The organism is Blastococcus sp. SYSU DS0669, assembly GCF_054050895.1.
Genome location: NZ_JBJHAE010000007.1, coordinates 1 through 56,450 on the forward strand (window position 1 = coordinate 1; position 56,450 = coordinate 56,450).

General features: G+C 74.6%; 56 protein-coding genes (1 of these 56 running past the window's edge). 15 read left to right on the forward strand and 41 right to left on the reverse strand.

Annotated features, from left to right (window positions below; all coding sequences use genetic code 11):
* Nucleotides 1-127: 127 nt before the first annotated feature.
* The 3 genes from ACI792_RS09620 to ACI792_RS09630 are packed head-to-tail and all read left to right on the forward strand — an operon-like array spanning nt 128 to nt 4,659.
* On the forward strand, nt 128-2,974 hold the full coding sequence (locus ACI792_RS09620; protein ID WP_456602403.1) for an FAD-binding and (Fe-S)-binding domain-containing protein: 2,847 nt from the start codon (nt 128-130) through the stop codon (nt 2,972-2,974).
* A 25-nt stretch (nt 2,975-2,999) separates the two neighbouring features.
* Entirely contained in the window at nt 3,000-3,485 is a 486-nt protein-coding gene (locus tag ACI792_RS09625; protein WP_456602404.1) for a cation:proton antiporter regulatory subunit, read from the forward strand.
* A gap of 7 nt (nt 3,486-3,492) precedes the next feature.
* Nucleotides 3,493-4,659, forward strand: a complete 1,167-nt coding sequence (locus ACI792_RS09630) for a cation:proton antiporter (protein WP_456581158.1) — start codon at nt 3,493-3,495, stop codon at nt 4,657-4,659.
* A 4-nt stretch (nt 4,660-4,663) separates the two neighbouring features.
* Here the strand turns inward: ACI792_RS09630 and ACI792_RS09635 are convergent, their stop codons facing one another.
* The 11 genes from ACI792_RS09635 to ACI792_RS09685 all read right to left on the reverse strand — a co-directional run bounded on the left by ACI792_RS09635 (nt 4,664) and on the right by ACI792_RS09685 (nt 12,805).
* The gene (locus ACI792_RS09635; RefSeq protein WP_456602405.1) at nt 4,664-5,287 is read right to left on the reverse strand and encodes an SGNH/GDSL hydrolase family protein; all 624 of its coding nucleotides are present in this window, start codon (nt 5,285-5,287) and stop codon (nt 4,664-4,666) included.
* A 46-nt stretch (nt 5,288-5,333) separates the two neighbouring features.
* Nucleotides 5,334-6,101: a crotonase/enoyl-CoA hydratase family protein gene (locus ACI792_RS09640; protein ID WP_456581156.1), complete on the reverse strand. Its 768-nt coding sequence runs from the start codon at nt 6,099-6,101 to the stop codon at nt 5,334-5,336.
* Nucleotides 6,102-6,212: 111 nt separating this feature from the next.
* A complete protein-coding gene (fabG, locus tag ACI792_RS09645; RefSeq protein WP_456602543.1) occupies nt 6,213-7,538 on the reverse strand; it encodes a 3-oxoacyl-ACP reductase FabG in 1,326 nt (441 codons plus the stop codon).
* Nucleotides 7,535-8,818, reverse strand: coding sequence for an AI-2E family transporter (locus ACI792_RS09650; protein WP_456602406.1), 1,284 nt, complete (start codon nt 8,816-8,818; stop codon nt 7,535-7,537). The genes fabG (ACI792_RS09645) and ACI792_RS09650 overlap by 4 nt, the downstream gene beginning before the upstream one ends.
* A gap of 50 nt (nt 8,819-8,868) precedes the next feature.
* Entirely contained in the window at nt 8,869-9,267 is a 399-nt protein-coding gene (locus tag ACI792_RS09655) for an ankyrin repeat domain-containing protein (RefSeq protein WP_456581154.1), read from the reverse strand.
* Nucleotides 9,268-9,325: 58 nt separating this feature from the next.
* Complete coding sequence (locus tag ACI792_RS09660) at nt 9,326-9,763, reverse strand: GNAT family N-acetyltransferase (RefSeq protein ID WP_456602407.1); 438 nt, start codon at nt 9,761-9,763, stop codon at nt 9,326-9,328.
* Between the two features lie 41 nt (nt 9,764-9,804).
* On the reverse strand, nt 9,805-10,557 hold the full coding sequence (locus ACI792_RS09665) for a dienelactone hydrolase family protein (protein WP_456602408.1): 753 nt from the start codon (nt 10,555-10,557) through the stop codon (nt 9,805-9,807).
* A 14-nt stretch (nt 10,558-10,571) separates the two neighbouring features.
* Complete coding sequence (locus ACI792_RS09670) at nt 10,572-11,117, reverse strand: hypothetical protein (RefSeq protein WP_456602409.1); 546 nt, start codon at nt 11,115-11,117, stop codon at nt 10,572-10,574.
* 79 nt (nt 11,118-11,196) lie between these two features.
* On the reverse strand, nt 11,197-11,715 hold the full coding sequence (locus ACI792_RS09675) for a hypothetical protein (RefSeq protein WP_456602410.1): 519 nt from the start codon (nt 11,713-11,715) through the stop codon (nt 11,197-11,199).
* The gene (locus ACI792_RS09680) at nt 11,712-12,299 is read right to left on the reverse strand and encodes a hypothetical protein (protein WP_456602411.1); all 588 of its coding nucleotides are present in this window, start codon (nt 12,297-12,299) and stop codon (nt 11,712-11,714) included. The genes ACI792_RS09675 and ACI792_RS09680 overlap by 4 nt, the downstream gene beginning before the upstream one ends.
* A gap of 38 nt (nt 12,300-12,337) precedes the next feature.
* Nucleotides 12,338-12,805, reverse strand: coding sequence for a PPOX class F420-dependent oxidoreductase (locus ACI792_RS09685; protein ID WP_456581148.1), 468 nt, complete (start codon nt 12,803-12,805; stop codon nt 12,338-12,340).
* Nucleotides 12,806-12,894: 89 nt separating this feature from the next.
* Here ACI792_RS09685 and ACI792_RS09690 point away from each other — a divergent pair, with 89 nt between their 5' ends.
* Nucleotides 12,895-14,202, forward strand: coding sequence for an AI-2E family transporter (locus ACI792_RS09690; protein WP_456602412.1), 1,308 nt, complete (start codon nt 12,895-12,897; stop codon nt 14,200-14,202).
* A 109-nt stretch (nt 14,203-14,311) separates the two neighbouring features.
* The gene (locus ACI792_RS09695) at nt 14,312-15,259 is read left to right on the forward strand and encodes a proteasome assembly chaperone family protein (RefSeq protein ID WP_456602413.1); all 948 of its coding nucleotides are present in this window, start codon (nt 14,312-14,314) and stop codon (nt 15,257-15,259) included.
* A 254-nt stretch (nt 15,260-15,513) separates the two neighbouring features.
* On the opposite strand, the gene ACI792_RS09700 is transcribed toward ACI792_RS09695, so the two are convergent.
* The 7 genes from ACI792_RS09700 to ACI792_RS09730 form a co-directional block, all read right to left on the reverse strand.
* Entirely contained in the window at nt 15,514-17,175 is a 1,662-nt protein-coding gene (locus ACI792_RS09700) for a catalase (RefSeq protein WP_456602414.1), read from the reverse strand.
* A complete protein-coding gene (locus ACI792_RS09705; RefSeq protein WP_456602415.1) occupies nt 17,172-17,660 on the reverse strand; it encodes a Fur family transcriptional regulator in 489 nt (162 codons plus the stop codon). Before ACI792_RS09705 ends, ACI792_RS09700 begins: the two co-directional genes overlap by 4 nt.
* 191 nt (nt 17,661-17,851) lie before the next feature.
* Complete coding sequence (gene purU, locus ACI792_RS09710; protein WP_456581143.1) at nt 17,852-18,733, reverse strand: formyltetrahydrofolate deformylase; 882 nt, start codon at nt 18,731-18,733, stop codon at nt 17,852-17,854.
* 51 nt (nt 18,734-18,784) lie between these two features.
* A complete protein-coding gene (gene ligD / locus ACI792_RS09715) occupies nt 18,785-19,717 on the reverse strand; it encodes a non-homologous end-joining DNA ligase (RefSeq protein WP_456602416.1) in 933 nt (310 codons plus the stop codon).
* Nucleotides 19,718-19,751: 34 nt separating this feature from the next.
* Nucleotides 19,752-20,720, reverse strand: a complete 969-nt coding sequence (gene ligD, locus ACI792_RS09720) for a non-homologous end-joining DNA ligase (RefSeq protein WP_456602417.1) — start codon at nt 20,718-20,720, stop codon at nt 19,752-19,754.
* Nucleotide 20,721: 1 nt separating this feature from the next.
* Complete coding sequence (gene ku / locus ACI792_RS09725; protein ID WP_456602418.1) at nt 20,722-21,723, reverse strand: non-homologous end joining protein Ku; 1,002 nt, start codon at nt 21,721-21,723, stop codon at nt 20,722-20,724.
* A 138-nt stretch (nt 21,724-21,861) separates the two neighbouring features.
* Entirely contained in the window at nt 21,862-22,437 is a 576-nt protein-coding gene (locus ACI792_RS09730; protein ID WP_456602419.1) for a DUF1360 domain-containing protein, read from the reverse strand.
* 192 nt (nt 22,438-22,629) lie between these two features.
* On the opposite strand from ACI792_RS09730, the gene ACI792_RS09735 reads away from it, so the two are divergent.
* Nucleotides 22,630-23,043: a hypothetical protein gene (locus ACI792_RS09735; RefSeq protein WP_456581138.1), complete on the forward strand. Its 414-nt coding sequence runs from the start codon at nt 22,630-22,632 to the stop codon at nt 23,041-23,043.
* A 259-nt stretch (nt 23,044-23,302) separates the two neighbouring features.
* A complete protein-coding gene (locus ACI792_RS09740) occupies nt 23,303-23,695 on the forward strand; it encodes an STAS domain-containing protein (protein ID WP_091933845.1) in 393 nt (130 codons plus the stop codon).
* Nucleotides 23,696-23,755: 60 nt separating this feature from the next.
* On the opposite strand, the gene ACI792_RS09745 is transcribed toward ACI792_RS09740, so the two are convergent.
* Both ACI792_RS09745 and ACI792_RS09750 read right to left on the reverse strand, forming a co-directional pair.
* On the reverse strand, nt 23,756-24,766 hold the full coding sequence (locus ACI792_RS09745) for a DNA topoisomerase IB (protein WP_456602420.1): 1,011 nt from the start codon (nt 24,764-24,766) through the stop codon (nt 23,756-23,758).
* A gap of 58 nt (nt 24,767-24,824) precedes the next feature.
* Entirely contained in the window at nt 24,825-26,645 is a 1,821-nt protein-coding gene (locus ACI792_RS09750) for a SpoIIE family protein phosphatase (RefSeq protein WP_456602421.1), read from the reverse strand.
* 225 nt (nt 26,646-26,870) lie between these two features.
* On the opposite strand from ACI792_RS09750, the gene ACI792_RS09755 reads away from it, so the two are divergent.
* Complete coding sequence (locus tag ACI792_RS09755; protein WP_456602422.1) at nt 26,871-27,362, forward strand: ATP-binding protein; 492 nt, start codon at nt 26,871-26,873, stop codon at nt 27,360-27,362.
* Nucleotides 27,359-28,327 (forward strand): RNA polymerase sigma factor SigF, encoded by a 969-nt coding sequence (locus ACI792_RS09760; protein ID WP_456602423.1) that lies wholly within the window; start codon nt 27,359-27,361, stop codon nt 28,325-28,327. The genes ACI792_RS09755 and ACI792_RS09760 overlap by 4 nt, the downstream gene beginning before the upstream one ends.
* A 163-nt stretch (nt 28,328-28,490) precedes the next feature.
* Here ACI792_RS09760 and ACI792_RS09765 read toward each other — a convergent pair whose 3' ends face one another.
* Both ACI792_RS09765 and ACI792_RS09770 read right to left on the reverse strand, forming a co-directional pair.
* A complete protein-coding gene (locus ACI792_RS09765) occupies nt 28,491-29,729 on the reverse strand; it encodes an SPFH domain-containing protein (RefSeq protein WP_456582934.1) in 1,239 nt (412 codons plus the stop codon).
* A gap of 78 nt (nt 29,730-29,807) precedes the next feature.
* Entirely contained in the window at nt 29,808-30,242 is a 435-nt protein-coding gene (locus tag ACI792_RS09770; protein WP_456602424.1) for an NfeD family protein, read from the reverse strand.
* A 73-nt stretch (nt 30,243-30,315) separates the two neighbouring features.
* Here ACI792_RS09770 and ACI792_RS09775 point away from each other — a divergent pair, with 73 nt between their 5' ends.
* Nucleotides 30,316-31,047 (forward strand): hypothetical protein, encoded by a 732-nt coding sequence (locus tag ACI792_RS09775; protein WP_456602425.1) that lies wholly within the window; start codon nt 30,316-30,318, stop codon nt 31,045-31,047.
* Nucleotides 31,048-31,131: 84 nt separating this feature from the next.
* On the opposite strand, the gene ACI792_RS09780 is transcribed toward ACI792_RS09775, so the two are convergent.
* The 4 genes from ACI792_RS09780 to ACI792_RS09795 form a co-directional block, all read right to left on the reverse strand.
* The gene (locus ACI792_RS09780; RefSeq protein WP_456602426.1) at nt 31,132-32,298 is read right to left on the reverse strand and encodes a ferrochelatase; all 1,167 of its coding nucleotides are present in this window, start codon (nt 32,296-32,298) and stop codon (nt 31,132-31,134) included.
* A 38-nt stretch (nt 32,299-32,336) separates the two neighbouring features.
* Nucleotides 32,337-33,110, reverse strand: a complete 774-nt coding sequence (fabI, locus tag ACI792_RS09785; RefSeq protein WP_456602427.1) for an enoyl-ACP reductase FabI — start codon at nt 33,108-33,110, stop codon at nt 32,337-32,339.
* The gene (gene fabG / locus ACI792_RS09790) at nt 33,110-33,814 is read right to left on the reverse strand and encodes a 3-oxoacyl-ACP reductase FabG (protein ID WP_456602428.1); all 705 of its coding nucleotides are present in this window, start codon (nt 33,812-33,814) and stop codon (nt 33,110-33,112) included. Before fabG (ACI792_RS09790) ends, fabI begins: the two co-directional genes overlap by 1 nt.
* A 93-nt stretch (nt 33,815-33,907) precedes the next feature.
* Nucleotides 33,908-34,657, reverse strand: coding sequence for an IclR family transcriptional regulator (locus ACI792_RS09795; protein ID WP_456602429.1), 750 nt, complete (start codon nt 34,655-34,657; stop codon nt 33,908-33,910).
* A gap of 75 nt (nt 34,658-34,732) precedes the next feature.
* Here ACI792_RS09795 and ACI792_RS09800 point away from each other — a divergent pair, with 75 nt between their 5' ends.
* Complete coding sequence (locus tag ACI792_RS09800) at nt 34,733-36,643, forward strand: FAD-binding monooxygenase (RefSeq protein ID WP_456602430.1); 1,911 nt, start codon at nt 34,733-34,735, stop codon at nt 36,641-36,643.
* A 10-nt stretch (nt 36,644-36,653) separates the two neighbouring features.
* Here ACI792_RS09800 and ACI792_RS09805 read toward each other — a convergent pair whose 3' ends face one another.
* Entirely contained in the window at nt 36,654-37,058 is a 405-nt protein-coding gene (locus tag ACI792_RS09805; RefSeq protein WP_456602431.1) for a DoxX family protein, read from the reverse strand.
* 71 nt (nt 37,059-37,129) lie between these two features.
* Between ACI792_RS09805 and ACI792_RS09810 the strand changes: the two genes are divergently transcribed.
* Entirely contained in the window at nt 37,130-37,936 is an 807-nt protein-coding gene (locus ACI792_RS09810; protein ID WP_456602432.1) for a crotonase/enoyl-CoA hydratase family protein, read from the forward strand.
* A gap of 4 nt (nt 37,937-37,940) precedes the next feature.
* On the opposite strand, the gene ACI792_RS09815 is transcribed toward ACI792_RS09810, so the two are convergent.
* The 5 genes from ACI792_RS09815 to ACI792_RS09835 all read right to left on the reverse strand — a co-directional run bounded on the left by ACI792_RS09815 (nt 37,941) and on the right by ACI792_RS09835 (nt 44,374).
* Complete coding sequence (locus ACI792_RS09815; RefSeq protein ID WP_456602433.1) at nt 37,941-38,861, reverse strand: diacylglycerol/lipid kinase family protein; 921 nt, start codon at nt 38,859-38,861, stop codon at nt 37,941-37,943.
* A 72-nt stretch (nt 38,862-38,933) separates the two neighbouring features.
* Entirely contained in the window at nt 38,934-40,148 is a 1,215-nt protein-coding gene (locus ACI792_RS09820; protein ID WP_456602434.1) for a 3-deoxy-7-phosphoheptulonate synthase, read from the reverse strand.
* The gene (locus ACI792_RS09825) at nt 40,145-42,271 is read right to left on the reverse strand and encodes a DEAD/DEAH box helicase (protein ID WP_456602435.1); all 2,127 of its coding nucleotides are present in this window, start codon (nt 42,269-42,271) and stop codon (nt 40,145-40,147) included. The genes ACI792_RS09820 and ACI792_RS09825 overlap by 4 nt, the downstream gene beginning before the upstream one ends.
* Before the next feature lie 325 nt (nt 42,272-42,596).
* Complete coding sequence (locus ACI792_RS09830) at nt 42,597-42,857, reverse strand: hypothetical protein (RefSeq protein ID WP_456602436.1); 261 nt, start codon at nt 42,855-42,857, stop codon at nt 42,597-42,599.
* A 77-nt stretch (nt 42,858-42,934) separates the two neighbouring features.
* Nucleotides 42,935-44,374 carry a sodium/glutamate symporter gene (locus tag ACI792_RS09835; protein ID WP_456602437.1) on the reverse strand — a complete coding sequence of 480 codons (1,440 nt, stop codon included), beginning with the start codon at nt 44,372-44,374 and terminating at the stop codon, nt 42,935-42,937.
* Between the two features lie 159 nt (nt 44,375-44,533).
* On the opposite strand from ACI792_RS09835, the gene ACI792_RS09840 reads away from it, so the two are divergent.
* Nucleotides 44,534-45,520, forward strand: coding sequence for a YihY/virulence factor BrkB family protein (locus tag ACI792_RS09840; RefSeq protein ID WP_456602438.1), 987 nt, complete (start codon nt 44,534-44,536; stop codon nt 45,518-45,520).
* A 176-nt stretch (nt 45,521-45,696) separates the two neighbouring features.
* Complete coding sequence (locus ACI792_RS09845; protein WP_456602439.1) at nt 45,697-45,900, forward strand: zinc-ribbon domain-containing protein; 204 nt, start codon at nt 45,697-45,699, stop codon at nt 45,898-45,900.
* Nucleotides 45,901-46,343: 443 nt separating this feature from the next.
* Here ACI792_RS09845 and ACI792_RS09850 read toward each other — a convergent pair whose 3' ends face one another.
* From ACI792_RS09850 to ACI792_RS09890, 9 genes are all read right to left on the reverse strand, one after another.
* A complete protein-coding gene (locus ACI792_RS09850; protein WP_456602440.1) occupies nt 46,344-47,570 on the reverse strand; it encodes an allantoate amidohydrolase in 1,227 nt (408 codons plus the stop codon).
* Nucleotides 47,563-48,702, reverse strand: a complete 1,140-nt coding sequence (locus tag ACI792_RS09855; protein WP_456602441.1) for an FAD-dependent oxidoreductase — start codon at nt 48,700-48,702, stop codon at nt 47,563-47,565. Before ACI792_RS09855 ends, ACI792_RS09850 begins: the two co-directional genes overlap by 8 nt.
* The gene (locus ACI792_RS09860; RefSeq protein ID WP_456602442.1) at nt 48,699-49,229 is read right to left on the reverse strand and encodes a HutD/Ves family protein; all 531 of its coding nucleotides are present in this window, start codon (nt 49,227-49,229) and stop codon (nt 48,699-48,701) included. The genes ACI792_RS09855 and ACI792_RS09860 overlap by 4 nt, the downstream gene beginning before the upstream one ends.
* On the reverse strand, nt 49,205-50,521 hold the full coding sequence (locus tag ACI792_RS09865) for an FMN-binding glutamate synthase family protein (RefSeq protein WP_456602443.1): 1,317 nt from the start codon (nt 50,519-50,521) through the stop codon (nt 49,205-49,207). The genes ACI792_RS09860 and ACI792_RS09865 overlap by 25 nt, the downstream gene beginning before the upstream one ends.
* A gap of 12 nt (nt 50,522-50,533) precedes the next feature.
* The gene (locus ACI792_RS09870) at nt 50,534-51,274 is read right to left on the reverse strand and encodes a GltB/FmdC/FwdC-like GXGXG domain-containing protein (RefSeq protein WP_456602444.1); all 741 of its coding nucleotides are present in this window, start codon (nt 51,272-51,274) and stop codon (nt 50,534-50,536) included.
* Nucleotides 51,262-52,170, reverse strand: a complete 909-nt coding sequence (locus ACI792_RS09875) for a hypothetical protein (RefSeq protein ID WP_456602445.1) — start codon at nt 52,168-52,170, stop codon at nt 51,262-51,264. The genes ACI792_RS09870 and ACI792_RS09875 overlap by 13 nt, the downstream gene beginning before the upstream one ends.
* A 31-nt stretch (nt 52,171-52,201) precedes the next feature.
* The gene (glnT, locus tag ACI792_RS09880; RefSeq protein WP_456602446.1) at nt 52,202-53,563 is read right to left on the reverse strand and encodes a type III glutamate--ammonia ligase; all 1,362 of its coding nucleotides are present in this window, start codon (nt 53,561-53,563) and stop codon (nt 52,202-52,204) included.
* Between the two features lie 192 nt (nt 53,564-53,755).
* Nucleotides 53,756-55,090 (reverse strand): ammonium transporter, encoded by a 1,335-nt coding sequence (locus ACI792_RS09885; protein WP_456582958.1) that lies wholly within the window; start codon nt 55,088-55,090, stop codon nt 53,756-53,758.
* Between the two features lie 260 nt (nt 55,091-55,350).
* Nucleotides 55,351-55,965 carry a helix-turn-helix domain-containing protein gene (locus ACI792_RS09890; RefSeq protein ID WP_456602447.1) on the reverse strand — a complete coding sequence of 205 codons (615 nt, stop codon included), beginning with the start codon at nt 55,963-55,965 and terminating at the stop codon, nt 55,351-55,353.
* Nucleotides 55,966-56,170: 205 nt separating this feature from the next.
* On the opposite strand from ACI792_RS09890, the gene ACI792_RS09895 reads away from it, so the two are divergent.
* A protein-coding gene (locus ACI792_RS09895) for a cupin domain-containing protein (protein ID WP_456602448.1) crosses the window boundary here: on the forward strand, nt 56,171-56,450 show its 5' portion. Its footprint extends 83 nt past the window's final position; only the first 280 of its 363 coding nucleotides appear in the window; it begins with the start codon at nt 56,171-56,173; its stop codon lies off the right edge, out of view.

Consider the following 56,450-nt stretch of genomic DNA (forward strand, 5'->3'; position numbering starts at 1 on the left):
CCCCCGCCCCCCCCCCCCCCCCCCCCCCCCCCCCCCCCCCCCCCCCCCCCCCCCCCCCCCGCCCGTCCCCGGGTCCGGGAGGGGGCCGGGCGCGCCCGCCCGCGAGCGGCGAGCCAGACTCGGCGGCATGAGCGCACCGGCCGCGGACACGACGACGCGCACCGACGACGGCCGGGCGGTGGCGGCCGAGCTCCGCCGCGCCGGGATCGGCGACGTCGACGACTCGGGGCTGGCCCGCGCCCTCTACTCCTCCGACGCGTCGCTGTACCGCGTCCTGCCCCGGGCCGTCGTCCGGCCGCGCCACCCCGACGAGATCGTGGCCGCCCTGGAGGTGTGCCGCTCCCTCCGCGTGCCGCTGACCGCCCGCGGGGCGGGGACGTCGATCGCCGGCAACGCCGTGGGTGCCGGCGTGGTGATCGACACCAGCCGGCACCTGTCCCGCGTGCACGAGGTCGACCCGGAGGCACGCACGGCGACGGTGGACCCCGGCGTCGTCCAGTCCGCGCTGCAGACCGCCGCCCGCCCGCACGGGCTGCGCTTCGGCCCGGACCCGAGCACGCACAACCGCTGCACGATCGGCGGGATGATCGGCAACAACGCCTGCGGCTCCCGCGCCCTGGGCTACGGCCGGACGTCGGACAACGTCGTGGGCCTCGACGTCGTCACCGGCACCGGCGCGCGCCTGCGGCTCGGCCCGGGCACCGAGCCCGCGCCGGGGGTGCTCGCCGACCTGCACCGGCTCATCGCCGGCGACCTGGCCACGGTGCGGACCGAGCTCGGCACCTTCGGCCGGCAGGTCTCGGGCTACTCGCTGGAGCACCTGCTGCCCGAGCGCGGCTTCGACGTCGCCCGCGCCCTGGTCGGCAGCGAGGGCACGCTGGCCGTCGTCCTCGGCGCGACGGTGCGGCTGGTCACCGACGCCCCGGTCCGCGGCCTGGTGGTGCTCGGCTACCCGAGCATGGCCGACGCCGCCGACGCCACCCCCGGCCTCCTGCCCCACGAGCCCACCGCCGTGGAGGGGCTCGACCAGCGGATCGTGCAGCGGCTGCGCGACGTCCCCGCCGCGGTCGTCCCCGACCTGCCGCGCGGTGACGGGTGGCTGATCGTGGAGCTGACCGGCGACACCGAGGCGGAGGTGCAGGCAAAGGCCCGGGGCGTGCTGGCCGACGCCGGCGCGGTCGACTCGATGGTGGTCACCGACCCGGCGCACGCCGCGGCGATCTGGCGGATCCGCGAGGACGGCGCGGGGCTGGCCAACCGGACCTCCGACGGGCGCCCGGCGCACGCCGGCTGGGAGGACGCCGCCGTCCCGGTCGAGCGGCTGGGCGCCTACCTGCGCGGCTTCGAGGCGCTGCTCGACGGCCACGGTCTGCAGGGCGTCCCCTACGGGCACTTCGGCGACGGCTGCGTGCACGTCCGCATCGACTTCCCGTTCGGGGAGGGCGACGACCGCGGCCGGTCGGCCTACCGCTCCTTCGTCGAGGACGCCGCCCGGCTCGTCGCCGGCTACGGCGGCTCGCTCTCCGGCGAGCACGGCGACGGGCGGGCGCGCAGCGAGCTGCTGCCGCACATGTACTCCCCCGCCGCGCTGGGCCTCTTCGCCCGGGTCAAGGCCGTCTTCGACCCGGACGACGTGCTGAACCCCGGCGTCCTGGTGCGCCCGGCGCCGCTCGACGAGGACATCCGCATCGCCGCCGCCCCGCCCCTGCGGAAGGGTCTCGCGCTGGCCTACCGGCACGACGGCGGCGACTTCTCCGCCGCGGTGCACCGCTGCACCGGCGTGGGCAAGTGCCGGGCGGACCTCCAGGCCTCCGGCGGCGTCATGTGCCCGTCGTGGCCGGCCACGCGGGAGGAGAAGGACTCCACCCGGGGCCGCGCCCGGGTGCTGCAGGAGATGCTCGCGCCCGGGGGCCCGGTGCAGGACTGGCGGTCGCCGGAGGTGCACGAGGCGCTGGACCTGTGCCTGTCCTGCAAGGGGTGCTCGTCGGACTGCCCGACCGGCGTGGACATGGCCAGCTACAAGGCCGAGGTCCTGCACCAGTCCTACCGCCGCCGGCTGCGGCCGCGCTCGCACTACACCCTGGGCCGGCTGCCGTTCTGGTCCGACCTCGTGGCCCGGGCCCCCCGCCTGGTGAACGCGATGCTCGGCTCCGCGCTGGTGGGCCCGCTGGCCAAGTGGAGCGCGGGGATCGACCAGCGCCGCCCGGTGCCGGCGTTCGCCGCGCGCACCTTCCGGCAGCAGTGGGCCGGGCGGACCGCGGCCGGCGACGGGCCGCGGGTCGCCCTGTGGGTGGACTCGTTCACCGACCACTTCGCCCCGGAGGTCGCCGAGGCCGCGGTCCGGGTGCTCGAGTCGGCCGGCTACCGGGTCGAGGTGCCCGGCGCCGACACCTGCTGCGGGCTCACCTGGATCACCACGGGGCAGCTCGACGCCGCCCGCCGCATCCTGGGGCAGACCGTGCGCACCCTCGCCCCGCTCGCCGCCGCCGGCGTGCCGGTCGTCGGCATCGAGCCCTCGTGCACCGCCGTGCTGCGCGGCGAGGCGCTGGAGCTCGTCGGCGGGGCGGAGGCCGAGCAGGTGGCCGCGGCGACCCGCACGCTGGCCGAGCTGCTCCGCGACACCCCCGGCTGGACGCCGCCGTCGCTGGACGGCCTGGAGATCGTCGCCCAGCCGCACTGCCACCACACCTCGGTGCTGGGCTGGTCGGCCGACGCCCGGCTGCTGGAGCACGCGGGCGCCCGGGTCACCCGGCTGGGCGGCTGCTGCGGGCTCGCCGGCAACTGGGGGGTCGAGCGCGGGCACCACGACGTCTCCGTCGCCGTCGCCGAGCAGCAGCTGCTGCCGGCCGTGCGCGACCTGCCCGAGGACGCCGTCGTCCTGGCCGACGGCTTCTCCTGCCGCACCCAGCTCGACCAGCTCGCCGGCCGGCGCGGCCGGCACCTCGCCGAGCTGCTGGCGGAGCGGCTGGCCTGAGAGCGGGTCTGCGACGATGCCGGACGTGGAGCTCGAGGAGACCCTGCTGCCCGGCGTCGGCGTCCGCTACCAGATGAGGACCCGGTCGGGGCAGCTGATCGGCATCGTCGTCCAGCGGGAGGGCGGCGCGGAGATCGCGGTGTTCGACCGGCGCGATCCCGACCAGGCGCGGGAGACGATCCGCCTGGACCCGGAGGAGGTCGACGCCGTCGCCGAGGTGCTGGGTGCCCCCCGGCTGACTCAGCGGTTCGCCGACCTCTCCCGCGAGGTGCCCGGGCTGGAGTCCGGGCGGATCACCGTCCGCCCCGGGTCACCGTTCGCGGGCCGCACCCTGGGCGACACCCGCGCGCGCACGCTGACCGGCTGCTCGGTGGTCGCCATCGTCCGCGGCGCCGATGTCGTCCCCTCCCCCTCGCCCGCGGACCGGCTCTCCGCCGGCGACGTGCTCGTGGCCATCGGCTCGGCGGCCGGGCTGGAGCAGCTGGACCGGCGGCTCGCGGGTCACGAGTAGAGCGGCGGTGGACCACGTCGCCGCCCTGCTCCTCGAGCTGGGGCTGCTCTTCCTCGGCCTCTCCGCGCTCGGGCTGCTGGCCCGGCGGCTGGGCCTCTCCCCCATCCCGTTCATCCTGCTGGCGGCGCTGGCCCTCGGCGAGGGCGGCGTGGTGCCGATGGACAACGCCGCGCCGTTCCTGGAGGCCGCCGCGGAGATCGGCGTCGTCCTCCTGCTGCTGACCCTGGGCCTGGAGTTCTCCGCCACCGAGCTGTTCGCGTCCTTCCGCCGGCACGCGCCGTCGGGGCTGGTGGACCTCGTGCTGAACGGCCCGCCCGGGTTCGTCGCCGGGCTGCTCCTGGGGCTGCCGTGGCAGGGGGCGCTGGCGCTGGGCGGGGTCACCTACATCTCGTCGTCGGGGATCATCGCGCGGCTGCTCGGCGACCTCGGGCGGCTGACCAACCGGGAGACCCCGGCGGTGCTCTCGGTGCTGGTGCTCGAGGACCTCGCCATGGCGCTGTTCCTGCCGCTGCTGGTGGTCGCCCTTGCCGGCCAGGGCCCGATGTCGGCCGTCGCCGGCGTCGGGCTGGCGGTGGGCGCGGTGCTGCTGGTGCTGCTGGCCGCCCAGCGGCACGGGCACCGGCTGGGCCGGCTGCTCTCGCACGACGACGACGAGCAGGTGATGCTCCGGCTGATCGGGCTCACCCTGCTGGTCGCCGGGGCCGCCCAGGCGATGGGCGCCTCCGCGGCGGTCGGCGCGTTCCTCGTCGGGCTGGCGCTGCCGGCGACCTTCGCCGAGCGCGCCCGCGCGATCCTCGGCCCGCTGCGCGACCTGTTCGCCGCCACCTTCTTCGTCGCCTTCGGCCTGGCCACCGACCCGGGGGCCATCGTCCCGGTGCTCCCCGCGGCGCTCGCGCTGGCCGCCGTCACCACCGCGACGAAGATCGGCACCGGGTGGTTCGCTGCGAAGCGGGACGGCGTCGCCGTCCCGGGCCGGCTCCGCGCCGGGACCGCGCTCGTGGCCCGCGGCGAGTTCTCCATCGTGATCGCCGGGCTGGCCGTCGCGGCCGGGATCCCGGCCGTCGGCCCCGTGGCCACCGGTTACGTGCTGGTGCTGGCGGTGACCGGGCCGGTGCTCACCCGCTTCGTCGAGCCGCTCTCCGCCCGCCTGGTGCGCGCCCCGTCACCCGCCTGAGCGGTCACGCCGCGGCGTCCGCCCGCCGGGCGCGGGCCGCGTCCAGGACGTACGGGGTGAGGACCTCGGCGATGCGCGCGTAGCCGGCGGAGGAGGGGTGGAAGCGGTCGGCGGAGAAGAGCGCCGGGTCGGCCGAGAAGGCGCGCGCCACCTCGGCGGCCACCGGGGCCACCGTGGCGCCGCCGCCGGCGGCGACGTGCGACTGCCGCTGCTGGAGCACCGCGCAGGCGCCCCGGACCAGCGCCCGCAGGGCGGGCGGTACGAAGGGGACCATCGACATGTCCGGCGCCGGGACGACCACGACGTCGGTGCCGGCGGTCCGGAGCGCGGTCACCGCGGCCGAGAGCGCTGCCGCCGCCTGCTCGGCGGGGACGAAGCGGGCGAGGTCGTTGGCGCCGATGACCACGACGGCGAGGTCGGCCGAGAGCGGGAGGGCTCGGCGCACCTGGTCGGCGAGCCCGGCCGAGACCGCCCCGGGGACGGCGAGCACGTGCAGGTCGACGTCGAACCCGTCGTCGGTCAGCGCGCGGGTCAGCCGCGGGCCGAGGGCGTCGGCGGGACGGGCGGCACCCGTGCCGAAGGCGAGGGAGTCACCGAGGACGAGCAGTCGGAGAGCGGAGCGGTCCACGTCAGGCGGAACGACGCGGACCGCCCCGGTATGCCGCTGCGACGGCTCAGCGCCCGCGCCACACCGGCGGGCGGCGTTCGGCGAAGGCGGTGGAGCCCTCCCGCGCGTCCTCGGAGCCGAACACCGGCCGGACGACCTGCTCCTGCCGTTCCCACGCCTCCTCCGCCGGCCAGGTGGGCGCCTCGAGCACGACCCGCTTGGTCGCGGCGACCGCGAGCGGGCCGTTCGCGGCGATGACCTCGGCGAGGGCGACGGCCGCCTCGACCGCCGTTCCATCCTCGACCACCCGGTTGACCAGCCCGACCGCCGCCGCGCGCTCGGCGTCCACCGGCTCCCCGGTCAGCAGCAGCTCCAGTGCGACGGCGCGCGGCACCCGCTGCGGGAGGAGCAGCGCGGCCCCGCCGGCGGCGACGAGCGAGCGCTTCACCTCGGGCACCCCGAACCGGGCGCCGCGGCCGGCCACCACGAGGTCGCAGGCGAGCACCAGCTCGAAGCCCCCGGCCAGGGCCCAGCCCTCGACGGCGGCGACGAGCGGCTTGCGCGGCGGCGTGCGGGTGATGCCGCACAGGCCCCGGCCCTCGATCGCGGGGCTCTCGCCGCGGAGGAAGGCCTTGAGGTCCATCCCGGAGGAGAAGGTCCCGCCCGCCCCGGTGAGCACCCCGGCCCGCAGGTCGGCGTCGGAGTCGAGCTCGTCGACCGCGGCCGCGACCGCCCGGGCGACGTCGCCGTCGAGGGCGTTGCGCGCCTCCGGACGGTTGATGGTGATGACCTGCACCGCGCCGCGGCGCTCGACGAGGACGGACTGCTCGGGCACGGGACCTCCGGGAACGGTGCGGGTGCGGCACGGGGCCGGGCCGCCGGTCAGGCAGCCCGGCCCGTCGTGAGGGTGGAACGGCCCCTGGTGAGGGGCTGCAGCGAGGTCCTTCTAGGCCTTCGGGCCGCCGGCGGCGTAGACGACCTGGCCGGAGACGAAGCCGGCGCCCTCGCTCACGAAGAACGAGACCAGGTGCGCGATGTCCTCGGGCTTGCCGGTGCGGGCCACCGGGATCTGCGAGGCGGCGCCCTTGATGAAGTCCTCGAACGGGATGCCCATGCGCTCGGCCGTGGCCTTGGTCATCTCGGTCTCGATGAAGCCAGGGGCGATGGCGTTGGCGGTGACGCCGAACTTGCCCAGCTCGATCGCGAGCGTCTTGGTGAAGCCCTGCAGGCCGGCCTTGGCCGTGGAGTAGTTGGCCTGGCCGCGGTTGCCCAGCGCCGAGGTGCTGGACAGGTTCACGATCCGACCCCACTTCTGGTCGATCATGTGCTTCTGCGCCGCGCGGGTCATGAGGAAGGCACCCCGCAGGTGCACGTTCATGACGATGTCCCAGTCGGAGTCGGACATCTTGAACAGCATGTTGTCGCGGAGGACGCCGGCGTTGTTGACCAGGACGGTCGGCGCGCCCAGCTCGGTGGCGATGCGCTCGACGGCGGCCTCCACCTGCGCGGAGTCGCTCACATCGGCTCCGACGGCCAGCGCGCGGCCGCCGGCGGCCTCGATCGCCTCGACGGTGCCCTTGGCCGAGCCCTCGTCCAGGTCCAGGACGGCGACGGCGAAGCCGTCGGCCGCCAGCCGCTGGGCGGTCGCCGCGCCGATGCCACGGGCCGCGCCGGTCACGATGGCCACGCGGGATGCCGTGGTGCCTGCCTCGGTCATGTCGTTCCCTTCGTCTCGGATGCCTGCGGTCACCGGGGCGGACGGCCCCGGTGCGCGGCGAGCTGCGCCCGACACGTTACGGCCGCCGGTTGCGGCCGCCGTCACATGGTCCGACCCGGCCCGCGGCGGAGCGTGCCGGACGACGTCCACCCGGTCGAAGCCCTCGTCCACCGACGGCGGCACGAACCGGGCCCGGGTGGCGTGCAGGCCCACCAGCGGCACGCGGGCCCGGCCGGTGCGGGCGGCGTTGCGGGCCAGGCAGACCTCCGCGGGAGTGTCCAGCCACACGGCGCGCACCGGAACCCCCGCCTCCCGGGCGAGGGCGACGAGCGGCGCACGGTCCTCCGGCGCGGGGTGGGTGTTGTCGACGACGACGCTGCGCCCGGCGGCGAGCAGCTCGGCGACGACCCGCTGCTGGCGGGCCTCGCGACGCCGGGCGTTGGGCCAGTGGTCCTTGCTGACCACGACGTGGGTGCCGGCCAGGTGCGCCCCCACCCAGGTGCTCTTCCCGCTCCCCTGCAGGCCGACCAGGACGACCAGCTCCTGCGCGGTCAGGACCGCCCCGCCGGGGTCGGCGTCTCCTCGTGCTCCGCGTCGGCCGCCCCCGACCGGCGGGAGGGGTGGTGGTGCAGGCGCCGCATCGACGCGAGCGCGGCGTGGCGGTCGGCCATCCGCCGCCGGGCGCGCGTGGTCCGCGGGGCGCGCGGCTCCTCGCGCAGCAGCGCGTCCAGCCAGTGCCCCCGCGGGTCGACGTCCACCATGAGGGCCTTGACCAGGAGGGTCAGCGGGATGGCGAGCAGCGCGCCCAGGGCGCCGAGGACCCAGCCCCAGAAGAGGAGCGCCACGAACGTCACCGTCATGGACAGGCCCACCGAGTCGCCGACGAAGCGCGGCTGGATGAGGGTCTGCACCACGAAGTTCAGCAGCGAGTAGACGACCAGGATCGCGACGAAGTCGCCCCAGCCGCCGGCGAGCAGCCCCAGCACGGCGGGCGGCGCCACCCCGAGCAGGAACCCGATGTTGGGCACGTAGTTGGTGATGAACGCCAGGAGCCCCCACAGCGGCGCGGCAGGCACGTCGAGCAGCGCGAGGGCGATGGTGTCGCCCACCGCGACGATCGCCCCGAACACCGTGCTCACCAGCAGGTAGCTGCGGGTGCCGCGGGTGAACAGGCCCAGGGCCACCGGCAGGTGCGGGCGCTCGGCACCGATGAGCGCCAGCCGCCGGCCGAAGCCGCTGCTCTCGATGGCCATGAACACCAGCGCCGAGAGCAGGAGCACCAGTGTGGTCGCCGCGTCGGTGAGCCGGCTCAGCAGGTCGGTGGCCAGCCCGACCAGGGAGCCGTAGTCGATCTGCTCGACGAGGTCCGAGAGCTGACCGGAGACGATCCCCCGGCTGTTCAGGTCGGTGACGACGTCGTTGATCAGGATCTGGGCCCGGTCGGCGTAGTCGGGCAGCAGCGCGGCGAACTGGGCCACCGAGACCACCAGCAGGGCGACGAAGGCGAGCAGCACCGCCCACACGAGCAGGAGCAGCACCGTCGTCGCCAGCCAGCGGGGCGTGCCGATGCGGCGCAGCCACCGCTGCACGGGGGTGAGCGCGACGACGACGACCAGGGCGAGGAAGACCGGCGCGACGAGCCAGGCGACCGCCTGCAGCCCGGCGACGGCGATCGTGGCGGCGGCCGCGCCGCCCACCAGCAGCAGCCAGCGCGGCAGGCCCGGCTCGGGGGCCGGCAGCGGCACGACCGGCTCCACCCCGGCGGGCTGCGGGGCGCTCTGCTCCGCCGGCGGGACCAGCTCGCCGGTCGCCGGCTGCCCGGGACTTGCTGCCACGCCCGCCTCCCCCTCCGTCGCACGCGGCCGCACCGGTTCCGCCGAGCCCGTCAGCCGCGGGCGTCGAGCAGCGCGGTCATGGCCGGCAGGTCGAAGAACGCCGCGGTCTCCCGGGCGCTCGGTCCGCCCGCGTCGGGATCGGCGCCGGCGGCGAGCAACGCCTCGACCGTCTCGGCCGACTGCTTGAACACCGCCGCGGCCAGGGCCGTCTGCCCCCTGTCGTTGGCCCGCCCGTGGTCGGCGCCGCGCGCCAGCAGGGCCGCCACCGTGTCGCCGTGCCCGTGGTAGGCCGCGAGGATCAGCAGGGTGTCGCCCTTGTCGTTGGTGAGGTTCGCCGGCACGCCCGCGTCGAGGTAGGCGACGAGCTCGCCGGTGTGCCCGCCGCGGGCGAGGTCGAAGACCCGCCCGGCGAGCTCGATGACTCCGGGGTCGATCGGCTGGCCGCTCACCCGACCCAGCGTAGGCACCTCGGCGGTGACCGGGCCCGCACCCCCGTCGGCCGGCAGGTCAGAGCGCGAGCTTGTAGCCCGCGTGCGAGTGGACGAAGCCGAGCCGCGCGTAGAACCGGTGCGCGTGGGGCCGGGCCAGGTCGCTGGTCAGCTGCACCAGCGCGCACCCCTGCCGGCCGGCCTCGGCGACCGCCCAGGTCAGCAGCGCCGCGCCGAGGCCTCCGCCGCGCCGGTCGGAGCGGATCCGCACGCCCTCGATCTGCCCGCGCAGCGCGCCCCCGCGGGAGAGCCCCGGCACGAGCGAGAGCTGCAGCGTGCCGACGACGTCCGCCCCGTCGACGGCGGCCGCCAGCAGGTGCGCCGGGTCCTCCTCGATGCGCCGGAACGCCGCCCGGTAGGGCGCCGGGTCGGCGGCCCGCTCGCGCCGACGGCCGAGCGGGTCGTCGGCCAGGAGCGCGACGAGGGCCGGGAGGTCGTCGGCGGTCGCCGCGCGCACCCGCACCTCCGTTCCGGGCAGCGCCCCCCAGGCGGGCGGGGTCACCGGCGGGCGACGCGGTCGGTGAGGGCCAGCACGTGCTCCCACGCGTCCCGGCAGGCGTCGGCCCACTCGCCGTGCGAACGGTCGAAGAACGAGTGCGGCGCTCGGTCGTAGACGGCGAGGTCCACCTCCGCCCCGGCCGCCCGGAGCCGCTCGGCCAGCTCCCGCTGCTCCTCCAGCGGCGTCACGGTGTCGGCGCCCGCGACCAGCATGACCGTGGGCAGGTGCGCCCGGTCGGCGGCGCCCCCCACCAGCGCCGGGCGCCCGTAGAAGCCCGCGCAGCCGGCCAGGTCCAGGTCGCCGCCGGCCAGCCGCCACGCGTGGCTGCCGCCGAAGCAGAAGCCGACCGTGACCACCGGCAGCTCCGCGCCGGCCCGGTCGCGGAGGTGGGCGATCGCGGCGGTGACGTCGGCGTCGATCCCCTCGGGCGTGGTGCGCGGGATGTGCGCCTGCCAGTCGAACCCCTCGGGCCGGACGCCGTCGGCGCACACCCCGGCGGTCCGCCCGAACCAGTCGATCGCCACGGCGGCCAACCCGGCTTCGGCGAACCGCTCGGCCAGGGCGACGTAGTAGGGGTGCAGCCCGCGGATGTCGGGGAGGACGACCACCCCCGCGCGCGCGGTCCCCTCGGGCAGCGCGGTGGCGGCCGTGAAGGAGGCGCCGTCGGCCGCGGTGAGCGTGGTCGTGCTGCGCTCGCGCACCGGGCCGGTGCGCGGAGGGGCCGGCGGTCGGCTGTCGTGGTCGTGGCACATCGTCGTCCTCCCGGTCAGGCGTCGGCGTCGCCGGCGGCGGTCTCCACCCGGCCGCCGAGGACCGAGGCCGCCACCTCGCGGCGGACCACGACGAGCCAGTCGTGCTGCCGGTCCGCCTGGTGGATCAGCCGCTCGAACAGCTCGACGTCGACGCGTCGGTCCACCTCGCCCAGGGCGCGCAGCGTCTCGAACCCTGCGCGCTTCGCCACCACCGCGGTGGCGATGAACTCCCACTCGACGAGGTCGCTGAGCGGCGAGCGGGTGAAGAGCCGCCCGTTGAGCTTGAACCGGCCGAGCTTCTCGGCCGCCCATGTCACGGCCTGCTTGTACTCGCGCACCGGCACCCCCAGCGCACGCATCGTCGTCAGCAGCGCGGCACGCTCCTCGCGGAGCTCGTCGAGCAGCTCCGCGAGCGCGTCGTCGTGCGGCCCGCCGCGGTGGTGGCCGAGCATGCGGGTGACGAGCTCGACGCCGCCGGTGGCCGCGGCGAGGTGGTCGTTGCAGTAGACGGTCAGCAGGTCGGGGTTGCGGGCGCCACCGGGGGCACGCGACTCGGGCACCAGGCCTCCAGGGGCGGGAACGGCGACGGGGCCCCAGTCTTCCCTCCGTACGGCACAGCCCGCTCGGCGTGTGCCCCGGTCAGCCGCGGAGCAGGACCGCGACCCCGACGCAGCCGGCGGCCCACAGCCCGCTGGCCAGGGTGCCCACGATGAACCGCTCGGCCGCCGCCGGCGCGCGCAGCTCCGAGAACCGGCCCAGCCCCTTGACGGCGAGGACGACGGCGAGCCCCTCGGGCCAGCCGACGAGGAGGGTGGCGGCGATCGCCCCCCGCTCCAGCACGCCGATCCAGGCCCCGCCCCGGAGGATCTCGGGATCCTGCGGCCCGCCCGACACCCCGGCGGCGGCGGGGTCGGCGGCGTGCAGCACCGCCGTCGCCACCGGACCGCCACCGGTGACCGCGGCGAGCGCCGCGAGCGCCGCGCCGGCCTGCGCCGCGCCCGCCCCGCCCGTGGCCGGCCAGGCGAACGCGGCGGCGACCGCGAGCGCGCCCACCAGGGCGATCGCGCCGGTGGCGACGGAGGCCCGCTCGCCGCGGAGGGCCAGGGCCAGCCCGGTCACGCAGACCAGGGCGAGGAGCACGAGGACCGCGACGGTCATCCGGCCGCCCTCTCCAGGAGCCGGGCCGCCGTCGGCCGCAGCTCGCGCTCGAGGTCCCAGGACGCGGCGCTCAGGCGCTGGCCCACGGCCTGCCGGGTGATCCCCAGCGCCTCGGCCGCCTCGGCCTGGGTCCGCCCGCTCTCGACCAGCTCGATCGCCTCCCACGCCTGCCGGCTGCGGCGCCCCACCAGGACCGCCAGCGCACCGAGCACCGCCTGCGCATCGGCGGCGTCGGAGGCTACCGCCCCGCGCACCGCCAGGCGCACCGACCGCTGCTTGGCCGCGTCGACGGCACGCCGGGCGCACAGGAAGGCCGGCCCCGCCGCGGCCCGGGTGCTGGGAGGCAGCGGGTGCTGGACGGCCCCGGCGCCGATGCCGATGCTCCACCCGCCCAGCCGGACCAGCCGCAGGGCGACGTCGACCGCCGTCTCCGGCTCACCCAGGACACCCTGGAACTCGTCCCCCGCCGTCCGCTCGAAGGCCAGCACCGCGCCGACGCCGGCGTTGAGCTCGGCCAGCACGTCGGCGACACGGTCGGGCCCGCGCCGGCTGCCTCGCTGGTCGACGGTCAGGACGTACACCATCGCGAAAGACTCACACCTTTCACCTCCGCGTGCAAGTCTCAGAGCTTGTCGGCCACCTCGGCGGGGAAGCCGCCGGTCGCGATCGGGCCCCACGCGGTCACGGTCACCCGGACCAGCGCCTTCCCCTGCCGCTGCATGGCCGCGCGGTACTCCGCCCAGTCGGGGTGCTCCCCGCTGATGGACCGGTAGTACTCGACCAGGGGCTCGAGGGCCTCCGGCAGCTCGAGCACCTCGGCCTCCCCGTCGAGCTGCACCCACGGACCGTCCCACTCGTCGGAGAGCACGCACAGCGAGACCGCGGGGTCGCGCCGGGCGTTGGTCACCTTCGCCCGCTGGGGGTAGGTGGAGACGACCACCCGCCCCTCGGCGTCCACCCCGCAGGTGACCGGGGAGAGCTGGACGCCCCCCTCGCGACGTCGGGTGAGCAGCACCGCCCGGTGCCGTGGGCGGAGGAACTCCAGCAGGGACTCCCGGTCGACCCGGTCGGCGGTCGCGATCTTCGGCATGCCGCGCACGCTACGACGCGGGTGTGATGATCGTTTCCTGCCCGGTCGGTCGCGCACATCTGTGTTGAGATCGGTGCATGAGGATCCGCTTGCCCGGTCGCACCGACCCGCCGCCGGACGGGACCCCCGACGACGTCGAGCCCGACCAGCCGACGCCGGAGGCCGGTGTCCAGCCGGCCACGCACGCCCCCGCCCCCACCCGTGAGCGCGGGGAACGCCTGCACCGGGCGAGCCGGGCCGTGGCCGTCGCCTCGGCCGAGCTGCTGCTGATCGTCGGCGGTGTGTACGTCCTCGGCTGGGTCGTCGGACAACTCTGGGTCGTCCTGCTGCCGGTCGTGCTGGGCCTGCTGTTCACCACCGTGCTGTGGCCGCCCACCCGCTTCCTGCGCAACCACGGCTGGCCGGCGGCCCTGGCCGCCCTCACCGTCCTGCTCACCTTCCTCGCCGCCTTCGGCGGGATCATCGCGCTGATCGCGCCCCCCGTCGTCCGGCAGGTCGAGGAGCTCGCCGACGGCGTCAGCGTGGGCCTCCAGCAGCTGCAGGAGTGGCTGACCGGCCCGCCGTTCAACCTCGGCCAGGAGCAGATCGGCACCGCCGTCGACCAGGCGATCGACTCGATCCAGGGCAACGCGCAGAACATCGCCTCCTACGCCGTCACCGGGGCCACCGCGATCGGCGGGATCCTGATCAACCTGGTGCTGGCGCTGGTGCTGACCTTCTTCTTCCTCAAGGACGGCCCCCGCTGGGTGCCGTGGCTCGCCGCGCAGACCGGCCCCCCGGCCGCCCCGCACGTCGCCGCCCTCTCCTACAAGACCTGGTCGACGCTGTCGGAGTTCATCCGGCAGCAGGCCCTGGTGGGGTTCTTCGACGCCTTCTTCATCGCCCTCGGGCTCTGGATCCTCGGCGTCCCGCTGGTCCTGCCCCTGGCGGTGCTGACCTTCTTCGGCGCCTTCGTCCCGATCATCGGTGCCTTCGTCGCCGGCGGTTTCGCGGTGCTGATCGCCCTCGTCGACAGCGGCCTCACCACGGCCCTGATCGTGCTCGGCATCGTGATCCTCGTGCAGCAGATCGAGGGCAACATCCTGCAGCCGATCCTGCAGGGCCGGGGGCTGAACCTGCACGCCGCCGTGGTCATCCTGGCCGTGACCGCGGGCGCCAGCCTGGCCGGCATCGTCGGCGCCTTCCTCGCGGTCCCGGTCACCGCGCTCATCGCCGTCGCCTACCGCTACGCGCGTGACCAGCTCGACGGGAAGTCGCCGGAGATCCTCCCCAACGGCACGCGGGCGCAGATCGTCCCCGACGAGGTCGGCGCCCACCTGACCCGCGAGCCGGTCGCCGAGCCCGCGGGCCAGGACGCCGACGGGCGCGAGGGCCGGCAGGAGACGGCGAACCGCTGAACAGGCCGGCCGGGCGCACCCCACCGGGAATGCGGCGGTGCGCCCGGCGGCTCTACCGGGCGAGGTGTGACCCGCCGTCACGCCGCACGACCCCCACAGGAGGTGCCCCGTGGCCCAGCGACCGGACGACCTGGTCGAGCTGCTCCCGGCGGCGGAGCCGTTCCTCGCCCGCGAAGCGGCGGTCGGCGACGCGGCCGAGCGGCAGGGGCTCGTGCTGGTGCACGACCTGGCCGGCGACTTCGACGCCGCCTCCGCCGGCACGCTCGCCGGCGCCCACCTGCTGGCCGGCCTCCCGCACGAGGTGATCGCCCGCTTCGACGTCGACAGCCTCGTCGACTACCGGGCCCGCCGGCCACGCATGACCTTCAACGCCGACCGCTACGAAGCCTTCACCGCGCCGGAGATCCTGCTGTACGCCGTCGAGGACGACGCCGGCGCGCCGTTCCTGCTGCTGCACGGCGCCGAGCCCGACTACGCCTGGGAGCGTTTCGTCGCCGCGGTCGGCGGGCTGGTCGAGCGGCTCGGCGTCACCTCCGTCGCCGCGCTGCAGGCGATCCCGATGCCGGTCCCCCACACGCGGCCGGTCACCGTCACCGCCCACGCCACGCGCCGGCAGCTGATCGAGTCCTACCCGGTCTACTGGGGCGAGCTGCGCATCCCGGGCAGCGTCTCGGCGCTGCTGGAGCTGCGCATGGGCGAGGCCGGGGTGGACGCCTTCGGGGTGGCCGCCCACGTGCCCCACTACCTGGCGCAGGCCACCTACCCCGCCGCGTCGCTCGCGCTGCTCGAGAACCTGGAGCAGCTCACCGGCCTGCGGCTGCCCACCGAGGCGCTGCGCGAGGCCGCCGAGCTGCACCGCACCGAGGTCGACGCGCAGATCGCGCGGTCGGCCGACAACGTCGCCGTCGTCGCGGCCCTCGAGCAGCAGTACGACTCCTTCACCGCCGCCCGCGAGGGCACCGACCTGCTCGGCAGCACCGGCGAGGTGCCCAGCGCCGAGGAGATCGGCGCCGAGTTCGAGCGGTTCCTCGCCGACCAGGACCGCCGCCGGGAGTGAGCCCCCTCGTCGCCGGCCCAGCGACCCCGCGCGCCCCGGGCCGGGATCAGGTTCCCTGATCGTGGCGTGTCCTCCCTCGCGGTGTGCGGTGAGGGTGGACGCGCTGCGGTGAGGGAGGACGCCGCCGGCCGGACCTGCTCGGCCGGCCCGCGGCGCACCTGGCCGCGGGGTCGGGACCGGCGGACGACGCACGGCGGGCCGCGACCGGTGATCCGGTCGCGGCCCGCCGCGGTGGTGCTGGTGTCGCCCGAGGATCAGCCGGCGACGACGACCCGCTCGTTGGGCACGCAGTGCGTCATGACCAGGCCGGTCACGTCGCGCGGGCCGTTCTTGCCGAGGTTGGCGGCGCGCTGCTGCTCCTCCTCGGTGAGCGTCTGGGTCTGCAGCGGCGGCAGGCCCCGGACGTCGTCGGCGGTGATGCCGAGCGCGTCACCGACGCGCTGCCCCCACTCGTCCTCGCACATGAAGAAGTGCCAGACCATCCGCTCCTGGATCTCGCGGCGGCACTGCTGGAGGGCGCCGACCAGGTTGGTGACCAGGTCGTCCTTCTCCCATTGCTCGCTGAGCAGGTAGCGCTCGCCGGCCTGCTTGTAGTCGTTGGTCCGCGGGATCCGCTTGCGGGTGAGCCGGCCGTTGATGACCGGGCCCTGCTCGTCGTGCGTGGGGTAGGTCGCCTCGCGCAGCCCGCCGGTGATCGACGGCTCGTAGTTGACGTGCGGGTTGGCGCCCACGTTGTCGCGGCCGTAGGACATCGGGCCGCCCTGCTGGTTGGTGTTCACCGGCACCTTGGGGCGGTTCACCGGCAGCTGCAGGTAGTTCGGCCCCACGCGGTAGCGCTGGGTGTCGGAGTAGGAGAACGTCCGGCCGACCAGCATCTTGTCGTCGGAGAAGTCCAGCCCGTCGACCAGCACGCCGGTGCCGAAGGCGATCTGCTCGTTCTCCGCGAAGAAGTCCTCGGGCATCCGGTTCAGGGTCATCGTCCCGACCTTGCGGAGCGGGAAGACCTCCTCCGGCCACACCTTGGTGTCGTCCAGCGGGTCGAAGTCGAGCTCGGGGTGCTCGTCGTCGCTCATGAGCTGCACGTGCAGCTCCCACGACGGGAAGTCGCCGGCGGCGATCGAGTCGTAGAGGTCCTTGGTGTGCGCACCGAGGGTCTGCGCCTGGACGGCGGCACCGTCCGCGGCGGTGTAGGACTTCACGCCCTGCTTGGGCAGCCAGTGGTACTTGACCAGGACGGTCTCACCCTGGGCGTTGACCCACTTGTAGGTGTTCACGCCGAAGCCCTGCATGTGCCGGTAGGACGCCGGCAGCCCACGCGGGCTGAAGACCAGCGAGACCATGTGCATGGCCTCGGGGGTCTGGCTGAAGAAGTCGAACGCGCGCTCGGCGACGTTGGCCTCGAAGGTGACCGGGTCCGGCTTCTGCGAGTGGATGAAGTCGGGGAACTTGATGGCGTCCCGGATGAAGAAGACGCCCAGGTTGTTGCCGACGAGGTCCCAGTTGCCCTCCTCGGTGTAGAACTTCACGGCGAAGCCGCGCGGGTCGCGGGCCATCTCCGAGGAGTCGCGGCCACCGGCCACGGTCGAGAAGCGCAGCGCGACGTCGGTGCGCTTGCCCTTCTCCTGGAACAGCTTCGCGCGGGTGTACGTCGCGATCGGCTCGTCGCCGACGGTGCCGTCGGCCTCGAAGTAGCCGTAGGCGGTCACGCCGCGGGCGTGCACCACGCGCTCCGGGATCCGCTCCCGGTCGAAGTGGCTGATCTTCTCGAGGAACTGGTAGTTCTCCAGCGTGGCGGGGCCCCGGGCGCCCACCGTCCGCTGGTTCTGGTTGTCGTAGACCGGGTGGCCCTGACGGTTGGTCAGGACCGGCTTGTCGGCCTGGCTGGGCGCCGTGCCCTGCGATGCGACGTCGGTCATGCTCTCGTTCCTCCTCGGATTCCGTGCTCTTCGAGCCGCTCGGGTTCGGCGGCGTCCGCGACCCTGCGGCCGCGGTCCTGGCAGGTCCGGCACAGGCCCCAGAACACGACCTCGGCCTCGTCGACGACGAAGCCGGCCGTGTCCGACGGGGCCAGGCAGGGGGCTGCGCCCACGGTGCAGTCGACGTCAGCGACCGCGCCGCACGAGCGGCAGACCAGGTGGTGGTGGTTGTCGCCGACCCGCAGCTCGAACAACGCGGGCGCACCCGCGGGCTCGATCCGGCGGGCGATCCCCGCGGCGACCAACGCCTTGAGCACGCCGTAGACGGCCTGCGGGGACAGCGACGGGTGCAGCACGCGGGCGCCGGTCACGATCGTCTCGGCGTCCGCGTGCGGACGGTCGCCCAGCACGCTCAGCACCGACAGGCGGGGACGCGTCACGCGCAGCCCTGCCTCTCGCAGCTGGTGCGCCCAGGTCGTCTCCATCGGGACCCATCCAACGCCCTTTTCTTGAGTCAGTCAAGAAAAGGGCGTCCACTGTGGGTGACGACGGCCGGGCCTCGCCGCCCCGACGATCAGCCTCCCTGATCATCGAGCGTCCTCCCTCACCGTGCACCACGAGGGAGGACACCGCGCGATCAGGTCACCTGATCATCGCGCGGACGGGGGCGTGGTGGTCAGGCGAAGACGATGGTGCGGTCGCCCTCGACGATGACCCGGTCCTCCACGTGCCACGTCACCGCCTGGGCCAGCACCTGCCGCTCGACGTAGCGCCCGACCCGCCGCATGTCCTCCACCGTGGCGCGGTGGTCGACGCGGGCGACCTCCTGCTCGATGATCGGCCCGGCGTCCAGCTCGGCGGTCACGTAGTGCGCGGTGGCGCCGATCAGCTTCACCCCGCGGTCGTGTGCGGCCTGGTACGGGTTCGCGCCCACGAACGCCGGCAGGAAGCTGTGGTGGATGTTGATCAGCCGCTCGGGGAACCGCGCGCAGAACTCCGGCGAGACGATCTGCATGTAGCGCGCCAGCACCACCAGGTCGACGTCGCCCACGATCTCCAGCGCCCGCGTCTCGGCCTCGGCCTTGGCGCCCGGCGTGACCGGCACGTGGTGGAAGGGGATGCCGGCCGCGGCCGCCACCGGCTCCAGGTCGGGGTGGTTGCTGACCACCGCGGTGATGTCGGCCCGCAGGTCACCGGCGCGGACCCGGTAGATCAGCTCCTGCAGCACGTGGTCGGTGCGGCTGACGAAGACGGCGACGGTCGGGCGGTGCGCGGCCTCGACCAGCCGCCAGGTGAGCCGCCAGGCGCGGGTGAGCTCGCCCAGCCGCTCCTCGAGCTCGGCGCGCCGGCCGGCGAGGTCGGCCAGCACGAACTCCAGCCGCAGGGTGAAGATGCCGCCGCTGGGGTCGGAGGAGTGCTGCTGGGACTCGGTGATGTTCGCGCCGACGTCGGCCATCAGACCGCTGAGCGCCGCGACGATCCCCGGACGGTCGGGGCAGCGGACGACGAGCCGTCCCAGGTCGGCGGTGCGGGGATCGAGCTGACCAGCGGCGGACATGGCCGGAATCGTCCCAGAGCCGGGCCGGCGCCCCCGGAGAGGGGCGGCCGCTCACACCCCGGGAAGGGATGCGCGCACGGCGCCGGCGACGTCGAACAGGTCGCCGTACTCCTCGACGCGGGCCAGCACCTGGTCGGTGGTGAAGCGCAGCTCGGCCGGGTCGAGGGAGCCGTCGCGGACGGCGTCGACCTCGTCCCAGCCGATGGGCGTCGAGACCGTCGCCCCCGCCCGCGCCCGCAGCGAGTACGGCGCCACCGTCGTCTTGGCCGGGTTGTTCTGGCTCCAGTCGATGAGGACCTTCCCCGGGCGCAGCGCTTTCTCCATCCGCCAGACGACGTGGTCGGGCGTCTCGGCCGACAACTCCTGCGCCAGCTTCTTCGCGTACCGGCTGGGGTGCTCCCGGTCATCGGGCGTCTCGATCGGCGCGTACACCTGCATGCCCTTGGAGCCCGACGTCTTCACCACCGGATCGAGCCCGTCGGCCTCCAGCCGCTCCCCCAGGCGCTCGGCGACGAGGCAGCACTCGTACAGGCCGGTCTCGGGCCCCGGGTCCAGGTCGAGCACCAGCAGGTCGGGCAGCTGGGCCACCCCGTCGTCGTCGACCCGCCACTGCGGCACGTGGACCTCCAGCGCCGCCAGGTTCGCCGCCCAGGCCAGGTCCGGGACGTCGGCCAGCAGGACCATGTCGAGCGTCTCGCGCCCCCGCGAGCTGCCCGGGCTCGGCAGCGTCACCCGGCGCACCCAGTCCGGGGCGTGCCGGGCGCTGTTCTTCTCGAAGAACGCAGGCCCCTCCACGCCGTCGGGCCACCGGGTGAAGGTCACCGGGCGACCGGCCACGTGCGGCAGCAGCACCGGCGCGATCCGCACGTAGTAGTCGATGACCTGCGCCTTGGTGAAGCCGACCTCGGGGAAGAGCACCTTCTCCAGGTTCGACACCGCGAGCCGCCGGCCGCCGATCTCGACGAGCTGCTTGGCGGGGCTCATGGTTCGCTCCCGCGGGACGCTCCGCTCACGGTGCTCACGACTCCCGCACCACGTCATCGGGCTCGAGGTCGTCCCGGACGCCGCGCCAGATCGGGTGCCGCAGCCGGCCCTCCGCCGTCCACACCGCGTAGGCCACCTCGCCCACGAGGTCGGGCTCCACCCAGTGCGCGTCGCGGGTGACCTCGCGGGGCAGGTGGCCGTCGAAGGGCGGGGTGCGCCGCCGGGTGAGCAGCCGCTGCAGGTCGCGCAGGTCCTGGTCGCCGAAGCCGGTGCCCACGTGCCCGACGTACACCAGCCGGCCGTCCTCGTCCGGCACGCCGACGAGCAGCGAGCCGATGGTGCCCGCGCGCCGTCCCTGCCCGGGCCGCCACCCGCCCACGACGACCGACTGGGTCAGGAAGTTCTTGATCTTGCGCCAGTCGGGGCTGCGGACCCCCTCGCGGTACGGGGAGCGCAGCCGCTTGGCGACGACGCCCTCCAGGCCGTTCTCCTCGCTCGCCGCCAGCACCTCCGCGCCCTGACCCGGGAACCAGGGCGTCAGCACCCAGCGGCCACCGGCCGGGGCCAGCTCGTCGAGGAGCTCCCGGCGCTCGGCGTAGGGGTGCGAGCGCAGGTCGGTGCCGTCGAGGGCGAGCAGGTCGAAGACCAGGTAGCTCACCGGCGCCGCCGTCGCCAGGCGCGGCACCTCCGGCCCGGTGCGGTGCATGCGGCTCTGCAGCGCGCCGAAGTCCGGCCGCCCCCGGGCGTCCATCAGCACGACCTCACCGTCGACGACGGCGTCGCGAGCGGCCAGCGTCTCCGGGAGCCGCGCCACCTCGGGGTAGCGGACGGTGATGTCGCCGCCCTTGCGCGAGGCGAGCGTCAGCCGCCCGTCGCGCACCCCGGCGACCGCCCGGACGCCGTCCCACTTGAACTCGAAGCCCCACCCGTCGTCCTCGGCGGGCATCTCCCCGGGGACGGCGAGCATCGGCAGCGGGAGGTCGGCCGGCTCGGGCGCCGCCACCTCAGGCGCTGCGGCGGGCCCGCTTGGCCGGTGGCTTGTCGCCGCCGGCGGCCCGCGCGGTCGTCTTCTTCGCCGGGGTGGCCGCCGCCTTCCGGGGGGCGGCCTTCTTCGCGGCGGCCTTCTTCGCCGGCGCCTTCTCCCCCGTGTCGTCCGCCGCCTTCCGCGGCGCGGCCTTCCGCGCGGACGTCGCCTTCTTCGCCGGCTCGGCGGGGGCGTCGTCCGCCGAGCCGCCCCGGGCCCGCTCGACGCTGCGGCGCAGGGCGCTCATCAGGTCGACGACGGCGGCACCGTCGTCCGGGGCCTCGGCCGCCGGCTGGGCCACCTCGCCGCCGCTCTGCTTCGCCTCCAGCAGGGCGGTCATCGCCTCGCGGTAGTCGTCGGTGAACTGCGTCGGGTCGAACTCGGTGGTCATCGAGCCGATGAGCGCCTCGGCCATCGTCAGCTCCTGCGGCCGCACCGAGATGTCCTCGTCGAGGAAGGCGAAGTCGGGGCGCCGGATCTCGTCCGGCCACCGCATCGTGTGCAGCACCAGGACGCCGTCGCGCACGCGCAGGGCCGCCAGCGACTCGCGCTGCCGCAGCGCGATCTTCGTGATCGCCACCTGGCCGGCGTTCTCCAGCGCGTCGCGCAGCAGCACGTAGGGGCGGGCCGCGGGGCCGTCGGGCTCCAGGTAGTAGGTCTTCTCGAACATGATCGGGTCGATCTCGCCCTGGTCGACGAACTCCAGGACCTCGATCTCCCGGCGGGTGCTGAGCGGCAGCTCCTCGAAGTCCTCGTCGGTGAGGATCACCACCTCGCCGCTGGGCAGCTCGTAGCCCTTGGCGATGTCGGAGTACTCCAGCTCCTCGCCGTCTACCGAGCACACCCGCCGGTACTTCACGCGGCCGCCGTCGGCGGCGTGCACCTGGTGGAAGCGGATGTCCTTGTCCTCGGTGGCCGAGTACAGCTTCACGCCGATGCTGACCAGGCCGAACGACACGGCGCCGCGCCAGATCGATCGCATGCCGACCCTCCCTCGCGCCCGTTCCGATGGGCGGTCCCGGACCCGCAGCCGGGTCAAGATCGCAGGATAGGTCCGCGGCGCCCTCCGCGGCAGCGCGAACGCCGCGCCGGGTCCCCCCGACGGAGGACCGCGGACCTCTCACACCTGCTCGGCCGCCCCGTCGTCCGCCGGCGCGAGCGCCCCGTTCTGGATCGAGTCGTAGACGAACTGCAGGACGTCGGAGCCGGCGACCGTCGTCATGGTCAGCGCGGCCAGCCGGGTGGCCCGGGGCGCGGTCACGTACCCGAAGACGAACGCCGTCCCCACCCACTGGGCCAGGCAGAAGGGGCAGGTCAGCAGCTCGCCGACGGCGTGCTTGACGCCGCCGTGCTCCCGCACCTCCTCGGCCACCTCGGCGTGCCCGGACGTCCCCTCGTAGCGCACGAACGGTGCCCGCAGCGGGCTGGTGACCGGGTCCTTGGCGATGCGGCGGGCCAGCCGGAACGTGGCGATGGTCAGCAGCGCGACGTCGCCCGGCGGGATGCGGTCGGGCAGCTGCTTGCCGGCGGCCCGCACCGCCGCGGCGCCGCCGGCCACCAGGCTCGCGTAGACGCCCATGGCCCCCAGGTCCCCGGCCAGCGGCCGGGGCTCGCCCTGGGTGTACTCGCGCTTCTGGGTGCGTGCCCACCGGCGGAGGGGTGCTCCGACCCGCTGGACCTCGTCTGCGATCGCCATGGCCCCCCGCTACCCGGCGGGCGCACGACCATGCCGCCCGCACGGAGGCAGTGCCAGGACCCACACCGGCGCATGGCGGCCGGGCACCCGGGTAGGGCGGGAGTCCGACGCCGGTCCCCCGACCGGCGCGGCGTCCCCGTGCGACGCCGGCGAGAACCACGCGCGCACCCCGCGCAGAGACGGAGGCACCGCATGACGCAGCCCGAGGGCCAGACCGCGCGCGACGTCTTCCCCGAGGACGACGGCATCCCCGAGGTGGCGCAGGACGACTCCCCCACGCAGGCGTGGAAGGAGGATCCCCAGTTCGCGCCGCTGCCCGGCGAGCGGCCCACCGCCACCACCGACTTCGGCACCACCGCCCGGGAGCAGTCCGAGGGCGAGTCGCTCACCGGCCGGCTGGAGCGGGAGCTGCCCGACGACGCGCTCGACGTCCGGCCGGCGGAGGACCCGTCGCGGGCGGAGGCCCAGCTGGAGCAGGACACCTCGACCACCCCCGAGAGCGACTCCGGCACCAACCGCACGGCCGACGACGTGGAGGCCACCGCGGACCTCCCCGTGGGGGGTGAGGGTCCCGAGGAGTCCGCCGTCCACGTCATAGACGGCTGAGCCCCTCCCCCCACGCACCACCGACCCACCCCCCGTGGCCCCGACCGGGTGCCCGCCGGGGGGGTGGGTTGGCGCGCGCCCGGCAGGTTGTCTACGTTGGGTCAGCGGTTCAGCAGGCAGCCGCAACGTGCCGGGCCCGGTGGCCCGGTGCGCGACACGTTCGACCACCGCGAGCCGGGGGCCCGGGCCCCCGGAGACGCGGAGCGGTAGATTGTCCGGGCGGCCCGTCGTCCGGGTCCGCCGAGAGGAGCCACTGTCCGTGACCACTTCCGACCTGCCCGCCGAGGGGCAGCCCGACGTGTCGACCGAGGGCACCGAGGCACCCTTCGACGACGTGATCACGCTGTCGACCTCCACCGACGAGGACGGCGCTGTCACGGTCACGGTCGTCGGCGAGGTGGACACCTTCACCGCTCCGGTCCTCCGTTCGACCCTCGACAGCCAGCTCGAGCAGCAGCCGCGTGAGCTGGTGATCGACCTGTCCGGCGTCCAGTTCCTGGGCTCGGCCGGTCTCGCCGTCCTGGTCGAGACGCAGAAGTCGGCCCGCAGCCGCGAGGTCGCCCTGCGCCTCATCGCCACCACGCGCGCCGTCACCCGGCCGCTCGAGGTGACCGGCCTGATCGATCTCTTCACGATTGCCGACGCCCGCTAGCGACGCCTCGTCCCGAGCACGACGAAGGCCCCCCGGTCCGCCGGGGGGCCTTCGTCGTGCTCATGCGGTGAGCAGACGGCAGACGGCCTGCTCGAGCACCTTCTGGGTGTCCCGGTCGGCCTCCGCCTCGTCCGCCTCCCCCAGCGCCTCGGCGACCGTCTCGCCGTGCTCGAACCGGTCGACGACGCGGGGGTCGACGTAGCTGGCCTTGCAGACCGCCGGCGTGTTGCCCAGCTGCTCGCTGACCCGCTTGTACGCGGCGCTGACCAGCTTCTTCCGGGCGGTCCTCGACGCCGGCGGGGGCGCCTCGGCGAGCGCGGCCGCCATGAGCACGGTCGCCGTCCACGTGCGGAAGTCCTTGGCCGAGATCTCGGCGCCGCTGATCTCCTTGAGGTAGGCGTTGATCTCCGCGCTCGTGACGTCGCGCCACTCGCCGTCCTCGGTCTGGTAGGCGAGCAGGTCCTCGCCCGCGTCGGCGGGGCGCTCGAGCAGCTGGCGGACGACGGTGGCGGTCGGCCGGTCGGTGATCTCCACCTCGCGCTCGATGCCGCCCTTGGCGACGTAGGAGTAGAAGGTCCGCTCGCCGCGCACCGAGACGTGGGAGCGCTTGAGCGTGGCCAGGCCATAGGTGCCGTTCTCCTCCTCGTACTGCTCGCTGCCCACGCGGAACGCACCGAGGTCGAGCAGCCGGATGGCGGTGGCCAGCACCCGCTCCCGGCTGAGACCGCGGCTGCGCAGGCCCGCGCGCACGGCGTCGCGCACATCGGGCAGCTGGCGGGCGATCTCGAGCACGCGCTCGTGCTTCTCGGCGTCCCGGCGGGCGCGCCACTCGTCGTGGTAGCGGTACTGCCGCCGTCCCGCGGCGTCCAGCCCCGTCGCCTGGATGTGCCCGTTGGGCCACGGGCAGATCCAGACGTCCTTCCAGGCGGGCGGGACGGCGAGCGACCGGATGCGGTCCAGCCGCTCGTCGTCCCGGATCAGGGTGCCGTCGGTGTCGTAGTACGCGAAGCCGCGCCCGGCCCTGCGGCGTCGGAAGCCGGGGCCGTGCACGTCGCTGCGCCGCAGTCTCACGGACCGTCCATGGGCACCGGAGGCGTTCCGCAAACGCCGTGGTACGCAGGGTCACAGCTCAGCGGAGGTCGACCAGCCCGTCCAGGCCGCTGATCTCCAGCACATGGCGGGTGACGCCGCCCGCGGGGGCGTGCACCGCCAGGCGCCACGACTCGTCCCGGGCGATGCGCGCCATGGCCAGCACGACGCGGACCGCCGCGCTGCTGAAGAGGGCGACCTCGCAGAGGTCGAGCTCCATGGGGATGGCGCCGCCGTGGCTGGCCTCCAGCATCCGGATGCGCAGCTGCTCGGCGGCGGCGGCGTCGATGGCACCCCCCGCCCGCACGACGGGGCGCGGGCCCTCGCGGTCGACCACCACGTCGGCGCCGTCGGTGACGCGCTGCGGATCGGTCTCCTCGTCCGGGGTCCGCCGCAGCCGGAAGCTCAACGTCACCGTCGTCCCGTGGTCCTCCGTCAGGGTCACGCCGTCGACCAGCTGCCGCATGATCAGCAGCCCGCGCCCCCGGTCGCCGGGGTCGCGGTCCGGCGGGCGCCAGGTGCCCTCGTCCTGGACGGTGACGGTGAGGACGCCGTCGACGTCGACCTGCGCGGTCACCGACATCGGGCCGGGCTCGGCGCCCCGGTAGGCGTGCTCGGCGGCGTTGGCGCAGGCCTCCCCGACGGCGACCATGACCCCCACCCGGTCCTGCTCCCCCATGCCCAGCTCGGTCAGCCAGGCGTTGAGCCGGCGGCGCACGCCGGGCAGCGCCGCCGGCACCGCCGTCAGGTCCAACCGGAGCGCCTCGTGGGTGGTGGCCCGCCGGTGGGCGACGAGGACGGCGACGTCGTCGAGCCAGCCGTGCGGCCGGCGCACGCCCTCGGCGATCGCCCCGGCGAGCCCAGCCGCCGCCTCGACGTCGAGGGCACCGGGCTCGTCCAGCGCCTCACGGGCGGCGGAGCCGAGCCGCTCGAGCGCCTCGGCGGGGGGCTCGTCGAGTCCGGCGACCGCGCCGTTGGAGAACAGCACGAGGGTGGCGCCCTGGGCCAGCTGCGCCTCGTGCAGGGGGGCAGGAGCCCCGGGGAGGCTGCCGAGCGGGGGCCGGGGGGTCACGGTCAGGAACGTGCTGCGGCCCCCCGCGTCCACCACCAGCGGCGCGGGGTGCCCGGCAGCGCTGTAGACCAGGCGCCCGCTGGCGGCGTCCAGGACGCCGTAGAAGACCGAGGTGCCCTCGACGTCGTCCATCTGGGCGGCGAAGGCGTCGAGCGCCGCGAGCACGGCTGCGGGCTCCGGGTCGCCGAGCAGGACCGAGCGCAGCGCGCCGCGCAGCCGGCTCATCGCAGCGGCCGCGGCCACCCCGTGCCCGACGGCGTCGCCCACCGCCAGGGCCACCCGCCCCTTGCCCAGCGGCACGGCGTCGTACCAGTCACCGCCAGCCGCCGAGATCTCGGTGGCGCGGTGGTAGCTGCCGGACAGCACGACGTCGGGGAGCATCGGCAGCGACGGCGGCAACAAGGCCTGCTGCGCCCGGTGGACGTCGTCGGCGGCGAGCGCTTCGATCACCAGGAGGGCACCCGGCCCGCCGGCGACCGCGAGGGGACGCACCGTGGCCGTCGCCATGGGTCCTTCGGGGCCGAGCGCGCCGCTGAGGGTCTCGGTCCGGCCGGCGCGCACCGCGGCGTCGACGAGGTCGGCCAGCGGGCGACCGGAGAGCTCGGGGAGGCCGCCGCGGCGCGCCTCCAGGCCCCGGGCGCGGGCGTTGGCCCACAGCGGCTCGGCGGCGTCTGCCGCGAGGCAGAACAGCGCGTCGGGCGAGCTCTCCATGGCAGCGAGCAGCACGGCGGAGCCCTCGTCCAGGGCGCCGTCGGTGCGGGGTGGCAGACTGCCGGAACCGGTGCTCATCTCCGGCCAGCAAACAGCAGGGCCCCGGTGGCGGCAACCGCGTCCCGGGGCGCAGAACCCGTGGTCCGCGCCACGTTTTGCGGTCGGTGCGGGCCGGGTAGGCAGCATCCTTGTGCACCGACCGGGAGCCCGGTCCGCGCCCCCACCGGAGGCCGGGCCGCCCGACACGTAGGACCGCCGCGGCTCGAGGGTCGAGCGCGCCGGGAACGAAGGAGCGGACGACGGATGGTCGACTCGAGGGCCCCCCTCGCGCAGGACGGACGGCGCGCGGAACGGCTGGAGCTGCGGGTGCCCACCACCCCGACCCAGCTGCCCGCGGTCCGGGCCATGGCCGGTGACCTGGCGATGCGCATGGACTACGACCTCGACGCGGTGGAGGATCTGCGCCTCGCGGTCGACGAGGCCTGCGCCACCCTGTCGACGATCGTGGAGGGCGATGCGCCGCTCACGGTCGTCTTCGAGACCACCCGGGCCGGCCTGCAGATCAGCGCCTGGGTGCCCACCTCCGACGGCACCGAGGTGCCCACCGACGGGTTCGGCTGGGCGGTGCTGGCTGCCCTGGTCGACTCCGTGGAGGGCCGCCGGTCCACCGAGCGCGAGATGCCCGGCGGCAACGGTGACGACGTCCCGGTCGCCGTCATCTCGCTCGCCAAGTACCTGCCGGGCCAGCGCCCGGCCGGCGTGGGCAGCGACGACAACGTCTCGGTGGCCCGGTGAGCCGGTCGGCCGCCGCCGACTCCGTCGAGGAGGAACCGCTGGACGCCACCGACGGCACGCCGGTCGCCCCCCCGGCGGACGAGCCGGTCGCCATCCCGGAGCAGCCCACTCGGGGCACCTCGGCCGCGCCGGTGGCCGACGCCGCGCCGGTGGCCGACGCCGAGCCGGTGGCCGAGGTGGAGCCGGACGCGCCCCCGCTGTCGGAGAACCGGCGCCGGGCCGAGCGGACGGCACCGCTGTTCGCGGAGCTCGCCACGCTGGAGAAGGCCGACCCCCGCCGGGAGCGGCTGCGGGAGATCCTGGTCGAGGAGCACCTCCCCCTGGTGCGCCACTTCGCGCGCCGGTTCAGCAACCGCGGTGAGCCCTTCGACGACCTGCTGCAGGTCGGCACCTTGGGGTTGATCGCGGCCATCGACCGGTTCGACCCGACGCGGGGCGTGGAGTTCCTCTCCTTCGCCGTCCCGACGATCACCGGGGAGATCAAGCGGCACTTCCGCGACCAGGGCTGGTCGGTGCGGGTGCCGCGCCGGCTGCAGGAGCTGCACCTGTCGCTCAACGCCGCGGTGGGCGAGCTGGCGCAGAAGAACGGCCGTGCGCCCACGCCGTCGGAGCTGGCCGAGCACCTCGGCATCCCGCGCGCGGAGGTGCTGGAGGGCCTGGCCGTGGCCAACGCCTACCGCAGCAGCTCGCTGGACGAGCGGCTCTCGGGCGAGGACGACTCCCCCACCCTGGCGGCGACGCTGGGCGAGGAGGACGCCGCGCTGGAGGGCGTGGAGTACCGCGAGTCGCTCCAGCCGCTGCTGGCCACCATCCCGGCCCGCGAGCGCCGCATCCTCATCCTGCGGTTCTTCGGCAACATGACCCAGTCGCAGATCGCCGCCGACATCGGCATCTCGCAGATGCACGTCTCCCGCCTGCTCAGCCAGACCCTGGCCAAGCTCCGCGAGGGCCTGCTCAAGGACTGAGGAAGGGCCTCCCTGCCCCCCGCACCTCGCACGCTCAGGCGCGGGCCCCTGCAGGGAGGCCCTACCAGCACGTCGCCAGGCTCAGGGCGGGCCCCTGGAGAAGGCCGTGGACGCCGATGGCCCAGAACTCCACGAGTTCTGGGCCATCGGCGTCCGGCGGTCGCTACTGCGCAGGCAGCTGCGGCGGGCCGTCCGGCGCGTCCGGGTCGTCGCTGCCGGCCCGGTTGCGCGGATCGGCGGCCGGACCGCTGTCCCGCACGTCCTGGGCGACCTGCGACAGGGGCGGCGGCGTCGGCACCGCGGGTGCGGTGTCGGTGATGCTCGAGAGCTCGATCTTCGCCTCGGGCTGGTCGGCCGCCCGCGGCAGCTGCGACTCGAACCAGGTGCTGGTGTCCAGCCCGCCGTCCTTCGGGCCGCTGCCGCCGTCACCGTCGCGGGCGGGGGGCACGTCCATCCAGGACTTCCCCTCCCCGGCGCCGCCGAGGTTCGCCAGCCCGTCCAGCGCCTTGCTGAACTCGCTCGGGACGATCCACATCTTGTTGGCGTCGCCCTGCGCGATCTGCGGCAGCGTCTGCAGGTACTGGTAGGCCAGCAGACCCTGGTCGGGCTTGCCGTCGTGGATGGCCTGGAAGACCGTCTCGATCGACTTCGCCTGACCCTGCGCCTGCAGGTACAGCGCCGCGCGCTCACCCTCGGCGCGCAGGATGCGGCTCTGCCGCTCGGCCTCCGCCTCGAGGATCGCGGCCTGCTTCTTGCCCTCGGCGGAGAGGATCGCCGCGGCCTTCTCGCCCTCGGCCGTGGTGATGGCCGACTGCCGCGCACCCTCGGCGGTCAGGATGATGGCGCGCTTGTCGCGGTCGGCGCGCATCTGCTTCTCCATCGAGTCCTGGATGGAGGGCGGCGGGTCGATGGCCTTGATCTCCACGCGCGCCACCCGCAGACCCCAGGGCCCGGTCGTGCCGTCGAGCACCGAGCGCAACTGGCTGTTGATCCCGTCGCGCCCGGTGAGCGCCCCCTCGAGGTTCAGGCCACCGACCACGTTCCGCAGCGTCGTCGTCGTCAGCTGCTCCATGCCGGTGATGTAGTTGGCGATGCCGTACACGGCCAGCCGGGGGTCGGTCACCTGGAAGTAGACGACGGTGTCGATGCCGACCTGCAGGTTGTCGGCCGTGATCACCGGCTGGGGCGGGAAGGAGATGACCTGCTCGCGCAGGTCGATCGTCGCGCGCACGCGGTCGACGAACGGCACCAGGACCGAGAGGCCGGGCGAGAGGGTGCGGCTGTACCGACCCAGTCGCTCGACGACCTTGGCCTGGGCCTGGGGGACGATCGTCACGCTCTTCGCGATCACGATGATCACGAGCACGGCGACGACGATCAGTGCGATGAGCGCCGCATCCACGGCTGGCTCCCTTCGTCGGGGGTCACCGTCGATCCTGCCCTGCCAGGTCCGGCCGGGTCAGCACCCTGGGGACGGCGTTCACTCCAGCGCGTCCCCGACGACGGCCGTCGCGCCGTCGACCTGCAGGATGCGCACGGTCTCGCCGACGGTGAAGGACTCCGCGCTGTGCTGGCTGCGGGCGCTCCACTCGTCGGCGCCCAGCCGGATCCGGCCGCCCGAGGCGTCGACGTCCGCGCTCACGACCGCCGTCCGGCCGATCAGCGTGTCCACGCCGTCGAGCTGCAGCGGCGTGCGGTCGGTGAGCTGCTTCTTCGCGATCGGCCGCACCGCCACCAGCAGGACACCCGAGACGATGATGAAGGTCGCCAGCTGCAACCACAGCGCCCCACCCAGCAGCGCGACCGCCATCCCCCCGACGGCCCCACCGGCCAGCATGAGCAGCACCAGGTCGAGGGTGAACATCTCCCCGACCGCCAGCGCCCCGGCTCCGATCAACCACAGCAACCACGCCATGGCCCGAGTCTGGCAGAGCCGGGCGCCCGGGACGCCCGCCTGCGGAGCGGCCGCCGCGTCGTAACCTCGACCGGTGCACGACGTCCCCGCCGGCCGGCTCGCGGTCTGGGCCACCGCCTGGCTCTCCGGGCGCAGCTCCTACGACGAGACGCTGGAGGCGCTGACCGGCGAGCACGCCCACCTCGTCACCGGCCTGCCGGGCGAGCCCGCGGCCGTCCCGCTCGGCGCGGCCCTCACGGCGCTGCGCGGGCTGGGCGAGCGGCGGCTGCGGCTGGTGCTGCCGGTGCCGGGCGACGTCCGGGGGTTGCCGGCGGTACCCGGGCTCGCACCGGCGGCCCTGGAGGCCGGCCAGGCCGCGGTCGGCGAGCGGGTGGCCCTGGTGCCGCGGTCGGGCCCCGAGGTGGTCACCTGGACGGCGTTCCCGCTGACCGGCGCCCTGCCCCCGCCGCCGGTCGAGGGCACGCTCCGGTCGGTGTCCGGCGCGCTGGACCTCGCCGTCGGCGACGCCGCCCGGACGCTGGCCGGGCTGGACCTCGCGCGGTGGCACCCCGAGGTCCCCGCGCTGCTGGCCGACCTGGCGCGGCCGAAGCCGGCCCCCGGCCTGCCGTTCGACCACGACCCGCTGGCGCTGTCGGTGCTCGGGCGGGCGCAGCGGCTGGCCGCGGTGCTCGATCTGGCCACCACCGACGCGCCGGGTGCGGCGGTCAACCAGGCGCAGATCGCCGCCCGGGACTCCGCCCTGCGCCCGCTGGCCGACGCGGTGCGCGGGGCGATCACCGCCGCCTACAACGACATCCCGAGGTGACGGCGGCGGGATCCGTCGCCGCCGGGCGACCCGCGCCGAGTGGGGCCCGGAGGGTCCCGCGCAGGCACGAAGCAGCGGCTCCGATCAGGCCGGGGACGGCTCCTGGCCGCCGTGGGGGCCGGTAGGCCGACGTTGGACGTAGCAACAGGAGGCCGGGCAGTTGGTGCCCAGGCGGGGCTCCCCGCCTGCCCGGCGCTCCTCGAGCAGCTCCCGCAGCGCCGTCACGAACGCCGGGTGGGTGCCGGCGGTGGCGGCCCGGGCGAAGGCGAGGCCGAGCTCCTCGGCGGTCTCCTCGGCCTCGTTGTCGAGGTCCCAGATCACCTCGAGGTGGTCGCTGACGAAGCCGACCGGGAAGAGGACGACGGCCTTCTCCCCGGCCTGCGCCAGGGCCGTCAGGTGGTCGTTGACGTCGGGCTCCAGCCACGGCACCGACGGCGGGCCGCTGCGGCTCTGCCACACCAGGTCGAACGGGCGGCCGGGAGCGGCGAGGTCCACGACCTGCTGGGCGGCGGCCTGGAGCTCGGCCTCGTAGGCGTGCCCCTCCGGCCCGGCGACGGCGGCCATCGAGTCGGGGATGCTGTGCGCGGTCGCCACCAGGCGCGCGGAGTCGCGCACCTCCTCGGGCAGCTCCGCCAGCGCCGCGGTGAGGGCGTCGGCGTTGGCGCGCACGAAGCCGTCGGCGTCGAAGTAGTGCGGCAGCTTCTCCGCGGTCGGCCCACCCGGTGCCGCGGCGTCCCCGGTGAGCGCGGCCCGGGCGCGGGCGATGTCCTCGTGGTACTGCCGGCACCCGGAGAAGGAGGCGTAGGCCGAGGTGGCGAGCACGTAGGCGTGCTGGATGCCGTCGTCGGTCATCTGCTGCCAGACGTCCTCGACGTACGGCGCCCAGTTGCGGTTGCCCCAGTAGAGCGGCAGGTCGATCCCGGCCGCCCGGAGCTCGGCCTCCAGCGCCGCGAGCAGGGCCTTGTTCTGGTCGTTGATCGGGCTGACGCCGCCGAAGTGGTGGTAGTGCTCGGCGACCTCCGCCAACCGCTCGCGCGGGATGCCGCGCCCACGGGTGACGTTCTCCAGGAACGGCATGACGTCGTCGTGGCCCTCGGGGCCGCCGAAGGAGAGCAGGAGCAGCGCCTCCCGCCGCCCGGGCGGGGCGGGCTCCGCCGACGGCGGGACGCCGCCGTTGTTGCGGACGGCCAGCGAGGGGTCCTCGTCGGGACGCTGACCGGCAGGGGTGATGTCGACGTTGGCGCGGGGCACGTGGGTTCTTTCCTCTTGCGGGGCGTCGGCGGATGCACTCACACGCCGACGGCGTGGAAGCCCCCGTCGACGTGGACGATCTCGCCCGTGGTGGCAGGGAACCAGTCGGAGAGCAGGGCGACGACCGCCTTGCCAGCGGGCTCCGTGTCGGTGACCGACCAGCCCAGCGGCGCGCGCCCCTCCCACGCCTCCTCGAACTGCTTGCTGCCCGGGATCGACTTCATGGCCATGCTGCGCAGCGGCCCGGCGGCGACGATGTTGGACCGCACGCCCTCGGGGCCGAGCTCGCGGGCCACGTAGCGGCTGACCGACTCCAGCGCCGCCTTGGCCGCGCCCATCCAGCCGTACACCGGCCAGGCGACGGAGGCGTCGAAGGTCAGCCCGACGACCGACGACGGGTTGGCCAGCAGCGGCCGGCAGGCCTGGGTGAGCGAGGCGTAGGACCAGGACGAGACCTGGAACGCGGTGGCGGCGTGCTCCCAGGCGACCTCCGGGAAGCCCTCCCCCATCGCCTCCTGCGGCGCGAAGCCGATGGAGTGCACCACGCCGTCCAGGGTCTCGAAGCCCTGCTCGCGCAGCCGGTCGGCCAGCGTCGAGAGGTGCTCGTCGTCCGTGACGTCGAGCTCGACGACGGCGGCCTCCTGCGGCAGCCGCTTGGCGATCCGCTGGCACAGCGAGAGCGCCCGCCCGAAGTTGGAGAGCACGACGGTGGCGCCCTGCTCCTGCGCGATCCGGGCGGTGGCGAAGGCGATCGACGCCTCGGTGAGGACCCCGGTGATCAGGATCTTCTTGCCCTCGAGGATGCCGCTCATCAGTGCCCCATTCCCAGTCCGCCGTCGACCGGGACGACCGCCCCGGTGATGTAGGCCGCCGCGTCCGAGGCCAGGAACCGCACGACGCCGGCGATCTCGTCGGCGTCGGCGTACCGGCCCAGCGGCACCTGCCCGAGGATCTCCTTCTGCCGGGCCTCCGGCAGCTCCGCGGTCATGTCGGTGGTGACGAAGCCGGGCGCGACGACGTTGGCCGTGATGCCGCGGCTGCCGAGCTCGCGGGCGATCGATCGGGCCAGGCCGACGAGCCCGGCCTTGCTCGCCGCGTAGTTGGTCTGGCCGGCCGAGCCGAGCAGCCCGACGACCGAGGAGACGAAGACCATCCGCCCCGAACGGGCGCGCACCATCTTGGCGGCCGCGCGCTTGGAGACCCGGTACGCGGCGGTCAGGTTGGCGTCGACGACGTCGGTGAAGTCCGCTTCCTTCATCCGCATGAGCAGGCCGTCGCGGGTGATGCCGGCGTTGCTCACCAGCACCTCGACCGGCCCCTGGTGCTCCTCGACCTCGCCGAACGCGCGGTCGACGTCCTCGCTGCTGGTGACATCGCAGCGCACGCCGAACAGCCCGTCGGGTGCGCCGCTCCCGCGGTGGGTGACGGCGACGGAATCCCCCTGCTCGGCGAAGGCGCGGGCGATGGCGAGCCCGATCCCCCGGTTCCCGCCGGTCACGAGCACCGACCTGCCCACGTCCCACTCCCCTGTGCCGACGACCCGGTCGCCCCCGAACCTAGTGCCTGCCCGCCGGTCCCACCGGATACCGGCGGGTACGTGATCACCGCCTCACGCGACCGGGCGGCCGGCGAGGTCCCGGGCGACCGCGGCCGCGGCGTCCGCGAGGTGGGCGACCCAACCGGGCAGCAGGTCCGCCGAGTACCGCGCCGAGGGCGCGGCGAGGGAGAGCGCCGCCCCCTCGAAGCCACCCGCCGCCGGGACGGCGACCCCGACCGCCGTCAGCCCTGCCTCGGTGGCCTGGTCGTTGACGGCGTAGCCCCGGCGCCCCACGGTGCGCAGTTCGCGGTCCAGCCGTGCGGCCACGTCGGGGTCCAGCGGCCCGAGGACGGCAGCACGCCGGGCGGCGTCCATCGTGGCCAGCACGGCCTTGCCGCCGGAGGCGAGGTGGGCGGGCAGCATGCGGCCGGTGCGGTCGCCCACGCGCAGCACCTGGCGGCTCTCCACCGTCGCGACGAACCGCACGTCGGCCCCGGCCAGCAGCACGACGTTGGCGGTCTCCCCCACCGCGTCGACCAGCCGCCTCAGGTGCGGCAGGGCGGCCTCCCGCAGGGCGGCGACCGGCGCCTGCGGCACCCCGTCGGGGCGCAGGACCGGCCCGGGCGCGTACCGGCGGTCGGGCAACTGCTCGGCGAAGTCGCGGTAGACGAGCATCCCCAGCAGCCGGTGCGCCGTGGACACCGAGACGCCGAGGCGCGCCGCGACGTCGGTCACCCGGAGCGCACCTTCCTGCTGGAGCAGCGTGGCCAGCAGCAGGGCGGAGTCCACCGAGCCGATGGCGTACGCCGGCCTGTTCCTCACAGCAGAAAAGGCTATCCCCCTCTGCGGAACGTCGGGCACGGTCGGTGCGGCGCACCACGACGAGGGGGTCGAGCAGTGCAGTTCTACCTGGATGGTTACCGGCCCGGCGATCCGCTGGTCGAGGAGCCGCACCCGTCGGTCGCGACCCGGCCGGAGGGGCTGCCCGACGAGGCGGACGTCGTCATCGTCGGCTGCGGCCCGGCCGGTCTCGTGCTCGCCGCGCAACTGGCCGCCTTCCCCGAGATCCGCACCGTCGTCGTCGACCGGCGGGACGGGCCGCTGCAGGTCGGCCAGGCCGACGGCGTCGCCTGCCGCACCGTCGAGATGTTCGAGGCCTTCGGCCTCGCCGACCGGCTGGTCGCGGAGGCCTACTGGGTCAACGAGGTCGCCTTCTGGCGCCCCGACCCGGCCGACCGCACCCGCATCACGCGCACCGGCCGGGTCCAGGACGTCGAGGACGGCCTGTCGGAGTTCCCGCACGTGATCGTGAACCAGGCGCGGATGCTGGCCTGGCTGCGCGAGCACATGGCACGGTCGGCGGGCCGGCTGCAGCCGTTCTACGGGTTGCACGCCAGTGACGTGCAGGTCGACGCCGACGGCGCGACGGTCACCCTGCGGCACGTGACCGGCGGCCGGGAGACCGGCGAGACGTCGACGATCCGCGCGCGGTACGTCGTCGGCTGCGACGGCGCGCGCAGCAGCGTCCGGACGGCGATCGGCCGGGAGCTCGTCGGCGATCCGATGAACTCGTCGTGGGGCGTCATGGACGTCCTGGCGGTCACCGACTTCCCCGACATCCGGCTGAAGGCCGCCGTCCACTCGGCCAACCAGGGCAACCTGCTGGTCATCCCGCGCGAGGGCGGCTACCTCGTCCGGCTCTACATCGAGCTCGACGCCGTCGCCGACCGGGACCTGCACGACCGGCGCACCGTCACGCCCGAGAAGCTGGCCGCCGTCGCCAACCGGATCCTGCACCCGTACTCGATCGACGTGAAGGACGTCGGCTGGTGGTCGGTCTACGACATCGGCCAGCGGCTCTGCGACCGGTTCGACGACGTCCCCGCCGAGGAGGAGTCCACCCGGCTGCCGCGGGTCTTCATCGCCGGCGACGCCTGCCACACGCACAGCGCCAAGGCCGGCCAGGGCATGAACGTCTCGATGGCCGACGCCTGGAACCTCGGGTGGAAGCTGGCCGCGGTGCTGCGGGGCACCGCCCGGCCCGAGCTGCTGCGCACCTACTCCGAGGAGCGGCAGGCGGTCGCCCAGGAGCTCATCGACTTCGACCGCGAGTTCGCCCGCATGTTCAGCGCGCCGCCGAGGGAGGAGGGCGGCAGCGACGAGGGCGTGGACCCCGAGGAGTTCCAGCGCTACTTCGTGCGGCAGGGCCGGTTCACCGCCGGTGTCGCCACGCGGTACGCGCCGTCGTTGATCACCGGGGAGGGCGAGCACCAGGCGCTGGCCGAGGGCTACCCGGTGGGGATGCGGTTCCACTCCGCCCCCGTGGTGCGGGTCGCCGACGCCAAGCCCGTGCAGCTGGGGCACGTCGCGCGCGCGGACGGTGCCTGGCGGCTGTACGTCTTCGCCGATGCCGCGGAGCCGACCTCCCCCGCCTCGCGCGCCCGCGCGGTGCTGGAGCACCTCGGGTCGGCGGGATCGCCGGTGGCCCGGTACACCCCTGCGGGCGCCGCCCCCGACTCGGTGATCGACGTCCGCGGCGTCTTCCAGCAGGGGCACCGGGACCTGGCCGTCGAGTCGCTCCCTCCCGCGCTGCTGCCGCGCAAGGGCCGGTTCGGGCTGGTCGACCACGAGAAGGCGTTCGCCCCCGACCCGAAGAGCGACGACGTCTTCGACCTGCGCGGCGTCGACCGCGAGCGGGGGTGCATGGTCCTGGTCCGGCCCGACCAGCACGTGTCGGCGGTGCTGCCGCTGGACGCGCACGAGGAGCTGAGCCGCCTCCTGTCCGGGGTGCTGCTCGACGCGCGGTGACGGGCGGGCGTCAGTCGTGCCGGCGGCGCCGCACCCAGCCGCCGCCGTACAGCGCCCACAGCACGAGCAGCGGCTGGAAGAACAGCCGGACCAACCGCTTGCGGTCGGTGTCCAGGCCGAAGGCGTCGGTGCCCTCGACGTACTGCGCGACGTTGCCGGGGAAGATCACCACGAAGAACGCCGCCAGCAGCCCGCCGACGAGCCGCCGCTTCCGCGGGAGCGCGATGAACGAGGCCCCCAGCGCGATCTCGACGACGCCCGAGGCCAGGACGGTCAACTCCTCGTCGACGGGGAACCAGGCCGGTACCTGGGCCCGGAACTCCTCCCGCTGCGTGGTCAGGTGCAGCACGCCGGCACCGACCATGACCGCGCCGAGCAGCAGGCGGGCAGCGGTGCGGGCGGCGGCGGCGGGCATGCACGGACGGTAGCCCCGCGCGCCGGCACCCGCCGTTGACAGGCGGGACGGGCCGCCCGTAGACAGCGGAGGTGGCTGACGACGTCTCGCGCCGGGTGGCGCTCACGGTGACCGACGGCGTGGCGACCGTCCGGCTGGACCGACCGGAGAAGCTCAACGCGCTGGACCAGGCGATGTTCGCCGCGATACTGGCCACCGGGAAGGAGCTGATGGCCCGGGAGGACGTCGGCGCGGTGGTGCTCACCGGGGCCGGCCGGGCCTTCTGCGCCGGCCTGGACTTCGGCTCCTTCGCGGACATGGCCGAACGCGGGCAGGAGCGGACCCGAGAGCGCGAGGCGACCGCCCCGGAGCCGCTGGGCGCGGCCGGCGCGCTGGCCCAGCAGGTGGTGCACGTCTGGTCGCTGGTGCCCGCGCCGGTGATCGCGGCGGTGCACGGCGTGGCCTTCGGCGGTGGCCTGCAGATCGCGCTCGGTGCCGACATCCGGCTGGTCGCGCCGGACGCGCAGCTGTCGCTGATGGAGATCCTGTGGGGCATCGTGCCCGACATGTGCGGCACCCAGCTGCTGCCCGAGCTGGTCGGCCGCGACGTCGCCAAGGAGCTCGCGTTGACCGGGCGGAAGGTGTCGGGCACCGAGGCGGTGCGGCTGGGGCTGGCCACCCGCGAGGCCGCCGACCCGCTCGCCGCCGCGCTGGAGCTGGCGGCCGAGATCGCCGGGCACAGCCGCAGCGCGACGCGGGCGGTGAAGCGGCTGGTCGACCTCGCCGGCCGGGTGCCGCTCGCCGAGGGGCTGGCCGCCGAGCAGGCGGAGATCGGCGCGCTGATCGGCTCGCCGGAGCAGGCCGCCGTCGTCCGCCGCCGGCTGGAGCGCCGCGCCTGAGCCGCTACCGGGGCACCAGCACCGACCAGGCGTGGTGCGCGAGCCGCCAGCCACCGGTCTGCCGCAGCTCGCCGAGCTCACCGTCGGCGTCGACGGGCACCGGCCCGCCGGAGATCCGCACCTCGCGGCCGCGCAGCAGCAGCACGTCGGGCCGGTCGAGGTGCCGGCCCGCGGTGAGCGCCGCCGCGTAGGCCGCGCGGGCGACCGGTCCGGTCGCCGCGCAGACCACCACGTCGGCCAGGCCGTCGTCGGGCCGCGCGTCCGGGGCGAGCGCTGTGCCGCCGCCGATCGTCGCGCCGTTGCACACCCCGACCATGAGCACGGGCTGCTCGCCGTCGGCGGCCCACGCCTCGGCCTCGTGGACGGCGACGCGCCCGTCGACCTCCACCCGCAGCGGCCAGCCGGTGTCCCCCAGCCCCGCGATCGCCGCGCCCACCGGGTAGGCCACCGCACCCAGCCGCTGCTTCAGCCGGTGCGCCTCCGCGGCTGCCTCCGCACCCACCCCGGCGTGGACGGCGTTGACCACGACGGCCCCGGCGTCGTCGCGCAGCAGGTCCAGCGGGCGCGGCACGCCGGCCAGCACGGCCGCGGCGCCGTCGGCCGGGTCCAGCGGCAGCCCGAGGGTGCGGGCCAGGTCGTTGCCCGTGCCGCACGCGATGATGCCGACCGGCTCGTCGGCCGAGAGCCGCCCGGCCCGGTCGAGGGCGGCGACCACCGCGTGCACCGAGCCGTCACCGCCCAGCACCACGACACGGGAGCCGGGGTGGGCGGCCAGCGCCTCGTCGAGGTCAGCGGCGTCGGCGGTGGCGGCGACGGATACGTCGCCACCTTTCCGCAGCCCGGCGACCGCGGCCTCCACCCGGTCGTCCTGGGCGGTGCCCGCCGCCCGGTTCACCACGAGCAGCATCTCCGGGTCACCGGACATCGGGCCTCCTGCCTGGTCGGACGGACGGCCGACCGTACTGGCCGCACCGCACCGCCCCACGGGCGAGGGTGCTCAGCCGCGCCGGGCGCGCGCCGCCGCGGCGAGCTCGGCGAGGAGCTCCTCGGTCGTCGGGAGGTCGACGCAGGCGTCGGTGACGCTCTTGCCGTACTCCAGGTCGCCGGGCCGCGCCTGGTCGAGGTCCTGCCGTCCGGCGACCAGGTTGCTCTCCACCATCACACCCCGGATGGCCTGCTCCCCGCCGGCGATCTGCCCGGCGAGGTCGCGGACGACGTCGATCTGCCGGAGGTGGTTCTTCTGGCTGTTGCCGTGCGAGGCGTCGACGACGATCACCTCCGGCAGCCCGCGTGCGGCCAGCCGGCGCCGGGTGTCGGCGATGTGGGCGGCCGAGTAGTTCGGGCCGTCCTTGGCGCCGCGCAGGATGACGTGACCGGTGTGGTTGCCCGTCGTCGACAGCTGCGCGGAGACGCCGTGGGCGTCGACCCCGAGGAACTGGTGCGGCGCCCGCGCGGTCATCACCGCCTGGATCGCGGACTCGACGCTGCCCTCGGGCGAATTCTTGAAGCCGACGACCGAGGAGAACCCCGAGACCCGCTCCCGGGCGGTCTGGTCGGTGACGTTCCGCGCGCCGACCCCGTTGTAGGTGACCAGCCCGTTGACGTACTGCGGGGTCAGCGCGTTCAGCGGCTCCGCGGCGACCGGCACCCCTGCCGCGGTGATGCGGCACATCAGCATCCGGGTGGCGACCAGCCCCACGCTGATCCGGCTCGACGCGTCGAGGAACGGGTCGTAGGCGAAGCCCTTCCAGTCGACCTCGGTGCGCGGCTTCTCGGTGTAGGTGCGCATGAGGATCTCGAGGTCCGCGCCGTGCCGCTCGCGCATCCGGGCGACGAAGGCGGCGTAGTCGAGCGCGGCCTCCGGGTCGTGGATCGAGCACGGCCCGGCGATGACCGCGAGGCGCTCGTCGGCGCCGGTGAGGATCCCGGTCACCGCACGCCGCGCGGCGCGCGTGGTCACGGCGGAGTCCGCCGGCACCGGCACGACGGCGGCGACCGCGGCCGGGGTGACGACGACGCTGGAGCCGGTGATCCGGGTGTTGACCAGGTCGGAGAGGTCGGCCGCACCGCCGGGCGCGACGCCGAGCTGCCGCTGCACGACGGGCAGCAGCTCCGCGAGCTCGCCGTCGATCCGCCGGTTGACGCGGGTCTGCACCTCGAGCAGGAGCTCGGCGACGCGCGTCGCCTCGGTCAGGAGCGGTTCGGCGGTCATCGGTCCTCCAGTGCGGCGGTGAGCAGCGCGACGAGCGCCTCGAGCTGGACGTCGGCCGAGCCCTGCATCTCCTCGTCCGAGCCGTCCAGCGCCCGGGCGGCGAGGCCGGCCTTGCTGTCGATCAGCTCGGCGATGCGGGCGTCGAGGGTCTGCGCGGCGATGATCCGCCACGCGGTCACCGGCTCCGTCTGCCCGATCCGGTGGCTGCGGTCGATCGCCTGCGTCTGCTCGGCGTCGGTCCAGGAGAGCTCGGCGAGGACGAGGTTGGAGGCGACCTGCAGGTTGATCCCGACCCCGGCGGAGGTCAGCGAGCAGACCGCGACGGCGACGTCCGGGTCGTTGACGAAGGCGTCGATGTTCCGCTGCCGCACCGAGGGCGTCTGGTCCCCGCGGATCGAGGAGTAGCGCAGTCCCATGCCGTCGAAGGTCTCCTCGGCCACGTCCATGACGTCGATGTGCTTGGCGAAGAACACGACCTTTCCGGCGCTGCGGGCCAGCTGGGCCGCGTAGTCGGCGGCGAGCCCGGCCTTGGCCTGCCCGATCCGGCGCATCATCGTGAAGACGTTGTCACCACCGGTCGTCGAGGTCGAGTCCTTGAGCTCCCAGCCGGCGACCTTGCGCACGAGCGCGTGGTCGATGTCGACGACCTCGGTGGCCGACTCCCGCGCCGCCAGGGCGCTGTCGTAGCGCTTGACGAGACGGCGGGCGAGCTCCCGCTCGGCCGCGCGGATCGAGCGCCCGGCCTTGTCGTCGAGCTCGACGGGGAGGTCGGCGATGCGGCGGGCGGGGATGTCGGCGGCGACGTCGACCTTGCGCCGGCGGACGATGCCCCGGTCGATGACGCACTGGCGGGCCGCCGGGTAGAAGCCCGGGTCGGCCGGCGTCAGGCCGGTGCCCTCCAGGCACTCCATGAGCTCGCCGAGCGGCTTCTCGTCGTCGATCCAGCCGAGGAACTGCCAGATGGCCCGGAAGTCGTCGATGTCGTTGATCAGCGGCGTGCCGGTGAGCGCCATGAGCAGCGGCCGGGCGCTGCGCAGCCGCAGGCGCTGGGAGAGCTCGAGCACGTGCTGGGAGCGCTGGGAGCTCTTGTTCTTGATGAAGTGCGCCTCGTCGACCACCATCCCGCCGAACCCGAAGTCGCCGAGCCAGCCCACGTGCCGGTCCAGCACCTCGTAGTTGACGATCACGATGTCGGCGAAGCCGTCGACGTTCTCGCCGTTGCCCTGGATCACGGTGGCGCGGCGCTGCGGCACCCAGCGGGCGGCCTCGCGCGCCCAGTTGGTCTTCACGACGTTGGGGACGACGACCAGCAGCGGGAACGCCTGCGCCGCCTCGGCCGCGAGCAGCGACTGGGCCGTCTTGCCCAGGCCCGGCTCGTCGGCGAGCAGGAAGGTGCGGTGACCGCCCGCCGCGGCTGCGACCAGCTGCCCCTGGTGCGGCATGAGCTCCAGCCCCGCCGGGGTGAACTGGGAGCTCGGGAAGGGCAGGGGCATGCACGCGGGGGCGCCGCCGCCGGCGCGCTCGAAGGAGTTGAACAGCGGCTCGAGCAGCTCCCAGCCGGCCAGCCGGCGCGGTCGGACGGCGCTCGCCCGCGCGGCGTCGAAGTCGGGGGCCAGGAAGGGGTTCGCCAGCTGCCGCGAGATGACCGACTGCGGCACGACCTGGCGCTCGGGAGCCGCGAGCACGGGAGCGGCCTCCACCGGCTGCGGGGCCTCCTCCACGGGCGCCTCGATGCCGGCGGCGGCGAGCAGCTCGCGCCGGTGCGACCGGGCGGCCTCGGAGGCGACGGCGTCGTCGGAGAGCAGCGCCAGCAGGCCGGAGTTGCGGACGGCGGTGGTGGCCAGGATCGTCGCGATGCCGTCGAGCCGCTTGAGCTGCTCGCCCCGGCGGCCCTCACCTGTGCTCTGGTCGGCCTGCACGCGGGCGCGCTCCTCGCGCAGCACCAGCGCGATGGCCTGGAACTCCGCGCGCACCGAGGGCGTCACGCGGTCGCGCTTGACCGCCGCCTCGACGTCGCGGACGGCGCGGGCGAGCACCGCGATGACGTCGCCCTCGCGGACGCGCCGCTGGGTGCGCGGGGCGCCGCGCCGGGCGCCCGTCGAGCGCCGTGCTGGTCGAGCCACAGACTCCTCCTCTGCACTGCCCGGCAGGGTTGCCGGGCAGGACGCGCACTCGGCCCCTCCGGCCGGACGGCGGAGGTCGCGGGACTGCGTCCCGCGGAGGGCTCCGCGATCCGGCCCGCTCCGCGGCGGTGGGAGATCGGCGTCTCGCGCCGCACGCCCCCGGGGCACGGTGGGACCGTCAGCCGTCAGGCGATGACGGGAGCACCGGTCGCACCAGCGGGCTTCCTCGCCAGGCGAGGGGATGCTGGCCCGCGGCCGGTACGGCCCCCACAGTAGACCCCGCGTGGCGCCGGGGTCCGGGACGTCGCCGCCCCTACCCCTCGGGTCAGCCCCCGACGGTGGCCTGCAGGTCGTGCCGCGGGACCACCCGCAGGGCGCGGAACGGGAGGTCGTGGGCGCCGGGGCGGGTCCACTCCACCTCGACGACCTGACCCGCCCGCAGCTCCCCCGGGCCGGTGCTGCTGCCCTCCACCGCGGCTGCGTCGGCCCAGCAGCCACCGGGCAGGTCGGGTGCCTCGATCACCGCGCCGTGCTCCTCGCCGTCCCACCGGACGACGGTGCCCATGGTGGTGCCGCCCTGCGTCATGACCTGAGGCTGCGCCGTCGGCGCCCGGGGGGCAAGACCTCGCGCGCCCGGACCCTTGCGGCCGCGGACGTGCCGGATCAGCCGTCCGGGGCCCGCGCCTCCTCCTCGGCCGGGGTCCGCCGACCGAACCAGAGGATGCCGACCCCCAGAGACACGGCTAGGAGGACGGCCATGACGACCAGCAGCGGCACCGGCCCGAACTGCGCGATCAGGGGCAGTGACGCCGCGGTGACCAGCCCGCCGCCGAAGAACGGCTCGAAGGCCAGCTGCTTGTAGCCGAACGCCTCCATGGCCGGGGTGGCGGCGTTGGGGTCGGCGACCCGGATCAGGATCAGCCCGGTGGCCGTGACCCCGAGGGACTGCCCCAGGTCGCCGATACCGCGCTCGAACCAGAAGCGGGGGATCATCCGGCGCGCCAGGAACACGAAGACACCGACGTTCCACGCGAGGCCGGCGACCGCGAGGAGGAGGAACGTCACCCAGTTGTCCGCGATCGCCTGGATGGACAGCGTGGCCAGGGCGCTGATGATGAGCAGGTCCAGCGCGATGCCCTGGATGCGCAGCATCATCTGCCGGTCGACGATGCCGGTGCGGTCGAACCGGTCGACCACCTTCTGCACCACGACCCCGCCGATCATCGCCAGCGGGAACAGCGGCACGAACTCGAAGAGCTCCACGGTGTCCGCCCACAGCGCCGCCTCGAGGGCCTGCAGCCCCTCGAGCAGGGCCAGGCCGAGCAGGATCGCCACGGCCACGACCGCGAAGTGGATGGCCAGCGGCTCGACCGACGCGGTGCGCACCGTGAGCATCGCCGCCGGCTTCTGCTCCTCCTTCTCGTAGAGCCCGCGCTGCTCGGCCAGCGAGGTCTTCGCGTCGTCCTCGAGCACCTGGGCGCGGCCGGTGTGCACCCCCCAGTTGATCAGCGCGATGCCGACGACGACGCCGGAGACGACGCCCACCGTGGCCAGGCCCAGGGCGAGATCCTGCCCCTCCGGGAAGCCGAGATCGGCGAAGGTCGTGCCCAGACCCGCCGCCGTCCCGTGTCCGCCCTCGAACCCCACCTCGATCAGCGCACCGACCATCGGGTCCTGGCCGAGGAAGGGCACGAGCAGCAGGACGGCGAGCAGCAGCCCGATCACGTACTGGCCGGAGGCCATGGTGACGCCGAGGGCCAGTTGCGGCCCGGCGAGCTCGGCGGCCTCCTTCACCTTGGGGATCCGCTCGCCGAGGAAGAGCGTGGCGAAGACCACCGAGATGAGCAGGCCGGGAAGGGACGCCCAGACGTCGAGGAACTCCGCCGGCCACAGGCCGCCGGTCAGCGGGGCATCCTCGCCGCCGATCGCCTCGGCGACCGCGCCGATCACCTCGGGACCGATGAGCAGGGCCAGGAAGCCGCCGATGATGGAGCTGGGGAGGAAGAGCTTCTGGGCGATCCGGGACCGGATCCGGATGAGCTTGGCCACCAGGAGCAGGACCCCCAGCACCAGCAGGCTGAGTCCGATGACGTCAGGGGACACGGTGCCTCCGTCCGTGCGGTCGGTGCGAGGACCGGTCGCGCCGGGTGGTCCGGTGGAGGGGCCCCACCCTGGTGGCTCCGGCCTCCGGCCACAACCCGGTCGGCGGCCCCGTGGAGGCGGAACCGTTGCGGCCGCGCGCTGCCGGATGTGGGATGTGCCATGGCCGTCGTCCGGGGTGAACCTTCTTCCCGCCGCGGGGGCGACCGGGGGCACGGGCACGACGCGCGCTCCCCGCACACGATCCCGCCCGCCGGGTGGTGGCGGGTGCTCCGGCGGGTCGGCCGCCAGGTGCTCAGCGACCGCCTGATGGTGCAGAGCGCCGGGGTCGCGTTCTTCGCCGTCCTGTCGATCGCCCCGGTGCTGGTGACGGCGCTGTCGATCTACGGCGTCGTGAACACGCCCGAGACGGCGCGCCGGCAGCTCTCCGGGATGGCGAACGTGCTCCCCACCGAGCTCGAGTCGATCGTCACCGACCAGCTGACGACGATCACCGCGGCCTCGGCCCAGGTGCTCACCTTCCGCGGGCTCACGGGCCTCGTCGTGGCGCTGTGGACGGCGACGACCGCGATGACCTACCTCATCGACGGGTTGTGCCTGGCCTACCACGAACCGGAGACGCGGAGCTTCCCGCGCCGAGTGGGGCTGGCCCTGGTCTTCGTGCTGGGGGGTGCGGTCCTCCTCGCCGTCCTCTTCACCGTCGGGGGGATGGCGGGGTCCGGGCTCGCCGGGTCGCCGGGTGAGCTGCGGCTCGCCGTGCGAGTGGGTTCCTGGGTGGCGCTGGCCGCGCTCATGGCGGTCGCCCTCGCCGTCCTCTACCGCTTCGGCCCCGCCCGGGCGCGCGCCCGGTTGCGGTGGCTGACGCCGGGATCGGTCCTGGCGACGGTCGTCTGGCTGGCGGTGACCTTCGGGTTCTTCTCCTACGTCCAGGGGCTGGGCAGCTACCAGTCCACCTACGGCTCGCTCGCGGGCGTGGCGATCAGCATGTTCTGGCTGTGGACGACGGTCCTGCTGATCTTCTTCGGGGCCGCGGTGAACGCGGAGGCCGAGCGGCAGACGGTGCACGACTCGACCGTCGGGCCGGAGCGGCCCGTGGGCGCCCGCGGCGCCGTCGTCGCCGACTCCACCCCGCCGTACCCCGGCGAGTGACAGCGCCGCCGGGGTCGCTCGACGCCGAGGCCGCCGTCCCGACGACGTGCGGCCGCAGGGCGTTCCCCCGGCGGAGCCCCGCGGGAAGTCGCCGCTGGACCGGATCGGGCGGCAGCGCGCGGCGGACGGGCGGAGCTCCTCAGGCGGGTGACCCGCCCGCTCCCTAGGCTGACGTGATGCTCCTGCTCTTCGGGTTCGGCACCAAGCGCAAGCACCTCGGCGCTGGCGCGACCCGCACCTGCCCGAACTGCCACAACACGACGCAGTGGTCGCGCATCCGGCAGTACCGGCAGTTCTCGCTGTTCTTCGTGCCCGTCGCCCGGTGGAAGCGCCGGGAGCTCGAGGTGTGCGGCGTCTGCGGCACCGCCGTCGAGGTCTGAGCGATCTCCTGGTCCGCGGGTGTCTCAACCGCAGGGTCGGTGCGCCGGATGTCGGTCCAGACGGTTCAGCCGCGCTGCTCGAGCAGCCGGAACAGCCGCGGCGCACGGAAACGACGGATCGACCCGCGCAGCAGCGCCGGGGGGACGGGGGGCGTTCCGCCCCGGCCCCGCGTCGAGGCCACGCCTCACGCGCACACCGGCTCGGGCCTCACCCCGGCCCCAGCGCCCTCCCCGGGGCCGTCGCCGCACCTGGCCCCTCACCCCGGCCGAGGCGGGGTTGCCGCACAGCAGGTCTCTCCCCACGCCCGCGGGGCAGAGCCCTACTGCGCCGGGCGCCCCGGGCGGAGCGGCTCCTGGACAGTGGCCGCAGCCGTCCGACCCTGTTCCGAGAGGGCCTGACGCGACGGGAACCCGGCCGGGGCGCCTCGGCGGCACCCGTGCGGTCACGGCGCAGCACTCACGAGCAGCGACTCGAGGACGTCCGCCAGCGCAGCGGAGCCCCGTTCGGCATCGTCATCCTCCACGTGCTCCTCCGGGGAGTGGGACACCCCGGTCGGATTCCGGACGAAGATCATGGCCGTGGGGACGCAGTCGGCCAGGACGCCGGCGTCGTGCCCCGCACCGGTGGCCAGGACTGGCGCCCCGGGTAGGACCGCGCTCAGCCGGTCGCGGAGAGCGGGGTCGAAGGTCACCGCGGGGCTCACCGACTCCTCGTGGAGCTCCACCGTGCAGCCCTCCCCGGCGGCCGCCAGGCCCGCCCGGCGGCCGATCTCCAGCACGATAGCGGCCGTGACGGCGTCGTCGGGGTGCCGCACGTCGAGCCACAGGTCGACCCGGGAGGCGATGACGTTCGTCCCTCCGGGTACCGGCTGGAACCGGCCGACGGTGGCCCGGGACTGCGGGTGCTCCGCGGCCACCGCCCGCACCGCGAGCACGACCTGGGCGGCGGCGACGACCGGGTCCCGGCGGTCGGCGAGCAAGGTCGTCCCGGCATGGTTGCCCTGGCCGTGCACGGTGATCTGCCACCGGCCATGGCCGATGATCGAGGAGGCGACGGCCACGGGCGCACCCAGGTCCACCAGACCGCGCCCCTGCTCGACGTGCAGTTCGACGAAGGCGCCGATGCGGTCCAGCGCCGTCCCGTCCCGCCCCATCCGATCCGGCTCGAGGCCGGCGCGCCGGGCGACGTCGGCGAACGTGTTGCCGTCGGCGTCGCGCAGGCCGAGTGCACGGTCGGGGCTCAGGGCACCGGTGAGCAACTGAGAGCTCAGGCAGGCCATGCCGAACCGGGAGCCCTCCTCCTCGGGGAAGACCGCGATCGCCAGGGGCCGGTCGGGCGTGACGCCGCGTTCGCGCAGCAGGTCCACCGCGCGCAGCGCGGAGGCGACGCCCAGCGGCCCGTCGAAGGCGCCGCCTCCCGGGACGGAGTCGAGGTGGCTCCCCGTCACCACCGCGTCGACCAGCGGCTGACCGCCGGGATTCCACCATCCCCAGAGGATCCCGTTGCGGTCCACCTCCACCTCCAGGCCCCGGCGCGCGAGCTGGTCCCCCGCCCACTCGACGAGATCGCGCTCAGCCCGCGAGAAGACCGGCCGCGACCAACCACCCCGAACGGGATCGCGGCCCGTACCGGCGATCTGAGACAGCAGGCCGGCCGTCGTGTCAGACACCGGCGCCGGTCCTGACCCGGAACTCCGCCGGCGCCGACGCCGCCCCGGTCGCCACGTCGGCGCCCACCTCCCCCAGCAACGGGGCGAACTTCGCCCCGTGCCCCGAACACGGTGACACGACGGTCACCCCGTCGATCCCGTCGATCACGAAGTCCTCCGTGGGTGTGTTGGTGAACAGGCAGGTGGTCTCGGCGTAGGGCTCGGGCACCAGACCAGGCAGGAACCGGCGCACGTAGGTCACGACTCGCGCCCGGTTGGCGGGGTCGACGACGCCCGACTGCTCCGCGGCCGACCGGAGCCGGCGACCGCCGTTGTACTCGGCTACCTTCTGCCCGCGGAACTGTGCGTCTCGCCCCCCGGGCAGCGCGTACACCTGGATGTCGGCCCGCTTGTGGATCAACGTCGGCCAGGTGGCGGCCGGCGCCACCTCGTCGGCGTAGGGGAAGTGGAAGGCGTTCTCCTCCTTCACCTCGAGCGCCGGGAAGGCGTCCAGGAAACCCGCCGGCAGCTGCAGGGCGCCGAGCAGGTCGGGCAGCCAGCCACCCGCGCTCACCACGACGTGCCCGGCGCGCAGGGTCCGCCCGTCCGTCGAGACCGCGACGAAGCCGGAGCCGAGCCGCTCCAGCCGGGCCAGCGGCCACTCGGTGAGGACCTGCGCCCCGTGCGCCCGGGCAGCGGCGACCATCGCCTCGACCGTCGTCCCGGCGTCGAGCACCCCGGCTCCGGGGTGGTGCAGCACGTCGGTGTCGACGTCGATCTGCGGCCAGCGCCGGCGGGCCTCGGCCCGCGGCAGCACCTCGTGCTCCACCCCGGCCGCCGCGAGCACCCCGGCGAGCCGGTGCGGGTCGCGGGCCGCGCCGAAGTCCAGCGCGCCGGTCGGCGTGATCAGCGGCGCGCCGTGCAGCCGCTCGAGCTCCCGCCAGCCCGGCAGGGACCGCCGGACCAGGTCGGTCCACCGGCGTTCGGGGTAGGCGTAGCGGAAGATGCGGGCCGACCCGTGCGAGCTGCCGTCGGTCGCGGCGGGGGTGCGCCGTTCGACGAGCGTGACCTCCTCACCTCGCTGGGCGAGGTGCCACGCGATCGCCGCACCGGCGAGCCCGGCGCCGACCACCAGGTACTGCGAGGAGTTCACGGCTGTCCTTCCACGATCTCGACGACGACTGCGAGCCCCCCGCTGGACCGCACCGCACCGGCCTGCACGCCGACGACGGCGTCCAGTGGTGCCATCTGCTCGCCGTGCGCCACGGCGGCGCCGGCGAGCAGGACGAGCGCATCCGCGGCCGGTGCCGCCCCGTCCAGCCGGATGACGCGGACCGCCGCAGCGCAGTGCGCCCGATCGGCCATGACGTTGACCGCGAGCACCGGCCCCCCGGCCGGCGTCGCCACGACGCGCGCCTCCCCCGGGAACTCCAGCAGGTCCCCGGGCCCGAGCCACCGCTGCCCGCCGCCCCCGACCGCCAGACCGAGCCGGCCGCCCGCGACCACCAGCGTGCGGTCGCGACCGGCGAACAGGGAGAACTCCGCCGGCTCCGGCACGGTGGCGGCGCTCAGCCGCCAGCCCGCGGACGCGTGCAGCTCCCGGGTCAGGCCCGCCCCGTTGCGCCACCGCGTCCCGGCCGCCGCGGAGTAGCGGGTCAGAACCCCTGACCCGGTACCCACGACGTCCCCGCCAGCGGCACCCGGGCCATGGCGGCCGCCTCGATGGTGAGCGCGACCAGGTCCTCGGGCTCCAGCGAGTGCAGGTGCGCCTTGCCGCAGGCCCGGGCGATGATCTGCGCCTCCATGGTCATCACCCGGATGAAGTTCGCCAGCCGCCGTCCGCCCTGGACGGGGTCGAGGCGCTGGGCGAGCTCGTCGTCCTGGGTGGTGATCCCCGCCGGGTCCCGGCCGGCCTGCCAGTCGTCGTAGTACCCCGCCGCCGACCCGAGCTGCCGGTACTCCGCGTCCAGGTGCGGCGCGTTGTCACCGAGCGCGATGAGCGCGGCGGTGCCGATCGCCACGGCGTCGGCACCCAGCGCCATGCACTTGGCCACGTCGGCCCCGTTGCGGATGCCGCCCGAGACGACGAGCTGGACCTGCCGGTGCAGGCCCTCCTCCCGCAGCGCCTGGACGGCCTGCGGCAGCGCCGCGAGCGTGGGGATGCCGACGTGCTCGATGAAGACGTCCTGCGTCGCGGCCGTGCCGCCCTGCATCCCGTCGAGCACGATGACGTCGGCGCCGGCCTTGGCGGCGAGCTTGACGTCGTAGTAGGTCCGGGTTGCGCCGATCTTGACGTAGATCGGCTTCTCCCAGTCGGTGATCTCCCGCAGCTCCCGGATCTTGATCTCCAGGTCGTCGGGGCCGGTCCAGTCGGGATGCCGGCAGGCGCTGCGCTGGTCGACGCCCATCGGCAGGGTGCGCATGCCGGCTACGCGCTCGGTGATCTTCTGGCCGAGCAGCATCCCGCCGCCGCCGGGCTTCGCACCCTGCCCCAGCACGACCTCGATGGCGTCGGCCATGCGCAGGTGGTCGGGGTTCATGCCGTAGCGGGACGGGAGGTACTGGTAGACGAGGTGCTTGGACTGGCCTCGCTCCTCCGGGGTCATCCCGCCGTCCCCGGTGGTCGTGGAGGTGCCCACCTCGCTGGCGCCGCGGCCGAGCGCCTCCTTGGCCCGGCCGGAGAGCGCTCCGAAGCTCATCCCGGCGATGGTGACCGGCGTGGCCAGGTGCAACGGGTAGGTGGCGTTGCGGTTCCCAAGGACGACGTCGGTGTCGCAGCGCTCCCGATACCCCTCGAGCGGGTAGCGCGACATGCTGGCACCGAGGAAGAGCAGGTCGTCGAAGTGCGGGACCTTGCGCTTGGCGCCGCCGCCGCGGATGTCGTAGATGCCGGTCTCGGCGGCGCGCTGGATGTCGGCGATGGTCGCGCGGTCGAAGGTCGACGACTCGCGCAGCGTGGGGTTGTCGGTCACGGGTGCCCTTCCTCAGTACGCCGAGGCGTTGTCGACGTGGAAGTTGTAGAGCCGCCGGGCGGAGCCGTAGCGGCGGAAGGATGACGGGTCGGCGTCGATACCGGCGGCGGTCAGCAGCCCGGCGAGCTCGGCGAGGTGCTCGGCCCGCACCTCCTTCTCGACGCAGTCCGCGCCGAGCGACCGCACCGAGCCGGCCACGTAGAGACGGGCTTCGTAGAGCGAGTCGCCGAGCGCGTCACCGGCGTCGCCGCAGACGACCAGCCGGCCCGCCTGACCCATGAAGGCGCTCATGTGGCCGACGTCGCCACCGACGACGATGTCCACGCCCTTCATCGAGATGCCGCAGCGCGCCGCCGCGGACCCCTCGACGACGAGCAGCCCCCCGTGCGCGGTGGCCCCGGCCGACTGCGACGCGTTGCCGCGGATGCGGACTGTCCCGCTCATCATGTTCTCCGCGACACCGACGCCTGCATTGCCGTTGACGGTCACCGTCGCGGTCTTGTTCATGCCGGCGCAGTAGTAGCCGACGTGCCCGTCGACCAGGACGTCGACGTCGGCGTCCAGGCCCACGGCGATGTTGTGCCTGCCGTCGGGGTTCACGACCCGCCAGGTGGGCGACTTCTCGGCGACGTCCACCGCGTGCAGCGCGCTGTTGAGCGCGCGGACCTCAGACGCGGACAGGTCGACGAGGGTGGGCTCGGCCAACTCCACCCGCCCCTCCGCGAACTCCAGAGACGTGCTCAGCGCTGCCATGCGTAGACCTCTTCCGGCTCGGGCTCGAAGATGCGGGCGTTCTCGATGCCGGGCAGCCCCGCGAGGGCGCGGTACTCCGACGCCATGGCGACCCACTCCGGCGTCTCGGCGACGACGGCGGGCTTGCAGGCGATGGCGTCGCGGACGACCGCGAAGCTGTCCCGGTTGGCGACCAGCAGGGTGTAGAAGCCGTCGAAGCGCTCGCAGAGCAGCTTCAGCGACTTCTCGAGGTCGTAGCCGGCGGCCAGCTGGGCCGCGACGAACCGGGCGCCGACCTCGGAGTCGTTCTCGCTGTCGAACGTCATGCCGGCGGCCCGGAGCTCGCGGCGGATCGTGGCGTGGTTGGCGAAGGAGCCGTTGTGCACCAGGCACTGGTCCGGGCCCACGGAGAACGGGTGCGAGCCCTGCGGCGTGACCGCCGATTCGGTGGCCATCCGGGTGTGCGCGACGCCCTGCCAACCCTGCGCCGACGCGAGGCCGAACTCGGCGGCGAGGACCTGCGGGTGGCCGATGCCTTTGAGGACGGCGAGATCCTCGCCCTGGCCGATGACGACGGCCTCGCCCTTCCCCACCCGCCCGGCGGCGGCCCGGACGGCCTCGACGAGCGTGGCGGGGTCGGTCGCGGCGTGGACCACCAGCGTCTGCCCGGCGTCGACCACCACCGCCTCGGGCAGCCGCTCGCGCAGCGCCGTCCCCATCTCCTCGGCGCCCGCGCCGTCCGGGAGCAGCGACACCGTCGACTCCCCCGGCGGCGACCAGCGCGGATCGCCGTAGACGGCCACCCCGGCGGAGTCCGGCCCCCGCTCGGTGATCTGGCAGAGCATCCCGGTCAGCAGCTCACCGAGCCGGGGGTACAGGGAGGGCTCCCGCAGGTGGAGTCCGGCGATCCCGCACATGGGTGCTGTTTCCTCTCGACGATCCGGCTGGTCAGAAAGCGGTCACGTACCGGTCGACCTCCCAGGAGGTCACCTGCCCGTGCCACTCGAAGAACTCCTCGCGCTTGAGGCCGGCGAAGTAGGCCGCGACGCCCGGCCCGGCGACGTCGAGCGCACCGGCGACGACCGGATCGGACTCCATCGCCTCGACGGCGTGCAGGAGCGTGGGAGGGAGCGGGCTGCTGGTAGCCGCCCCGGGGTCACCCGGGTCCAGCCCCCGGCGCACCCCGTCCAGCCCGGCGGCCAGCGCGGCCGCCGCGGCGAGGTAGGGGTTGGCCGAGCCGTCCCCTCCCCGCAGCTCCACCCGGTTGCCGTCCGGCACGCGCAGCAGGTGGGTCCGGTCGTTGCCGCCGTAGGACGCCGTGCGCGGCGACCAGGTGGCGCCCGACCGCGTGCCGGTGGCGCCGGTCCGCTTGTAGGCGTTCACCGTCGGCGCGAGCACCGCCTGCAGACCGCAGGCGTGCTCGATCAGCCCGGCGACGAAGGAGTAGGCCAGCGCCGAGAGCCCGAGGCCCCGCGGGTCCGCGGCGTCCGGGAACACCGGTGCCCCGTCGCGCCACAGCGAGAGGTGCATGTGCAGGCCGCTGCCGGTCCGGTCGGTGAACGGCTTGCCCATGAAGGTGGCCGTCATGCCCCGCTGCTCGGCGAGGACGGAGAGCAGGTACCGGAGGGTGACCACCCGGTCGGCGGTGGTCAGCGCGTCGGCGTAGGCGAAGTTCTGCTCGAACTGCCCGTTGCCGTCCTCGTGGTCGTTGGCGTAGTTGCCCCAGCCCAGCCCGTTGATGGCCCGGGAGACCTCGGTCAGGTGGTCGTACATGCGGGTGAGGCCGCGGGCGTCGTAGCAGGGCCGCTCGGAGGTGTCCTTCGGGTCGGCCGGGCGCAGGGCGCCGTCGGGGCCCCGCTCGACGAGGAAGTACTCGACCTCGGCGCCGACCTTGAGGTCCAGGCCGAGCTCCGCGGCGCGGGCCAGCTGCTCCTTCAGGATCACGCGCGGCGCGTACGGCCAGGGCCGGCCCTCGACGTGCGGGTCGCAGTGCACGATCGCCAGCCCCGGCCGGATGAACGGCACCGGCATGTACGAGGCCGGGTCGGGAATCGCGATGAGGTCCGGGTCCTTCGGCTCCTGACCCATGGCGCCGACGGCGTACCCGGCGAAACCGACGCCCTCGGTCTGCAGCTCCTCGACCGCCTCGACCGGGACCAGCTTGGCGCACGGCTTGCCGGTGAGGTCGACGAAGAGCGCCAGGATGAACTGCGTGCCGTCGGCGCGGGCCCGCGTGGCGAGGTCCAGCACCTCGGGTGCGGCCGCGACGGCCGCCGGCGGGGCCTCGGGGCGGGTGGCGGTGAGCGACACGGGATCCTCCTGCGACTGTCCACTGACATGAACCTCTGTCACGCAGGAGTGAACACTTCATCGGTTTCCGCGGCGTTACGGTCGCGCCAGGTTCGTGTTGCGCCGGACCTCGTGCGACGCGCCGGAGGCCGGCCCGCGACGGGGACCGGCCTCCGGTTTGTCTCGTGGCTGCCGCCGGGAGGCGGCGGTGGGTCAGACGGGCGACTTCGGTGCGGCGGCGACCGGCGCCGGGGGCACCTGGTCGGGGCCGTAGACGGTCGCGCCCACCCGGGTCGGGCTGACCCCCCGGTCGAAGTCGTACGCCGACTCGGCATGGACGGCGACGTCCAGCCCGGCGTCCTCCGTCGCCTCGTCGACGCGCAGCCCGATGGTGCGCTGCAGCACCCATGCGACGGCGTAGGTCATCACGAAGGAGAACGTGCAGGTGGCGACGATCGCGACCAGCTCGCGCCAGACGATGTCGAAGCTGCCGCCGAGCAGGACGCCCTGCACGCCACCCGGCGAGTTCGACGCGCCGATGAGCATGACGCAGAGGGTGCCGGCGATGCCGCCGACGCCGTGCACGGCGAACGCGTCGAGGCTCTCGTCGATGCCCAGCCTGGTCTTCCAGGTCACCGCCCAGGCGACGGCCGCACCGGCGACGAAGCCGACCACCAGCGCGCCGACGGCGTTCACCGTGTCTGCCGAGGGGGTGATGCCGACCAGGCCGGCGATGGCGCCGGAGGCCATGCCGAGCGTCGTCGCGTGGCCGTCGCGCAGCCTCTCGACCAGCAGGAAACCGAGGATGCCGGTGGACCCGGCGAGGAGCGTGGTGAGGACGACGTACTGCGCGAGGAAGTTCGCCCCGGCCGCGGACCCGCCGTTGAAGCCGATCCAGCCGAACCAGAGGATGCCGGCGCCCAGGACGACCAGCGGGAGGCTGTGCGGCCGGTGCGTCGGGGAACGCCGCTTGCCCAGGACCATCGCCAGCGCCAGGGCGGCGACGCCGGCATTCATGTGCACGGCGGTGCCACCTGCGAAGTCGTGCAGCTGCAGCTCGTTGCGCATCCAGCCCCCGACGACGCCGCTCTCCTCGTCGCTGAAGGCGAACACCCAGTGCGCGAGCGGGAAGTAGACGAGGGTCAGCCAGACGGCGGAGAAGACCAGCCACGAGCCGAACTTCATCCGGCCGGCCGCGCCGCTGGCCACGATCGCGATGGTGATCGCGGCGAACAGGATGAAGAAGGCGGTCCAGTAGACGCCTTCCGCGCCACCGGTGCCGCCGTCGTCGTGGAAGCCGGCGAGACCGAGGTGGTCGACCGGGTTGCCGATCAGCCCCCAGCCGCCGAGGGAGTCGCCCGACACCAGGCCGTAGCCGAAGAGGACGTAGAGGACGCTCGTCACGGCGAGCGTGCTCATGACCATCATCACCATGTTGAGCATGTTCTTGCTGCCGAGCATGCCCCCGTAGAACAGGGCGAGGCCCGGGAACATCAGGAGCACGAGCGCGAACGCCGCCAGGAGCCAGGCGAGGTCGGCTGCGGGCATGAGCCACTCTCCTCAGGTCAGTCGGGCGGGACCGGCCACGCCACGAGATCGGTGGGTCGCACCGGGAGACCGGTGCGCGACGCCACGGCCGACGACCGCTGGGTGCCGGTGCTGGGAGCACCGGGCGCGGGGCGGCCACCGCGTGTCACGCCGTGAAACGGAGTCTCATGGCACTGGACGCGCTCGTGGGTTACTTCGACGTGAATCTGCGTTACGAAAGCAAGAGGTTCTGCCGCGCGCGCACGGCGTGACCGGTCGGTCTAGAGGAGGTGCCCGTAGCCGGTGACGGTCAGGAAGCGGATGGGCAGCTCGGTCAGCTCGACCGGCCCGTGCGGCCCCTCGCCGTCGAAGACCAGCGAGTCGCCGGGACGCATCTCGTAGCGGGCCTCCCCGTGGCCATAGGTCAGCGCGCCCTCGAGGACGTAGATGAACTCGGTACCCGGGTGCTGGAAGAGCGGGAAGACCTCGCTGGCCTCCGTGAGGGTGACCAGCAGCGGCTCGAGCCGCTTGTGCTCCCCGCGCAGCGCCCCCAGGAGCTGGTAGAGGTGGCCGACGTTGCTGCCCCGGCGGACGATCTGCGCGCCGTGGCCGGCAGGGGTGAAGACCGCCTCGCGCTCGGCGTCCACCCCACGGAACAGCGCCGTGACCGGCACCGCCAGCGCCTCGGCCAGCCGCGCCAGGCTGGACAGGCTGCAGGAGGTCTGGGCGTGCTCGATCTTGGACAGCATCGCCTTGCTCAGCCCCGTGCTCCGCGCGAGCTCGGCCAGCGAGACGCCCTTGGCCAGCCGGAACTCGCGGACGCGCATCGCGATGACGTCCTCCAGCTGACCGCCGGGCGCGTCGTCGAGCCCGCCGGGCTCGGGGATGGCCTCCACGGCGCGAGCATAGGGTCCCCGCCGGCCCCCAGCGGGCGCCGCCGCGACCGCATGACCCGGACGGGAGGGGGCGCCCGTGGCCGCGGGCGACTCCCGTCACGCACTCGTTACAGCACCGACACCCATCTGATCGTCCACTCCCGTTACATGTCGTCCACCCACAGGGATCGGTCGCCTCGACCGGACCCGCGCTGAGGAGGCGGACATGACCACCACCGGCACCATCGTCTTCGGACATGCGAGCGGCACCTACCAGGACCTCCCGAGCATGGAGGTCCCCGGCGTCAACGCCGCCATCGGCGACACCTTCGCCAACCCCGGGGGCTCGGAGCTGTGCTCGGGGTTCTTCGAACTGCTCGCCGGCGAGCCCCTGGACTACACCTACACCTACGACGAGATGAAGGTCGTGGTGGAGGGCGAGTTCCGCCTCACCGACCTCGACAGCGGCACGCAGGTGGTCGCCCGCCCCAAGGACGTGCTGTTCT

Bases quoted from the DNA above. Each gene is read 5' to 3' on its own strand.
- ACI792_RS09885 (WP_456582958.1), bottom strand. From the start codon at position 55,090: ATGCCCGCAGCCGACCTCGCCTGGCTCCTGGCGGCGTTCGCGCTCGTG.
- ACI792_RS09665 (WP_456602408.1), bottom strand. From the start codon at position 10,557: ATGTGCCACGACCACGACAGCCGACCGCCGGCCCCTCCGCGCACCGGC.
- ACI792_RS09730 (WP_456602419.1), bottom strand. From the start codon at position 22,437: ATGGCGATCGCAGACGAGGTCCAGCGGGTCGGAGCACCCCTCCGCCGG.
- ACI792_RS09875 (WP_456602445.1), bottom strand. From the start codon at position 52,170: ATGTGCGGGATCGCCGGACTCCACCTGCGGGAGCCCTCCCTGTACCCC.
- ACI792_RS09750 (WP_456602421.1), bottom strand. From the start codon at position 26,645: ATGAGCACCGGTTCCGGCAGTCTGCCACCCCGCACCGACGGCGCCCTG.
- ACI792_RS09705 (WP_456602415.1), bottom strand. From the start codon at position 17,660: ATGGAGACGACCTGGGCGCACCAGCTGCGAGAGGCAGGGCTGCGCGTG.
- ACI792_RS09685 (WP_456581148.1), bottom strand. From the start codon at position 12,805: ATGCCGAAGATCGCGACCGCCGACCGGGTCGACCGGGAGTCCCTGCTG.
- ACI792_RS09680 (WP_456602411.1), bottom strand. From the start codon at position 12,299: ATGGTGTACGTCCTGACCGTCGACCAGCGAGGCAGCCGGCGCGGGCCC.
- ACI792_RS09620 (WP_456602403.1), top strand. From the start codon at position 128: ATGAGCGCACCGGCCGCGGACACGACGACGCGCACCGACGACGGCCGG.
- ACI792_RS09815 (WP_456602433.1), bottom strand. From the start codon at position 38,861: ATGTCCGGTGACCCGGAGATGCTGCTCGTGGTGAACCGGGCGGCGGGC.
- ACI792_RS09700 (WP_456602414.1), bottom strand. From the start codon at position 17,175: ATGACCGACGTCGCATCGCAGGGCACGGCGCCCAGCCAGGCCGACAAG.
- ACI792_RS09820 (WP_456602434.1), bottom strand. From the start codon at position 40,148: ATGACCGCCGAACCGCTCCTGACCGAGGCGACGCGCGTCGCCGAGCTC.
- ACI792_RS09840 (WP_456602438.1), top strand. From the start codon at position 44,534: ATGGCCGTCGTCCGGGGTGAACCTTCTTCCCGCCGCGGGGGCGACCGG.
- ku (WP_456602418.1), bottom strand. From the start codon at position 21,723: ATGCGATCGATCTGGCGCGGCGCCGTGTCGTTCGGCCTGGTCAGCATC.
- fabI (WP_456602427.1), bottom strand. From the start codon at position 33,110: ATGAGCGGCATCCTCGAGGGCAAGAAGATCCTGATCACCGGGGTCCTC.
- ACI792_RS09805 (WP_456602431.1), bottom strand. From the start codon at position 37,058: ATGCCCGCCGCCGCCGCCCGCACCGCTGCCCGCCTGCTGCTCGGCGCG.
- ACI792_RS09830 (WP_456602436.1), bottom strand. From the start codon at position 42,857: ATGACGCAGGGCGGCACCACCATGGGCACCGTCGTCCGGTGGGACGGC.
- ligD (WP_456602416.1), bottom strand. From the start codon at position 19,717: ATGAGCCCCGCCAAGCAGCTCGTCGAGATCGGCGGCCGGCGGCTCGCG.
- ACI792_RS09735 (WP_456581138.1), top strand. From the start codon at position 22,630: ATGACGCAGCCCGAGGGCCAGACCGCGCGCGACGTCTTCCCCGAGGAC.
- purU (WP_456581143.1), bottom strand. From the start codon at position 18,733: ATGTCCGCCGCTGGTCAGCTCGATCCCCGCACCGCCGACCTGGGACGG.
- ACI792_RS09675 (WP_456602410.1), bottom strand. From the start codon at position 11,715: ATGACCGTCGCGGTCCTCGTGCTCCTCGCCCTGGTCTGCGTGACCGGG.
- ACI792_RS09845 (WP_456602439.1), top strand. From the start codon at position 45,697: ATGCTCCTGCTCTTCGGGTTCGGCACCAAGCGCAAGCACCTCGGCGCT.
- ACI792_RS09770 (WP_456602424.1), bottom strand. From the start codon at position 30,242: ATGGCGTGGTTGCTGTGGTTGATCGGAGCCGGGGCGCTGGCGGTCGGG.
- ACI792_RS09755 (WP_456602422.1), top strand. From the start codon at position 26,871: ATGGTCGACTCGAGGGCCCCCCTCGCGCAGGACGGACGGCGCGCGGAA.
- ACI792_RS09870 (WP_456602444.1), bottom strand. From the start codon at position 51,274: ATGGCAGCGCTGAGCACGTCTCTGGAGTTCGCGGAGGGGCGGGTGGAG.